Genomic DNA, 55,029 nt, shown 5'->3' with positions numbered 1-55,029 from the left:
CGTCATCGGCGCGCTGGTCTTCCGGCTGGTGTTCATCTTCGTCGGCGCCGAGCTGCTGGAGACGTTCTTCTGGACCGCCTACCTGTTCGGCGCGTTCCTCATCTACACCGGCTACAAGATGGCCTTCCGGCACAACCAGCAGCCCCCGCCCGACCGTAACCCGGTGGTCCGCCTGATGCGCCGCGTGGTGCCGACCGACCCCCGCTACCACGGCGCCCGCTTCTTCGCCCGCATCGACGGCAGGTGGGTGGCCACGCTGCTGTTCGTGGTGCTGATCGCGGTGGAGGCGACCGACCTAATCTTCGCCATCGACTCGGTCGCCGCGATCCTGGCGATCACGACCAGCACCTTCATCGTCTGGACCGCCAACGCGTTTGCGATCCTCGGGCTGCGCAGCCTGTACTTCTGCCTGGCCGGGCTGCTGCGCCGGTTCGTGCACCTGCACTACGGCCTGGCGCTGCTGCTGGCCTTCGCCGGCGTCAAGCTGATCGCCTCGGAGACCCCGATCGGGAAGCTGCCCATCCCCATCACGCTCGGTGTGATCGCCGTCACCATTGGCGTCTCCATCGGCTGGAGCCTGCTGGCCACCCGCGCCACCGCCGCAACCGGCAGTGGCGGAAACGGCAGCGGCGGCACCGCCGCCACACATCCGCCTGCGACCTCCGGCACGAACGGGCGGCAAGCCGGTGCGGGCAACGCAGCAGCCGCCGACCGCAGCACCGTCGTCAACGACCCGTCGTGAACCTCCGCCCACGCAACGCCCCCGGGCGCGAGCGCCGCGGGGACAGGAAGGAACAACACCACCATGCGCAACCCACCCGCCACCGCCCAGCCCACTGCGGGCCCCGTGCCCCCGCCGGCGCGTACTGCCATCAGATCACCGACCGCCTGCCGGGCACCGGACCGGTGCTGGCCGTTCTCACCGGCGGCCCCGCCGACCTGGCCGTGGCCCGCACCGCCGCCACCTGGGCGGCCGGCACGGGCAGCCTGCTGATCGCCGTCACCGTGGTTACCAGTACCGGCTTCAGCATCAACCCGCTCCTGCACCAGGTACGGGCCCGCCGCCAGGATGCCGACAGCCTGGCCGTGATCGACCGACTCACTCCGATCCTGACCGCGTCCGGGGTGGCTTGGCTACGCACCATCGTGGCTGTGCCCACTCGTGCCGGCCCGACCCTCACGCTGGCCCCGGCCCTGCCGCTCGCCACGATCCGGCGCCTGGTCGACCGCTACGCCGGCCTGCAACAGGTCCGCGAGTATCCCGCGATCTCCCTGCTGCTGAGCACCACCCCGGTCGCCGAGCTCACCGGCGCCGACGCGCTCGGGCTGGACGCGCTGACCGCCGAAGCGGTGGAGCGGCTGCGCGGCGAACTGCAGTCCGCCGCGGCCGCCCCGGCGATCGGCCGCCTGCACACCCTGCTCGGCCAAGCCCGGCACGGCCCCAGTCGCCATGGGCTGGCCGTGTATGCCAGCGCCGGCAGCCAGGCGCCGATCCGGCTGCCGATCGGTGTACGCGACCGCGCCGTCGGCGACCCGACATTTGCCACCCGTGACCTGATCCGCGCGCCGCACCGCACCCCACGCCACCTAGTGCTGGCCCTTAACCCCGGGCAGCCCGGCTGCTGGAGACGCTGCCGACACCCTACTGCCCGCCGCCACCTCGGCCTTCCCGATGTCAGCGGGCCGCACCCCCACACGCGGCCGCGGCCGCGCCGACCGGCCCAGCCGGGAGTCTTCCGCCGGCGACTTTTCCGTCAGGTCGACGCCGCCCTCGGCGCCGACCTGCGCCTGCACCCCGCTCCGCTGGTGCTCGTCGGCGACGAGCGCACCACCGCAGCATTCAAACGGCTGTCGGCCAACTGTCAGCGGCTGGCCGGCATCGTCACCGGCAACCTGGCCGCCCCCGGCCGGCCGAGCTGACCGCCCACATCCGCACGGTGCTCGATGCCTACCTGCACCGCCGCCAAGACGAAGCGCTTGCCCTGTTCCAGCAGCGCACCGCGGCCGGCCGCGTCGCGTCCGGAATGCCGGCCGCCAGTGGGCCGCTCGCAACAGGAGGCCCGAGATGCTCGCCGTCGACGACTCGCTCTATTACCCCGCCCGGCTGTCCGACGACGGCGACACCCTCACCCCGGCCGCCGACATCGACCACCGCGACGTCATCGACGACGCCATGGACGAGCTCATCGAACTCGTCTGGCCGGGGGCGGCTGGATCGCCTTCACCACCCCGCAAGCCCTGGCCGGCCATCAAGGCGTCGCCCTGGTCACCCGCCGCTGAGCACGCCGGTCGTGCATATCATGTCTTCTGTTTCGCGATATGACAGTCGTGCTTCTAGCCTGGAAGACATGCCGGACTGGACGTTTCTGACCAACCACGCCCACGTTCTGCTGTGCATCGCACGCGACCCCGGGGTGCGCATCCGCGACGTGGCCACCCGGGTCGGCATCACCGAACGGGCCGCGCAACGCATCCTGGCCGACCTGGTCGCCGCCGGATACCTGACCGCTATCCGCGAGGGGCGGCGCAACCGCTACCAGCTCAACCCGTCCCTGCCGCTACGCCATCCGCTGGAACGCGATCACCAGATCGGGGAGATCCTCGCGGTCTTCCACGCCACCGAAGCGCCCACGCCCAAGGCCAGGCCCGAAACGCTGACCGCACCGACGGCGGATGCACACCAGTGATCCGTCCACTGCGGCATATCTGGGGTGCCGGTAAGAAACGAGCTCACGCAGGGCACCGCCCGTCAAGCTCGCCGTGGGAGGGGAGACTGAGGTGCTCGGTCCGGCTGCGCCCAGGCCAGATCTAGGGTGCGGACGTGGTCGAGCGCAGCCCGGTCAACGAAGTCCTGGCCGTCGTTTGCATCGATGGACGGGCTGGAGAGGGTGAGGTCGGTCTGTGGGGAAATGGCCACCGCCCCCATGGAGGGATCGCCTGCCTGCTTGAGTACGAGCTCCGCCGACAGCAGCAATGTGCCCCCGGCGGACCCACCCGCCAGGCTGCACCCTGCTGTGCCTTGCAACGGACCCCGCCTGTGAACCCGCCACGTCTTGGGCGAACGGGCTTAGCGTACGTTCTCGTTCCATCCGGATTTCCGGCCTCGACGCTACTGCCTTGATCGCCTCGTGCTCCGACTCGTGGTTCTCCCGGCCCTCGCCCAGCAGCCGCAACGCGCGCTGCCGAAACTCCGGCGGGAACTGACCTGGCATGGCTCCATCCTCCAATAGAAGTTGGAACTGAATCCAGGACGGTTCACATGCACCGCCACGTGAGGTCGTACGCGGACACAGGGGTGCGGCGAGTGAGCACGCGGCGTCGGCGGCGGTCAGCCGCGCCGGTGCCGCGGCAGCAGCAAGCTGACCACCGCGATGGCCAGGCCGAGCCCGGCCGCCATGAGGAAGACCAGGCCATATCCGGCGGCGAGGGCTGCGGCCGGGGAGCCCGCGCCGGGCTCCGACGCAGCTCTGGCGCCGGCAGCCGTCGCGAGCACCGCCAGGCCGATCGACCCGCCCGCCTGGCTGGCGGTTTGGGCCAGGCCGCCGATGATCCCCGCATCGCCCTCGGGAGCGTCAGCGGTCGCCACGGCCATGAGAGTGGGGAAGGTCAGCCCGATGCCGACCGCGATGAGCAGCGTAGGCCCGAGCACGCTGGTGCCATAGCCGCTGCCGGCATGAGCCAGGGAGAGCCAGCCGAATCCGGCCAGGAAACCAGCGCTGCCGGACAGCAACAGAGGCCGCACGCCGGTGCGTGGCAGCAGGACGGCGGCCCACCGCGCGATCACCATGAACATCACCGCCGCGGGTGTCTGCCCGAGCCCGGCTTGAAGCGCGCTGTAGCCGAGGACGTTCTGCAGGTAGAGCGACGTGAAGTACCACATCGCGATGGTGACTCCGCCGAACAGCAGCAGCATGCCGTTACCGACCGCCACCCCCCGGATCTTGAACAGCCGCAGCGGCACTATCGGCTGGGTGGCGAGGCGCGCCTCCACCGCGGTGAAGACGACGAGCAGGAGCAGGCCCGCCACAACCGGCCCGATGACCAGCCCGGACGACCAGCCGTGATCGGCGCTCTGCATGACCCCGTAGATCAGCGCGGCCAGCCCCGCCGTCCCGGTGACCGCGCCCGTGAAGTCGAGCGACTCTCGCCGGCTGCTTCGCGTACCGGCCAGCGACATTATCGCCGCGACGATCAGCATCGCGCCGATGGGCACGTTGATGAGGAAGACCCACCGCCACGACAGGCCGGTGGTGATGGCGCCGCCCGCGATCGCGCCGGCCAGCCCGCCCACACCGCCTGCGGCGGACCATGCGCCGAATGCCTTGGCACGTGTGTTCGGCTCGGTGAAGCTGGTGTTGATCACGGCCAGCGTCGCCGGGGCCATCATGGCGGCTCCGACGCCCTGCGCGAGGCGGGCCGCCACCAGGACCTCCGGAGCAGTTGCCAGGCCGCCGACCAGGCTCGAGGCGGAGAACAACAACAGCCCCGCGGCCAGCATCCGGCGCGGGCCGTACAGGTCGGCGGCGCGGCCACCCAGCAGCATCAAGCCGGCGAAGGTGAGCAGGTAGCCGTTCACCACCCAGGCCAGGCCAGTGGGTGTAAAGCCAAGGTCCTCGCGGACCGAGGGCAGGGCCACGTTCACGATGGACGAATCCAGGATCACCATGAACTGGCAGGCACACGCCAACGCCAGGACCAACCAGGAGGGCCCGGTGTGCGGCCTGGCCCGCTGCGTCTCGATGTTGGTTGTCATGACTTACTCCTGGCCAAACCGCCGCTCACGCGGTCCGGGAGGCCGTAGCGGCCAGGGCTTCGCGGGCGTTTCCCTTGCCCGCGGCGGCATCAGTGACGCGCCCGCTTCCCAGCAGCCGGATGGTGATCCGGGCCAACCGCTGCCCCTGGTATCTGGCCGCTTCCAGCACCGCGGCGTCCGGGCCGTCTCCAGTTGGGCCGGTCACATGCGAGGTGCCATAGGGGTTGCCGCCGGCGGCGTACACGGCCGGATCGGTGAATCCGGGCGGGACGATCAGCGCCCCCCAGTGGTAGAAGACGTTGCCCAGCGACAAGATTGTGGCCTCGCTGCCGCCGTGCCGGTTGAATGCCGAGGTGAAGGCCGTGACCGGCTTGTCGGCCAATCCGCCTTCGTGCCACAACCCGCCGGCCTGGTCGATGAACTGCTTGAGCTGCGCGGCAGGAGCGCCGAACCGCGTCGGTGTCCCGAATGCGAATGCATCGGCCCACGCCAGGTCATCGATCGAGGCCTCAGGGGTCGACCCGGCGGCGTCGGCGTGCTGCCGCCACATCGGGTTCTGGTCAATCGCGCTGTCGGGAGCCAGCTCGGCGACCCGCCGCAGCCGCACCTCGGCCCCGGCCGAGGCGGCGCCCTCGGCGACGGCCTGCGCGAGCGCGTGCACGCTGCCTGTCGCGCTGTAGTAGATGACGGCGACCTTCACGGTCATGCCCGGCTCCTCATTGTCGAGTAAGATTGGTTACGTGCATAATAGTTATGTGCATAACCAATGTGTCAAGGAGGAGCCCATGGACTTCGAGCACGCCGACGCCCTCAACCAGGCCATCCGCCTGTTGAGCCTGCGCCACCGAGCCAGGGCCGCATCGCTGCTGGCCCCGCTCGGCCTGCACACCGGTCAGGAGGCGCTCCTGCTCGAGCTCGACCGGACCGGCCCGATGATCCAGGCACAGCTCAGCGAGGCGCTCGGTTGCGAGCCGCCCAGCGTCACGCTCATGACCCGCAAGCTCGAAGCCGGCGGCCACATCCGCCGCACACCCGCCCCCTCTGACAAGCGCGCCAGCATCGTCGAACTCACCGACAGCGGCAAAGCTCTGGCCGACCAGGTCAAGCAGCTTTGGTGCGCTCTGGCGGAGGAGACCGTGGGCGGCCTGCCCGCCGAAACGGTGGCAGAACTCCCCGGCATCCTCAAAACCTTGACCGACAACGTGGACACCAGGCGCCCCACCACCCAGGCGGCGCTGGCACGGTCTAGCGCCGTGCGCTCACCCAGCAAGGCTTCCTAGATAACCGTTGTCATCTGGCAAGACGGCGATCACCGGTATAGCGCGACCTGGGCGGCCGTCGCCCGCAGGCAGGTTTCGTGTCCCGGCTATCTGGCAACTTCGCGGATGGTGGAGGCCGGCACGATGGATCCGGTCATCGCCAAGCAGTTCGGCCGCGCCCACCCGCTCGCCCGGCACCTCGACGACTTCCTCACCGACCTGGCCAACACCGGGAAGTCGGCGCACACCCGGCGGGCCTACCGCGGCGACCGGATCGCCTTCGCTGCCCACCACGGCGAGGACCTCGCCGAGCTGACCGCCGCGCCGGTCCGGGCGCTGCTGGCCGAGCTCGCCGAGCTGTCGCCGGCCAGCCGCAAGCGCAAGCGGGCCGCCGTCGCCTCCTTCACCAAGTGGGCCGTCCGCCACGACCTCCTGCAGGCCAACCCGATGGACCGGATCGACACCGTCAAGGTGCCCAAGAGCCTGCCCCGCCCGGCCGGCGCGGCCGACGTGACCAAGGTGCTCGCGGTGATCTGCTCACGGCGACCGCGCCAACAGACGCCGCTGGACCGGCTGCGGGATCGGGTGCTGTTCGAGACCGCCTACGTGTGCGGCGCCCGCGCCTCGGAGGTGTGCGGCCTGTACGTCGAAGACCTCGACCTGCGCCTGGACGACGAACACGTCCGCATCCACGGCAAGGGCGGCAGCATCCGAACCGTCCTTCTCGACGACCGAGGCTACGTCACCCTGCTCAAGCTCTACCTCGCCCGCGCTGGCTACACCGCCGGGCCGCTGTGCCGCGCCTCCACCAACGGCCGCGGCGGGCCGCAGTCCTACGACGCCGCCCACCCCCGCTGGCGGACCTACTGTACGCAGGCCAGGATCGAGATCGACATCCACCAACTGTGCCACACCCACGCCACCGAACTCATCAACGCCGGCGTCTCCATCGAGGCCGTGCGCCGCCACCTGGGCCACGCCTCCACCGAAACCACCCAGCTCTACGCGTTGCTGGACGACAAGGTCGCCGACGCCGAGATCAGACGGCATCCTGATCTCAAATCTTTACCGCCTCGGCGGTCCTGGATCGGTGACTTGCAAGATCAATGCCGTTTGGGGCTCATGACACGTTTCCTACTGGCATCCCTATCTGCATGGCGGCCCCCGCCCAGCCGCAGCCTCGCGGGACCAGGTGCCGCCCCACGAATCGCGGCCCCGTCCCTCTCCAGCCTGGTGACCGCCCCACCACCCTGACAGCACATAATGTGACGATGCAATCGCCGCACGTGTGACCGGGTATCGAGCGCTTCGTCGATCAATGCCCCGGTCCGGCGACACGGCCCTGTGACACAGAAGCTGCATTATCTGTCACACCGGCTCTCGCCGGGCAGTGTCCGCCCAGCTCGCCGTCCGCAGCCGAGCGCTTCCTGGAGTCGGTGCAGGCGGCCACCACCTGCGCCGGCTAGGGCCAGTCTCAAAGTGTTGATCAACCGCCTGACCGCCGTGGCTGGATCGGCCATCGCTGAACTCCATCAGCCCCGCAGCACGCAGTGCGTCCCGGATTCGCTCAGCATCGCGATCACGCTCGTTCCACAGCGGCCGCCGTCCTTGGCCGTAACCGAACCTCGGCTCGTCATCGCCCGTGATCTCACCGCAGACGTCGTGGTGCGACGTGGTGAGCTTGCGATGCAAGGGCAGCAGGACGAGGGTCTGCTCACCGACCCAGCGTTGTTCGCCCAGGCCGAAGCCGGTGTTCGGTGCCACGGCAGGCCATCAGCGGGCGGATCCGCATTCGCGGAATTGCCATGGACGTAGGCGCGGTCGAGGAGCACCGCTTCGGTACGCCGGCTTGCCGCGCGCCTTCGCGATGGCGCAGCTGGGTCACATCATTCCGGCGGGATCCGCGGTTTTGGCTGAGCGGCGGGGGTCACTGCGACCGGGCACCATGAACCGAGCAGCGCCGCCTGGGTGACCGGTCCCAGCAGAAGGCAGGCGGGCGACTCGTTTCCCCGGTTGCCGAGCACGAGAAGCGTCGAATCTCTGGCCGCCTCGATCAGCGCGCGCTCCGGACGCTCGGTCACGAACTCGGTCGTCACCGATACCTCCGGATACCTGCCGGCCCGCTGAAGTGCGACTTCGCGGAATCGGGCTTCCGCACCCCTGCGTAGAGCGTGTGAATCCACGAACGGAAGTGGCTCGTGCCAGGACGATGATCCGCAGTCTCCCCAGCAGCACATGGCCCTCAACGTGCCGCCGCGAAGCGCGGCCTCGTCCAGAGCGAAGTCAAAAGCCGCCAGACTGGCGGACGAACCGTCGAGGCCGACCAGGATACGGGCACCCTGGCTGCTCGGCGGTAGGAGGGGCGGCCGTACGACGACGACCGGCCTGCTGCTGTGCGCGGGCACCTGTACGGCGGCGGACCCCACCTGCAGGCCGTCGAATCCTCCTTGACCGCGAGACCCGAGCACCGTGAGCTCCGCTTCGCGTCCCGCCTCCACGAGCACCGCCGAGGGCGTGCCCCTGCCCAGCAACGGCTGGACATCCATCTCCGGAGCCAAGTCGCGGACCCGGCGGAGACCCTCTTCTACGACGCCGCGAGCGACCTGCTCCATCTGGGCGAGCACTTCCTGCACAGCGGGTTTGAGGGCGTAGGGCCAGTGCACGGCATGGCAGACGAGTACGGGGAGCTTCCGCAGTCGAGCCTCTTCGACTGCCCAGCGCAGCGCGTAGTGGCTCTCGGGCGACTCGTCGTAGCCGACCAGGATGGGCCGACCGGCATGTGCATCGCTCACTACTGCCTCCTGGAAAGAGGGATTCTCTGGCCTGCCGCATGAGCCGTTCCCCTGACCGACGAGATGAGGCCCTCGGGACATGAAAGTCTTGGCCTAAACCTGCTTGCCCTGAGCACGCCCGCTGACCATGAGGATGGCGGGCTGTCACGTCCCGGGCGGAGGTGACCGTCACTGGGGCAGGAGACGGTCTGCGGCGTTCTGGTCGCCGATGTTCGCGGCTCTCTGTCCAGGCAGATCGTCCAGGCCGGGGCCCGGCCCACTGCAGTGCCCAGGCAAGTGCCGTGGCGACCCTGCGCGAGCCGGCCTATGGCGCCACTCTCACATGATCTAGCAGCCGCTATCGGGATCGGCGCTGTGTGGAACATCCGGTTCATGGCGGGTGGGCATGTAGGCGACCAACTGGGCGAGGACCTGCACGCCACCCGCGCCAGCAGCCACTGGTTACTCAGCGGCTCATTCCGGCACACGGACTGCGCCAGTGAACGACAGGAGGCATGGGAGGCAGCCTGCGCTGAAAGGAGACTGCGAGGCGTGTCCACGGGCATGGCAGCACGAAGAAGACAGGAGCGAATGATGAGAGCCGACATTCACGACGTAGGGCGTGCCTGCGGCCGCGACTGCGTCCTGACGTACAGCGCGGCCTCCAGGCAGGAGCAGGCCACCAAAGTCTCGTTCGTGAGGCCCCGCGGATGGCTCAGCGGGGCAGCCTGTGACCGTCCGGGCATGTGGCTGCCCTCCCCGGTGTCACGAACGGCGGCCTGAGCGCTGTGGGCGCAGCGAGGCCGACAGCGATCATCGTCGGCGCGGGAATCGCCGGCCTGGCGTGCGCCCTGCGCTTGCACCAGGCCGGCGTGCACGTCCGGGTCCTGGAGTCCGCCGATGGGGTCGGAGGCCGCATGCGCACCGATCTGGTGGACGGCTATCGCCTGGATCGTGGATTCCAGGTCTTCAATACCGGATATCCCGAGGCCGGGCGTGTACTGGACATCAAGGCGCTCCGGCTCCGGTCATTCAGTTCCGGCATGCTCGTCTTCGGCGCTGGCGGTCTGCACCGGGTGATGCTCCCGTGGAAGCATCCCCGCCACGCGCTCAGCGGCCCTCTGTCCGGCGTCGGCTCACTGAAGGACTGGGCCGCACTGGGTGCGATGACGTTCCGCGACATGGCGGCACCTGCCGCCTTGCTGCGCGGCGGTCGTGAGCGGTCGACCCGGTCGGAGCTGCGACACCGGGGCATCTCCGAGGCGATGATCGATCAGCTGCTGAGGCCGTTCCTGTCGGGGGTCCTTCTGGAACGGAAGCTGGAGACCTCCAGCACGTTCTTCCACCTGGTATGGCGGTCCTTCGCACGCGGCACCATCGGGTTGCCCGCTCTGGGCATGGGCCAGATACCGATACAGCTCGCCACTCGCCTGCCGAGCGGCGCCCTGCACCTGGGGAGGCCGGTCGAAGCGATAACCGACGACGGCGTCCTCCTGCGGGACGGACATGAGATGGCGGCCGCTGCGGTGATCGTCGCCACGGATCCGCGCTCAGCCGCAGACCTGCTTCCCGAGGTGCGGGCTCCTGCGATGCGGTCGGTCACCACCTTCTATCACGCGGCACCTCGATCGCCCCTCGGCGAGGCCACCCAGATCATCGACGCCGAAGGCCACCTTGCTGACACGTTGGTGCTCACGGACGCCGCTCCTGAGTATGCCGCCGACGGCCGGGCGCTCATTTCCACCTCCGTCCTCGGCGTCGTCGGTGATGACCACGAACCGCAGCTCCGAGCCCGCCTGGAAGAGATTTACGGCGACACGCGAGGGTGGCGCCACCTGGCGACCTACGCGATCAGGGACGCTCTGCCCGCGATGCTGCCGCCTCTGTCACTGCGCCGCCCTGTACGGCTCGCGAGCGGTCGCTATGTCTGTGGCGATCATCGTGACACCAGTTCCATCCAGGGAGCGCTCGTCTCCGGCAGGCGCGCCGCCCAGGCGGCACTGACCGACCTATGCCCCTGAGAGAGGAAGTGAGCCACATGCTCGCGAGCCCTGCAATCCGTCGCTTCGCCGCACTACCGTTGTTCGTCGTCGCGGTCGCACTCGTGGCGACTGTCGGGTCGCTGGCTTCGGCGAACGCGAGCAGCGACTACCTCGCGCTGGCCAAGCCTGGGTGGGCGCCACCGGCGTGGCTGTTCGGCCCGGTCTGGACCCTGCTCTACGGCATGATCGCCGTCGCCGGCTGGATGGTGTGGAGGGTGCGCGGGTGGACGCCTGCGCTTGGCGTCTATGCCGTGCAGTTGGTGCTGAACGCCGCCTGGACGCCGTTGTTCTTCGCCGCTGGGCAATACGGGCTGGCTTTCGGCGGCATCGTGCTGTTGTGGCTCGCGATCATTGTGAACATCGTGGCGTTCTGGCGCCTGCGCCGTAGCGCGGCCCTCCTGCTGATGCCGTACCTGCTGTGGGTGAGCTTCGCGGCCGCGCTCAATGCGGCCATCTGGCAGCTCAACTGATCCGGCCTGCCACCGAGCTGCAGGCCGGGCCTGCCGGTCACCCCTTCGATGCTTTGCAACACGTCTCGGGCGCCGGAGGGCGCGATGGAGGTGACCACGCCCTCCGGCACGAGCCGTTGCGCTACTCGGGCATCAGGACTTCGTCGATGATGTGAACGGTGGCGTTGCTCGTCGGCACGTCGCCACAGACCACCTTCGCGTCGTTGACTGTGATGTCCTCACCCGAGCCCTTCACAGTCAGCGCACCGCCGGACATCGTGGTGAGTGTGCCGTCCGCCAGGTCCGCGGCGGCCTTCTTGCCCTCGACCACGTGGTAGGTCAGGACGTTGGTGAGCTGCTCCTTGTCGGCCAGGAGTTGGTCCAGCGTCTCTTTCGGAACTGCCTCGAACGCCTCGTTGGTGGGCGCGAACACGGTGATGTCCTCGGCGGAGTTCAGCTTCTCCACCAGGCCGGCCCGCTTGACCGCGTCCGCAAGGGTGGAAAGCTCGGGCACCTGGGTGGCGGCGGTGGCCACCGGCTGGTCGGCGATGCCGGCGAGGCTGCCTTCGATGGCGGCGCACGCTGGGCCGAACGGACTGCCTTCTGGGGCAGGTGACGGCGTGGGAGAGGCGGCGGATGCGCCATTGGCGCCGGCCATGGTGGCGGTCAGCGTCAAGGCCGCCGCGATCAGCAGGTGTTTCACGATGGTCCCTTCTGCAGTTCCTCGGAGTCACCGGCGGAGAATTCGCTCGGCGTGAAGTGGTCCGGTTCCGGACCGTGCGTCTCTCGTCTTCAGTCTCAAGCGAGCATCGACACGTAGGAGTCACATACGGCCCAAAATGGGATAAATGGCGCGAACGGCATATTTGTGATGGCGAGTCCGATGAGGCGCTGCTCGCGGTGTCCCCGGCGCGCCACCTGTGCGTGGCCTGATCTGCGGTCGACCGGCGACTCGTGCCTTTCATGGCCTTGCCGCGATCGGTTGGTGCCTCGTTCCTGGATCGCCGCAGCCGGTTTGCCACCGGGGCCGGCGGAGGCGCCGCCCGTGACAGCACGCACCAGGAGCAGGACCAGCATCCATGCGGCCGGACGGTCTCCACCCAGCGGGCGATCATTCACCCGCACAGGTTCCTCGGCCACCTCCACCGGTAGGCGATCTCGCCCTTTCACGGCCTGATCTTCGGCCGGATGCCGGTCAACGTGGCCGCCGCGGGCCGGCGCCGGGAGCGATCCTTGTCCTGATGCTCGCACCGTCATGGTGATCACTTGGCGCGCGGCCGGGCACGGGGATCCATGTGCGCGGCCGCTCCGGAGGACACGGTCTGGAACAGACACCAGGACACGGTGTGCGACAGACATCACATGAACGGGTGACGCGTGCCGCGCTGAGGCCGGCACGCGCGCTGGGCGTGGTGTTCCTGCTGGCGATGGCGGGCGTGCAGGTGGCCTCGGGGCTGGATGCCAGGCCCGAGCGGTTCACCGGGCCGATCGTGGGGCTGCTGGCCGCGTGTGCCGTGGCCTTCGCCGCGGAAGCGTGGGGGGCGCGCAGGGCGGCCGCCGCGTTCGGCGCGGCGGCGCTGACCGGATACGCGGCCGAGGTGGTCGGGCTGCAGACAGGGTTCCCGTTCGGCGCGTACAGCTACAGCGCCGTGCTGTGGCCGCAGGTGGGCGGTGTTCCCGTGGCGGTGGCGCTGGCCTGGGGCGGCATGGGGCTGGCGGCGTACGCGGTGGCGGGCGCCGTCGCGCCGGGCGGCGGGTGGGCGCGGGTGTGCGCCGGCGCGGGCGCGCTGACGGCGTGGGACCTGTTCCTCGATCCGCAGATGGTCCGGCTGGGGCTGTGGACGTGGGCGCAGGACGGCTTCTACCGAGGTGTCCCACTGAGCAACTTCGCGGGCTGGCTGCTGGTGTCGGCGCTGGTCATGCTGGTTGTCGGGCGCGTGTGCGGCGGCAGCACACACCGACGCGGGCTTCTCGTGCTGTACACGGTCATGGCCGTCATGGAGACGGTCGCGTTCGCGGCGGTGTTCGAGCCGCCCGACCTGCTGGTGGCGGTGGCCGGGGGGCTCACGATGGGCGCGTTCGCCGCGCCGGCCTGGAGGCGGTCATGGCGGAGGTGACGGTCATCGGCGGCGGCGTGGGCGGCATGGCGTGCGCGCTGCTGCTCGCCCGGCAGGGGCACGAGGTCCGGCTGTACGAGCAGCTGCCGCGCCTGGGCGGCAAGCTGGCCGAGCATCGCCGGGACGGGTTCGCCTTCTCCCTCGGGCCCTCGCTCCTGACCATGCCGGAGCTGTTCCGTGAGCTGGGGGTGGAGCGCGAGCTGGTCGAACCGGAGCCGCTGTGCCGCTACCGCTTCGCCGACGGGACGGTGCTGGACGCCCGCCGGGATCCTGACCGGATGGCGGCCGAGGTGGAGCGGCTGGCCCCGGGGGAGGGGCAGCCCTGGCGCGCCTTCCACGCCTGGGCCCGGCGGTGCCTGGACGCGGCGCACCGGACCGTGTTCGCCGGGCCGCTCATCCGGCGGCCAGAGGCGGCCCGGCTCTCGGACCTGCTCGCGGTCAGCCCCGCGCGCACGCTGCACGGGCTGGCCCGGCGCTACTTCCGCGACCCCCGGCTGCGGCAGTACGTCGGCCGTTACGCCACCTACGCCGGGTCGAGCCCGTACCGCGCGCCCGCCGCGCTGGGGTGCGTCCCGGCGCTGGAGCATGGGCAGGGGGTCTGGTACGCGCCCGGCGGCCTGGCCCGGCTCGCCGACGACCTGGCGCTGTTGCTGAAGGCCGCAGGGGTGCAGGTCTTCCTGGCCGAGCCGGTCGCCGCCGTCGAGGCGAACGGGTCGCGCGTCACGGGGGTGCGGCTGGCGAGCGGCGGGCGTGTCCGGGCCGACGTCGTGGTGGCCAACACCGACGCCGCCGCGCTGTACGGCAGCCTGCTGCCGGACCGCCGACGGCTGCGCAGGATCGCGCGGCTCGGGCCCTCGTCGTCGGCGCTACTCATCCTGGCCGGGGTCGAGGGGCGCACCCCGGGGCTGCCGCATCACTCGGTGCTGTTCTCGGCCGACTACGAACGCGAGTTCGCCGACATCTTCGACCGCGGGAGCCCGCCCCGCGATCCGACCGTCTACCTCGGATGCTCGGCCGTGGACGACGCCTCCCAGGCCCCGGAAGGGGCGGAGAACTGGACGATGCTCGTCAACGTGCCCGCCCGTGATCCAGGCCGGTGGCCCATCGGGGCGCCGGCGTACCGCGATCTGGTGCTGGAGCGACTGGCGGAGCGGGGCCACGACCTGGCGGGCCGGTTGCGGTTCGCCGACGTGTTCACCCCGGCCGACCTGCGGGACCGCTATGGCGCCTGGGGCGGCGCCATCTACGGCAGCGCCTGCCGGGGCAGGCTCGCGCCGTTCCTGCGTCCCGGCAACCGGGGCCCGCGCCGCGGCCTGTACCTGGTCGGCGGCTCCGCGCATCCCGGCGGTGGCCTGCCGATGGTCACCCTGGGCGCGCGCATCGTGGCCGGGCTGGTGGCACGGGATTTTCCCACCTTGGGCCCGGCCGGCGGGGCGGGATGAGGCCGCTCACCGCCGCGCAACTGGTCGCGGCCGCCGTCGTGGCCGGCAGGCTGGCGCGAGGCCGGCGCCGGCAGCCGCCGCTCCGGCCGTCGCCGCCCGGCCAGGATGGCGCCGGTGTGACCGTGTCCGTGGTGATCCCCGCCCGCGACGAGGCCGCCAGGATCGGCCCGTGCCTGCGCGCGGTCCTCGCGGCTCCGGCCGTCAGCGAGGTGATCGTCGTCGACGACGGGTCCCGCGACGGCACCGCCGAAGTGGCGGCCGAGCTGGGGGCCGAGGTGGTCACCGCCGGGCCCTTGCCCCCCGGCTGGGTGGGCAAGCAGTGGGCGCTGCGCCAGGGGGTGGCGGCGGCGGCCGGCGAGGTCGTGGTCACGCTGGACGCCGACGCCCGTCCCGACCCGGGTCTGTTCGGCGCGCTGGCGGGGGCCCTGGATCGGTACGACCTGGTGAGCGCGGCGCCCCGGTTCACCTGCGACGGCGTGCTGGAAGAGGCGCTGCACGCCGCCATGCTCACGACGCTGGTCTACCGGTTCGGGCCCGTCGGCCCGGCGAGCCCGCCGCCGCCGCACCGGGTGGTCGCCAACGGCCAGTGCATGGCCTTCCGGAGGGACCGGATGACCGAAGCGGATGGGTTCGCACTGGTCCGGGACCGGATGACGGACGACGTGGCGCTGGCCCGGCGCCTGGCGGCACAGGGCTGGACGGTGGGCTTTCTGGACGCCTGCGCCCTGCTGGAGGTCGACATGTACGACTCGGCAGGCGAGCTGTGGCGGGAATGGGGCCGCTCGCTGCCGCTGCGTGACGTGACCCCGCCCGGATGGCAGGCGGCCGACCTGGCCGTCGTCTGGCTGACCGGGGCCCTGCCGGTGCTCCGCCTGGCCGCCGGCCGGCCCACCGGAGTGGACGTGGCCCTGCTCGTGATGCGGCTGCTGGTGACGGGCGCGCTGCGCCGCAGCTATCGAGAGCCTGGCGTCGGCCTGCTGCTGTCGCCGCTGCTCGACCCTGCGTGCGCGTTCCGGCTGACCGAGGCCACACTGCGGCCCGTACGGACCTGGCGTGGCCGGACCTATCCGAGGGCGGGAGGCCGCGCTTGGGACGTCAGCGACGGCGCGCGGCGAGAGCTGCCTGACCGAAGCGTAGCCCGATGAGGCACATCAGCGCCCCCGTGGCCGCCACCACCTCCGCGGGCGCGAACAGCAACTGCAGCAGTGGCACGCCGAACACCGCCAGGCGCGTCCCCGCCGCGAACGAACGCAGCGCCAGGGCGGTGGCCGCCAGCACGGCCACCGCCAGCAGGAACGCCGGTGGACAGATGATCGCGATGCCGCCCGCGAAGGTCAGGACCGAGCGGCCGCCCCGGAAACCGGCGAAGACCGGCCACGCGTGCCCCACCATGGCCGCCGCCACGGCGAGGTACACCGGCGCCACGCTCGGTCCTGCTACGGTGCCCAGCGCGGTGGTGTGCGCGCCGCTCACCAGCAGCCCCGCCAGGGCGGCCAGCGTGCCCTTCAGCATGTCGCCGGCGAACACCGGTACGGCCGCGCGCCCGCCCAGGTGCTCCTTGACGTTCCAGTACCCGGGGTTGCGGTCGCCGACGTCGCGCGGATCGACACCATGCAGCCGTGCCACCAGGACCGCGACCGGCACCGAGCCGAGCAGGTAACCGATGATGACCGCCACCAGGACTTCAACCATCGCCTCGTTCCACCTCGTCCGGTACAACAGCGCCCGCGCGATGCGGCACATGGCCTTCGACCGGCCGCTGCTGCGGAGCGCCGGCGGGCTGCTGTTCTGGCGGCTGCTGGGCACCGGCCGGGGCCGGGCCATGTCGCTCGGCGCCGACCTGCGCCGGTGGGCGCTGTTCGCGTTCTGGCGCGCCGAGAGCGATCTGGAGGCATTCCTGCGCGCCTCGCCGGTCGCCGCCCGCTGGCGGACGGAGGCGGCCGAGAGCTGGCACGTGCGGCTGATCCCGGTGAGCTGGCACGGCTCCTGGTCGGGACGTGACCCCCTCGCCGGGCCGATCGCCCGGCACGACGGAGAGGGGTCGGTCGCGGTGCTCACCAGGGCGTCCATCCGGCCACGCCGCCTGGTCGCCTTCTACCGGTCGGTGCCGCCGGTCGACGAACTTCTCCGGCGGCAGGACGGCTGCCTGGCCTCGGTCGGCCTGGGCGAGTGGCCGCTCGCCCGGCAGGCGACGTTTTCGCTGTGGCGCGATCGCGAGGCGGTGCGCGCCTTCGCCTACCGCGGCGAGGCGCACCGGCGGGTCATCGAGCGCGTACGGGCGCACGACTGGTACGCCGAGGAGCTGTTCGCCCGATTCGTCCCGTACCGCAGCGAGGGCGCCTGGGACGGTGTCGACCCGCTGCGCTGAGACGGTCACGGCACCGGCTCCGTCGCCACGGCCTCGAGTCCTGCCACCGGGTTCTGTCCCGACAGCGCGTACGCCACCGCGCAGGCGCGGGCGATCGTCGCCGCCCGGGAGGAACCGTGCGCGACGACGACCGTGCTGAGCAGGCCGAGGAGGGCGGCGCCGCCGTGGGTTTCCGGGGAGTAGCGGCGTGCCACCTCGGTCAGCCGGTCCGCGGAGGCGATACCGGCCTCGGCGACCATGGTCAGCGTCGTGCGGACACAGCCCTCGATGTTCTTCAGCATGACGTTGCCGGTGAAGCCGTCCGTGACGATCACGTCCACCGTCCCTGCCAGCACGTCATGGCCCTCGATGTTGCCGTGGAAGCGCAGCGGCGACCCGGCGAGCAGTTCCTCGGCCCGGCGGGTCAGCCGGTTGCCCTTGCCCGGCTCGGAGCCGATCGACAACAAGCCCACCACCGGGTCGGCACGGCCGAGGACGGTCCGTGCGTAAGCCGTCCCCAGCAGGGCGAACTGGGCGACCATGGCCGGACTCGGATCTGCGGTCGCGCCCGCGTCCACCAGCACGCTCGCACCGCCCCGCAGCGACGGCAGAGCCACGGCCAGAGCGGGCCGCAGCACGCCGCCTGACCGGCCGATGCCGCGCACCGCGCAGGAGACCACCGCGCCGGTGGACCCGGCCGACACGAACGCGCCTCCCGCCCCGCTGCTCACCAGCCGGCAGCCGACAGCGAGGCTGGAGGTTGCCAGGGCCGCGGCGCCGGGGCCGCGCTCGGCCATCGGTACGGTGTCCTCGGCGTGCACCGTCGCGACCTCGCCGATGGCGTCGTGCCCGCGCAGTTCGCCGGTCAGCCGTGGTTCGTCGCCGACCAGGATGACCGGCACGTGGTGCGTCCGCTGCGCCAGCACCGCGCCGGCGACCGTTTCGGCCGGCCCGTGGTCGCTGCCCATGGCGTCCAGGACCACGGGCAGCCCGGCGGTCACGGGAGCTCCATGCGGACACGGCGCTCGGCCCTGCCCGCCTCGGCGGAGGCCAGCAGATGCCGGGCGAACACGGCCGCCCTGCGCCGGCGCGGAACCCGTACCCGATTGGCCAGGACCTCGAAGCCGCGGCGCTCGATCTCGTCGAGGATGCCGCCGTACAGCTCGAAGGCGGCGCGCACGCACGGCCGCGACGAGGTGACGAGCAGATCGATGCCGAGGACGGCGGCACGGTAGTGGTCACGCGCGCGCCCGGACTCGAAGGCCAGCAGGTCCCGCAGAGCGGTCCCGGTACGGCGGGCGCCCAGGTCCTCCACCCGCACCCCGAACTTGTCCAGGTCCTCCGTCGGCAGGTAGACGCGGCCCCGGGCGAAGTCTTCTCCGACGTCCCGCAGGAAGTTGGTGAGCTGGAAGGCCAGCCCGAGCTGGCGCGCCGGCTCGCGGGCCGCCTCCTCATGGCCGGGCGCCGGCTCCAGCACCGGCAGCATCATCGTGCCGATGGCGGCGGCCGAACCGGCCATGTAGCCGAGCAGGTCGTCGTAGGTCGCGTACCGGGTCACCGACAGGTCGGCGCGCATCGACGTCAGGAAGGCGCCGATGTCGTCATGGCCGATGCCGAAGGAGTGCACGGTGTGCAGGAACGCGGGCAGCACCGGGTCGTCCGGTCTGGCCCCCACCAGCCCGCCCTCGACGCGGGCTGCCAGGGCGTCCAGCGCGCGGGCTCGATCGTCGGTCATCGTGAAGGAGTCGACGATCTCGTCGGCGTAGCGGGCGAAGCCGTACAGAGCGTGTACGTGCCGCCGTTTCCACTGCGGCAGCAGCCGCGTGGCCAGATAGTAGGAGCGGCCGTAGCGGGCATGGAGCCGCCGGCAGCGTTCGTAGCTGGCGGTGAGCGTCAACGGGCCCCCTCGAGGATGCGCTGGGCGGCGAGCCGGCCGGAGATCAGCACGGGAGGAACTCCGACTCCGGGTGCGGTGTACATGCCGGCGAAGTGCAGCCCCGGTACCCGCCGGGCGACGGCGGAGGGGCGTAGCCACGCCGTCTGTGTGAGGCGGTGGTCGAGCGCGAACGGGGTGCCCGCGCTGTGCCCGCGTGCCGCCCAGGCGGGCGGATCGAGTACCAGCCGGGGTGCGCCTGTGAGGTCGCCGTAACCGAGGTCGGCCAGGCGTCCGAGCAGCCGAGCCTCCATCCGGGGGCGTAGCTGGTCCCAGTCGGCGTGTCGCAGGTTGGGCGCCGGTTCGAGGACGCTGAGCGTGGCGTGCCCGGACGGCGCGGCCTCGCCGTCCGGCTCGGGGCTGGTGACCAGCAGGCTCGGGTCCGGTTGTGGACGGCCCGCTTCCAGCGCCGTGAACGTCTCCCGCCAGGCCCGCCCGAAATGCAGCGTGTGGTGCGCTTGATCGGCCAGGGGGCGATCAAGGCCGACGTGCATCACCAGACAGGAGGGGGAGTGGCGGGGGCGGCGCAGCCGCCAGTCGTCCGCCAGGTCCGGCAGCAGCCGGCGGGCCGCCAGCCGGTCGCACGCCACGACCACGTGCCTGGCCTGCAGCCGTTCGCCGTCCTCCAGCAGGACGCCGGTGACGCCGTCCCCGTCGGTCTCCACCTTTGTCGCTCGCACGCCATAGCGGATGCGTACGCCGAGCTTCTCCAGCAGCGCCGCCATGGCCACCGGAATGGCGTTCATGCCGCCGTGCTCGGGGAAGTACACGCCGCCGACGGTGTCCATGTGCGCGATGACGGCGTAGATGCCCAGCGCCCGCTGCGGAGACAGCCCCACGTACAGGGCTTGGAAGGTGTGCGCCTTGATCAGCCGCGGGTCCGTCAAGTGACGGGCGGCCAGGCGGTCCAGCCGCCGGAAACCGCCCAGCGCGGCCAGCCGCAGCAGCGCCGCAGGCCGGACCAGAGCGCGCAACCTGGTCATGTCCGCGTCGATGAACGCCGGCCACTCCACCCGGAACATCTCGTCGAGCAGCCGCCGGTACCGCTCGTAGCGCGCCGCCTCCGCAGGCCCGCACACCTCGCGTACCTGATCGGTCATCGCCTCGCGCTCCGGCCGCATGTCCAGGCGCGACCCGTCGTCGAAGACCATCCGGTACGACGGGTCCAACCGGCGCAACGGCAGCCAGCTCCGCAGTTCCTGACCGGCCGCGCCGAACACCTCGGCCAGCAGGCCGGGCATGGTCAGCACGGATGGACCGGCGTCGAAGCGATACGCGCCGAGGCGCACGGTGCCGCAGCAGCCACCGGGCACGTCGAACGCCTCCACCACGCTGACCGGCCGGCCGGCCGCGGCCAGGTGGACGGCCGCCGACAGCCCTCCCAGGCCCGCCCCGACGACCACCACCGGGCTCATCAGACATCCCCGGCGGTGCGCAGCGCGGCCAGTTGCGTCAACACCTGTCTGGCTTCCGGCGGGATATCAGGCGGTGTATCCAGCGCGGTGAACGCCTCCTCGACCACGGCGATGATTCGCTCCGCCGCCCTGCCAGCGACCCGCGGCCGGGAGAGGATCTCACGCGCGGGCCCCACGCGCCGCCCGACGTCCAGCAGCGCCGTGCCGGCCCGGCTCCAGGAGGGCAGCGTCGACACCGGCTCGCCGAACCCGCAGGCATCCCGTCGTCGGCCGGGCCTCCGATGCAGACTGGCCGCTTGTCGGTCAACCAGCTCGCGCGCCTGGACGATGTGCGAGGTCATCGTGTCCATGCACGCATCTCCTTCTGTCGCCATAGCAAGTCTTCGCAGGAGGAGCGGACCCGGCTGCACACGATCCGAAACGCATCCTCACGGTAACCATCGGACGCCGGATCCCAAACGGGACACGCCCGCGCATTCGTCCGACGAATCCTGTAACCGCGAAAGAGAGCCCGGACACGTCGAACGGCAGCGGGGACACCATGCGCGAGCACGCATCGGTCAGGGAGAGAACTCGGGCTACGCCATCGGAGCCGGCTCCAGCGTGCTTTGGCGTGGCGTTGACCTGTTCTCATGTGATTTGCCTTTTCAGGTACCCCTGGGGGTATGCTCCAAGCATGGAGCTGAACGAGAGCATGGTGGGCGACGCGCTGACCCGACTGAAGCGGGCACATGGCCAGCTGGCCGGAGTGATCACGATGATCGAGGCTGGCGAAGACTGCACGAAGGTGCTCACTCAACTCGCCGCCGTCTCGAAAGCGCTGGACCGGGCCGGCTTCAAGATCGTCGCGACGGGATTGCGGCACTGCCAGGATGCGCAGGGCCGCGGCGATCGGCCGCCCATGAGCGTGGCGGAGCTGGAGAAGCTCTTCCTGGCGCTCGCCTGATACTGGCGGTCACGGGGCCTCCGTGGCCGCATCTTTCTGCCTTCCGCATACCCCTGGGGGTATTGAGAGGAGTGAAGGGATGATGGACGTCATCTCGTTCCGTACGCCCGGCCTTGGCGACCAGACCTACCTGTTGACGCACGAGGGCAAGGGAGTCCTCGTCGACCCCCAGCGCGACATCGACCGCTTCCTGCGCGTTGCCGCCGAACGCGACGTCGAGCTGCGGCTCGTGCTGGAGACCCACCTCCACAACGACTACGTCTCCGGCGGCGAGCAGGCTGCGCTGCGCACGGGCGCCGAACTCGTGCTGCCCGCCGCCGCCGCACCCGCCTACCGGCACACGCCCGCCTTCCATCTGGAAGACATCGACGGCGGCGACGGCTTGACTCTCCGCCCCGTCCATACGCCTGGCCACACCCCCGAGCACACCAGCTATCTGGTGTTCGTCGACGGCGAACCGGCGGCGCTCTTCTCCGGAGGCAGCCTGCTCGTCGCCTCGGCCGGGCGGCCTGACCTGCTCGGTCCTGAACGGGCCCGCTCCCTGGCCCGTCTGCAGTACGGCTCCCTGCACCGCCTGGCCTCGCTGCCGCCCGGCATCGGCCTGTATCCGACCCACGGCGAGGGCTCGTTCTGCACCGCGACCGGCGCAGGCAAGCTGACCTCCTCCATCGCGGCCGAACGCGACGGCAATCCGATGCTGGCCATCGACGACCCGGAGGAGTTCGCCGACGCGCTGCTCGCGGCTCCCATGCCCGTGCCCACCTTCTACCAGCACATGGGTCCGGCCAACACGCTCGGCGTGCCCCCCATGCCCCCGGTTCGCGTCCCCGTCCTGGACACCGTTCCCCAGGACACCCAGGTCGTCGACATCCGCCCTCGGCAGGCACAGGCCACTGGCATGCTCCCCGGGTCGATCGGCATCGAACTGGACGTCGACTTCGGCAGCTGGGCCGGCTGGCTGCTGCCCTACGCCGAGCCGATCACCCTGGTCGCCGAGGCCGACCAGGACGTCACGGAGGCCGTCACCCAGCTCGCCCAGATCGGGATCGACACCGTGCGCGGCGTCGTCCGTGACCTTGGCGGAGCCGCCACACAGGCCGACGAACTGGCCGAACTCGACGTCTTCGTCGAGCGACTCGCACAACCCGATGCCCAGTTCCTGGACGTCCGGATGCACAGCGAGCGGGAGCGGATCCGGCTGCCGGGCGCGGTCGAGCGGTTCCTGCCCGACCTGATCAAGCAGGGCATCCCCGCCGAACTCGACCCGGAGAGGCCCGTGCTCGTCGCCTGCGCCTCCGGCCGCCGCGCGAACATAGCCGCCGGCCTCCTGGCCCGAGAGGGCTACCGGCCGCTCGTGCTCACCGGCGCTGGCGTCCCCGACGTCGTGGCAGCGCTCCACCGGCGTCAGGCCGCCTGACTTCCATTCAGCACACATCGCCCTGTCAGGAGAACATTCGTGTCCCACATCGATGCGGTTTCCGCCCGTTCGCTGATCGCGACCGACCCCGACGTTCTTGTCGTGGATGTCCGCACCCCCGCAGAGTTCGAGTCCGCCCACATCGACGGCGCCATCAACCTGCCTCTCGACCAGGTCGACGCCCACCTGCGGCGCATCGTGACCGATGCCGGAGGTCGCATGCTGCTCATCTGCCAGTCCGGTGGTCGCGCCGAGCGTGCCAGGACGGCACTCAGCGAGGCGGGGATGCCCGACGTCTCGGTCCTGGACGGCGGCATGAACGCCTGGATCGCCTCCGGCGCGCCGGCGATCCGCGGACGGCCACGCTGGCCGCTGGAGCGGCAGGTCCGGCTCGTTGCCGGCGGCATCGTGCTCGGCTCGGTCATGGCGAGCCTCTGGGTACCGGCCGCCGTGCTCGTCGCCGCGTTCATCGGCGCGGGCCTGACATTTGCGGCTGTCACCGATACCTGCGCCATGGGCATGCTCCTGGCCATGCTGCCATACAACCGCGCCGGCGGTGTGGATGCCGAGATCTCCATCGCCCGCCTACGTCGGCGTCCCGCGCACGATGCCAAATGACTTTTTGTGACTCAGCCATACCCCCGGGGGTAATTATGATCACCTTGGCCCTTGCCGCTGCCGTCGTGGTCGGCATGACGCTCGGCCTGTTCGGCGGCGGAGGGTCCATCCTCACCGTCCCCGTGCTGGTCTATCTCGCCGGTGTACCGGCCAAGCAGGCCATCGCCATGTCGCTGTTCGTCGTGGCCGTCACCAGCGCGGTCAGCGCCATCGGCCACGCCAGAGCCGGACGGATCCGTTGGCGCACCGGGTTGATCTTCGGTACTGCCGGGATGGCGGGCGCTTACGGAGGCGGGCTGATCGGACCACACCTGCCCGAAGCGCTGCTGATGGGGGGCTTCGCCGTCATGATGCTCGCCACCGCAGCCGCCATGATCCGCGACCGCCCCACCCGCCGGGCCGCATCCGCCTCAAGGGAACTGCCCATCCTGCACGTGGTCGCCGAAGGCGTCGCGGTGGGTCTGGTGACCGGGGTCGTCGGCGCCGGAGGCGGCTTCCTGGTGGTCCCAGCGTTGGTTCTCCTCGGCGGCCTGCCCATGGGTGTGGCGGTGGGCACCTCGCTGGTCGTCATCGCGATGAAGTCCCTGGCGGGCCTGGCCGGATACCTGCACAGCGTCCCTGTCGACTGGTCCCTTGCGCTCCCGGTTGCCGTGGCGGCCGTGGCCGGCGGGCTTGTCGGCGGCTCCTTGGCCGGCCGCCTCAACGCGGACCGGCTGCGCAGAGCGTTCGGCTGGTTCGTCCTGACGATGGGTACCTTCGTCCTGGTTCAGCAGGCGCCGCCGGCGCTGCTGCACAGTGGCTGGACCGTCTTGACGGCCGCCGGCGCGGTGGCGGCCGCCGCCCTCGGGCTCGCGCTGCGGCGCCGACGCCAGTCGACTTAGCCGCGATCCTCGCGCTGACCGTCGCTTGCGTGCGCAGTCTGCCTGCACCAGCGCGGCCCAGTACGCCTGCCGAGTCGGCTTGAGCCGGACCGGCCAGCGCCCCCGGACCAGCCTCAGGTGCTGCGTCTCCGGTAGCGGTCGCGCGCCGGATCCCGATACTCCCGGTGCCAGACACCCTGCGGATCGACGCACGCCTCGACCATCTGAAACGCAGCTCTGCGGCCGCCATGGCGGTAGATTCGCTCTACTTCCCGAATCACCACGATCGGCTCGGGACCGGCGCGTCGGCGACCTTGGTGATGTCATGTTGCGTGACGATGGCGAGCTGATCGGCAAGGTTGGTCAGCGCCCGTGAGGCCGCGAGTTCGTCGCCGATCTCCGGCACTGACGGGTCGGCCGGGTTACGGCGGGCGTGACCCGTGCCGGTCATTCGTTCCTGGCCGTCCTGAGTGCTCAATACCGCCCGGGCGTGAGTGTCGTCGCCGTCCTCGGCCAGGTAAATCTGTACCGTCCACTGTTTGGCTTCCATAATCTTGTTCCTCCATCGTGAGGGCCATCCCCTCCGTCGCACCGTCCCGGGCCCGGCAGACGCCAGGGCTGGACGTCCTCACGTAGCCCTGCCCCGAAGTGCTCACCTGTATGAGACCGACCGGCCCTAGACAGGTCCTTGTCCTGCCAGAGCGTGATGGAGGTGCGCTTGACGACGGTGCGGGATGCATCCCGCGGACGTGAACGTCGTTGCGCCATGATCAAAGTTGGAGTGTCCGCGCGAGCGTCGCTACTCCTCCGATCCGATGCTTTCCGGCAGCGAGAGGGCGGCTGATCACGTCGCGCGCTCGCCGGCCACCGATCGATCCTGGCGAGCCTCGTACCCTCCGGGGTCACAGTTCGCACCCCGGCCGCACCGTGACCTGTGCTCGGCGATGTCGGATTCTGTCCACCGGGATTCGGCCGCCCTGGCGGTGACGTGGCGGCTCGGTCCGGGCACCCGGCTCATTTCAGCGGGTCATGGCCCCAGTTCATCAGCGAATAGCGCCATCTGGACTCTCGGACGTCGCCGGAAGGCCGTTGCGCCAGGTGCCGGTGTATGTAGCCGATCACCTTGCGCATGTGAGCGTAGTCCTGGGCGGTGAGGGACGCCTTCTTCGCGTGGAGCAGGTCGACGATCTTGCGGCCCGATTCGTGGCCGGTGGATTCGCCGCCGTCGTCCTTCTGCCCGACCGCTTTGGACTCATCCGTGGTGAGCCAGTGCTCCAGTTCCTTGGCGGTCATGTTCACCGCCTGGCCGAACTCCGCCGCGATCGCCCGCTCCTCCTCGGTCATCGCTAGCCTTCGTCCTTTCGCAGGGCTGACGGCTTGTGAACGGCTTTCTTGCCGCTTTTCTCGCTGCGCACCACGTGCTGGGGTTCGTCGGGAGTGGCGGCCACGGTGCGGCCGGCTTCCTTCCGCCTACTGGTGATCTTCTTCTCGACTTTGCCATGGACGGTGGATCCATGGCTTCGCCAGGTGACCTCGTCGCCAACCGACAGGTCTTCCTTCCGCTTCTTCGTCATGCGCTGCGACTACCCGAACCTGCGCTCGCACGCCTCAGAGTAGTCATCGACACGCCCATCCTCGGGTCAAGGCGCGGCCGTATCGCTTCTGGGTCATGATCGCTCCGCCGCGCGTCGATGTCACGCGGCCGCCCGATATCGGGTCACCAGTCGGTCAGAGCATCGGGGGGGGGTAGCCGTCCGGTGGTGCGGTCAGACGCAAGGGCTGATGGATGTGGGCGGCGGACACGTCGGCGAGCCCCGGGGACGTAGCATCGTACGTAGTCGCCCGCCGGGTCGCATCGCTGGGCTTGGCGCAGCGGATTGAGCCGCGGTTGGGTCGGGTGTCGCCGGTGCCGGCGATCCATTGCCAGTTGCCCGAGTTGTTGGCCACGTCTCCGTCGGGCAGGTGGTCGAAGAGTGTCGGGCACCGGCGTGCCAGGCGATGCCGAGAAGCTTGACCAGGTAGGAGGCCACGATGAGTTGGGCCCGGTTGTGCATCCGGCCTTCGGCGAGGAGCGGGCGCATGCCGGCGTTCCATGATGGGCAGCCCGGTCATGTCTTTGCGCCAGGACTGCAGCGCGTCCTCGTCGTGCTGCGGGGGCGGTAGTCGTCCCCGGTTGATGCGAGGGAAGGCGTACGTGACCTGGTGGTAGAAGTGGCGCCAGCACGACTGGCGGACGGACGCCTCGCTGCCGGCGGCCAGGTGGGCCAGTCTCAGCGGTGACAGGCAGCCGAACCTCAGGTAGGGGCTCAGCCGTGAGGTATGGTCACCGACCAGACCGTCGTGGGCGTCGGCGTAGCCCAGCGGAGCGCGGCGCATCCACTGATGGACGCGGTGGCGGGCGGTGGCGCCACGGACGCCGGGCGGACGGGGCGGGCACTGGCCGGGGTGGAGGTCGCGTACTACCTGCGGCGGGAGACCTACATCCATGAACGGAGAAGAGGCAGGCGGCGGCACAGGGGATTCGCTGTCCAGACGGTGGGGGCGCACGGGCAGCCGGGTGCCGTGCGCCCCGCGCCGCCGGCGCTACTTCTTCGGTCGAGCGATGAACGAGGTGAAGATCACCGTGACAGCGAAGACCACGGAGATGATGACGATCGCCAGGGGCCAGTCCATGGTGGTCTCCCTTCAGGCGGAACCTGACACTCTCAGTCCATGCCGTCGATGCGCTCGCCGCCAGGGGCGAAAGTCCCTGCGCTAGGCCCTGCGGGGTGGAAGGTGATAATGGACCCGCCGACACGGGTCTTTGTTCTCTGGGCCCGCGGCCGCGTGGGGTGTGGTCTGGAGGCGTGGGACTAGGACTCCACGGAAGGAGGCCGCAATGAACGTGGTCGAGCGGCGGGACATCAGGTTCCCGTTCCCGGAACTGCTGGAGTGGATGGAGAGCCCGATGTTCGGGTTTCGCCCCTTCGGGCAGATCGTCCGGGTTGAGGACTACGTCGCCGATGGCCGGTACGTGCTGCGCGCTGAGCTGCCCGGGATCGACCCCGACAAGGACGTCGAGGTCATGGTGGACGGCGGCACGCTTCACATCCGGGCGGAGAAGACGCGGAAGGCCGCCGAGCCGCATCGCTCCGAGTTCGCCTACGGGTCGCTCTCCCGGACGGTGACACTGCCCGCCACAGCAAGGACCGACGACGTCAAGGCCGTCTACACAGGCGGCGTCCTGGAGGTCAGTGTCGGGTTGGCCGAGGAGGAGTCAGCGGGCCGGCGGATCACCGTCGAGCACTGACGCCTCACCGGGCGCGGGCGGAGCTACCGTCCGCGCCTGCTGCCTGGGCGAAGACGGACCGGACGCGCGCATCGCCGCCGGCATCGTACGGCATCCGGCGACTGAGCACCCGGGGCCGCACAAGTGGGATGGCGGTCGATCGAGCTGACCCTTCGGGATGTCGCCTTGTCGGCCACCGCACCGAAGAAATGGGGGTTGATCGTGAAGGAAGCCTGCGGAGTGCTGCCGACCCGGTGTGCCCGTGTGACGAGCCGAACGGCTGGCGGCAGGGTTTCGGGAGCCGGCACTGGTCGGCAGACGTGACGAGACCGAGCGATAACCATGGCAGGCGGGGGAGGGCCGAAGGTCCATCCCATGAAGGACCGTGGCCTCTGAACGGCGGGCCCTGGGTTCCGGACGATGGAGGCATGAGAATCGGGATCAATGGATTCGGCAGGATCGGCAGGGCCGTTCTGCGCAGCGCGCTCCGAACACGCCTCGAGGTCGTCGCCGTCAACGACATCACCGATGCGGCCGCTCTGGCCCACCTGCTCAAGCATGACTCCACGTACGGGCCGCTCGGCCTGCCTGTCAGCGCCGCCCCCGGCAGGCTGGAGGTCGACGGCCGCGAGATCGTCGTGAGCGGCTGCTCCGACCCGGAGCAGATCGACTGGCGTGCTCACGATGTCGAGCTGGTCATCGACGCCACCGGCCGCTTCCGCACCCGGGACGCTCTGGCGAGCCACCTGAAGGCCGGTGCCCGCAAGGTGCTGCTGTCGGCCCCCGGCAAGGGACTGGACGTCACCATCGTGCCGGGCGTCAACGATGCCGCCTACGACCCCGCCCGGCACGAGATCGTCTCGCTGGCCTCCTGCACCACCAACTGCGTGGCGCCGATGGTCAAGGTGCTGCACGAGAACTTCGGCCTCGTACGCGGCTTCATGACCACCATCCATGCCTACACCGGCGACCAGATGCTGCTGGACGCCCCGCACAAGGACCCGCGCCGGGCCCGCTCGGCCGCTGTCAACATCGTGCCCACCACCACCGGCGCCGCCCGCATGGTCGGCCAGGTGCTGCCGGAGCTGAACGGCCGCCTCGACGGCATCGCCATCCGCGTGCCGGTCGAGGATGGCTCGATCACCGACCTGTCCGCGCAGCTCAGCCGCCCGGTCACCGCCCAGGAGATCAACGACGCCTTCGCCGCGGCCGCTCGGGACGAGCTGCACGGGATCCTCCGCTACAGCACCGATCCGCTCGTCTCCCGCGACATCGTCGGCGACACCGCCTCCTGTGTCTTCGACTCCCCGCTCACCCAGGCGAGCGGCGACCTGGTCAAAGTCTTCGGCTGGTACGACAACGAATGGGGCTACGCCAACCGGCTGGTCGAGATGGCCCAGCGGATGGCGTGATCACCATGCCCGCGACCACTCTGCCGGCGATCAGCCTCCGCTTCGACGGAAAGTGCCTGCAGCGCACGCGCCGCCTGCTCCTGCGGGCGGCGCGGGAGCGCGGGCTCGAAGGGGTACGGCTGGACGACTTCCTGCTGGCGGCCGACGAGTGCGTGACCAACGCCGTGGCCCACGGGCGGCGGACGAGGTCTGCTCCGCCTGTGGTGTGCGGACGGCGCCCTGCTCTGCGAAGTAACCGACCACGGGCCCGGACTCCCCGCACGGTGCCTGCCTGACGGACCCCCTTCACCGGCGGTCCCGCCCGGCGAGCGGGGGATCTGGTCGGCGCGTCCCTGGCGGGCGAGATTGTCTTTACTACCGGCGTCGACCCGACCAGCGGGGCCGCTTCCTGCCCGAGCACACCGCCGCGGTCAGCCTGCTGGACCGGCTCCTGCACCACAGCATCGTCGTGGTCACCGAGGGCGAATCCTTCCGGATTCAACAGGTACGAACCAGGACACCAGCACGGCTGATCAAGAGGTAGTCAACTGCCAAGAGGTGGAGACTTCTACGTGGCCGCCAGTGGCACACGAACTTGGCCGTTGACAAGTGGGAGGGGCCGCATACCCAGGCGACCTGCCAGTAGGAGCAGAACCCGAACCGGCTTGATGTCACACCTGTTGACGCGGTGCAGGACGAAGGTCGGAGATGGCCTCCGTCGTGATCGCTGGCGGAAGTCACTGGCCAGCCGATATCTCAACAGGGAGGCGCTTGATGGCCCTAGGAGCTGTTTCTTAGATCTGCTGACCCTTCGTGGCTGGGGCGTCACGATAGGCATATGGGTCGTGGTGACTTAACGAACGCGGAGTGGGAACGGCTCGAACCGCTGCTTCCCGAGGGCGGCGGGCGGGGCGGGCGGTGGAATGACCACCGAAGGACGATCAACGGCGTGCTGTATCGGGCCCGCACCGGCCTGCCCTGGCGTGACCTGCCCGAACGATTCGGCTCCTGGATCACGGTCTACAAGCGGCACCGCCGCTGGTCGGCTGATGGCACCTGGCAGATGCTGCTGGCCGCGATCCAGGCCGAGCAAGACGCCGAGGGGCGGGTGGGCTGGGACATCTCCGTGGACTCCACCACGGTGCGGGCCCACCAGCACGCCGCCGGCGCGCCCCGCACACCGCCCCCGCCCGTGCGGGGACGGCAAAAGGGGGACACCGCCGGGACAAACCGGGGCGATCCGGTGCTGGCGACACTGGCCGCCCGGCTGGCGGAGGTGGTCAGACTGGGGAGTGCTTAGGCCGCTCCCGTGGCGGGTTCACCACCAAGATCCATCTATCGGCGGATGGCCGCTGCCGGGCGCTGTCGCTGGTCCTGACATCGGGCCAGTACGGCGACAGCCCGCAGTTCCGGCGAGTGCTGGCCACCATCCGCATACCCCGGCTGGGGCCGGGACGCCCACGCACCCGGCCTGACAGCCTGGCCGCGGACAAGGCCTACTCTTCCCGCGCCAACCGCTCTTACCTGCGTCGCCGCAAGATCCGGCACACCATCCCCGAGCCACGCGATCAACGTGCCCATCGCAGCCGACGAGGCTCAGCCGGAGGACGGCCCACCGGTTTCGACGCCGAACGCTACAAAGCGCGCAACGTCGTCGAACGGGCGATCAACCGGCTGAAGAACTTCCGGGCCGTGGCCACCCGCTATGACAAACGCGCCTACATCTTCCTCGGCACTGTCACCCTGGCCGCCCTGGTCATCTGGCTCCGAACCTGATCGAAGAAACAGCTCCTAGCGGCCCGGCGCCGAGGTCCTGGCAGTGGCGACCTCGCCGGAGGCGGCAGGGCGGAGGACCGCTAACGCCTGCGGCAAGGCCCCGAAGGCCGGGCCCCTCCGTCCGATCCACTCGGAAGGCGGCGTTGGGAAGAGTGAGCCGTGCCCGGTCAGCGGTGGTGACGCAGCCCAAAACATTATCGACAGTAGCTGAGCAACTCCCTTGGTGATCAAATGAGGATGAACGCCTTCCACCAGCCGGCCCGTATGGCCTCCGAGGATGACATACCGCTCAAGAAGTCCAACCAGAGCGGCACAAGGGGTCGATCCCTGGCAGACGCCGACGCGAGCACAAGAAGGTCGCGGCAGTGACGGCGGCCCCGCTCACGGCCCCCGGCGGGCACTGTCACACCAGGGATCAACGGTGGGGTGCGGCGGAGCTCGAAAGGCCGTTGCCCTCATCGAGGCGGTCCGGAACGTCGACGGTGTGGTGGACGTCGCGAGCGGGTGCTATTTCCGTTGTTCGGCGCGCAACCGGGCGGCCAGGGCCGCGGCCTGAGTGCGGCGTTGCATGTCAAGCTTGGACAGCAGGTTGGAGACGTAGTTCTTGACCGTCTTCTCGGCCAGGAACATGCGCTCGCCGATCTGCCGGTTCGTCAGGCCCTCGCCGATCAGGTCCAGAATCTGGCGCTCCTGATCCGTCAGCGCCGCGAGCGGGTCCTTCCTGGCGGCCTGATCGCGCAGCCGCTGCAGCATGGCGGCGGTGGTCTGCGGATCCAGCAGCGACTGCCCGGAGGCGACCGTGCGCACCGCGCCCACCAGGTCGGAGCCGTGGATCTGCTTGAGCACGTAGCCGGCGGCTCCCGCCATGACCGCCTCAAACAGCGCGTCGTCGTCGGCGAACGACGTCAGCATCAGGCATGCCAGCCCCGGCACCCGGGAGCGCACCTCGCGGCACACGTCCACGCCGTTGCCGTCCGGCAGGCGTACGTCCAGCACTGCAACGTCAGGCTTGAGCGCCGGGATGCGGGCGATCGCGGACTCGGCAGTGCCGGCCTCGCCGATCACCTCGATGTCGCTCTCGGAGTTCAGCAAGGCCGCGACCCCTCTGCGGACCACTTCGTGGTCGTCGAGGAGGAAGACACGAATCATGTTCGTGACGCTACCGAACAAGCGGCATAGCCGGAAGGACGCCGGAGAGCCAAGGTCTCGTGAAGGAGCGGAATGCCTCCGACCGACAACGCCTTCCGAGAGAGTCTGAAAGAACCGGACGAGGGGAGGCACCGATGAAGAGCACCATCTTGGCGTCGTGGGGAACACGGCAAACGCCGTCGGCGGTGCTGACGGAGCTGTCCTCGCAAGCGGGCGGATCACCCACGCGTCGCTGGCGGGACACCCAGTGGGCGTGCTGGCCAGGGTCGGGGCATCGGCCGACCTGGTGGTCGGGGGCTCGCGCGGGCTGGGCGGTTTCGCTTCCGCGGTCCTGGGCTCGATCAGCCACGGTGTGCTTCACCACGTAACCTGCCCGGTCGCGGTGGTACGGTCACGGAGAGAGGAAGCCTGTCCACTGCCGGGGCCGGTGACGGGACCATCACCACCGTCGACAGGCCTGCCATGGGCACCGCAACGCCCGCCGCCCGCTGTCCGGTCGACTACGTCTGATCATCGCCCGAATCGCTCTGAGCTGGATGTTCTTGTAGGCGTTCCCGGACAAGACATTCGGGGGCCACGCCGACTGAGCGGGCTTGGGCCTCGGATGGCAGTCCGGCGTCCGGGTTCCTGAAGGGGGCCGGGGAGAACGTGCTGGGCGCTGCTCGGCCCGGTCAGCCGGGGCGTCCTGCATTACGCGCACTGCAGCATGGCCGTAATGCGGACGCTTCCCCATCCCTGTGGGGAACTGCGGTTCACGCCGCCGGGGCGGCGTATGAGGGTTCGCGCGCCGGGACGGCGGCCAGGCGGATACCGGTCAGCACGAGCGCGATCCCGCCTGTCAGCAGAATCACTGTGGCGATCGTCAGCATCCAGGTCAGCCGGCCAAGCCGAGGCAGGGTGGCGGCCAAGGTGAGGTCAGTCGTCACACCGGGTGTGCCGTCGGCGTTCATGATGACTGCGGCCCACTCGCCCGGCCGGATGTCCCACGTCAGGCTGCCCGAGCCGGTGGCCACCCAGAAGGGCTCGGCACCAGGAGGCGATCCCGGAGCCGAGCCGGGGTGCCGGTCGTAGCCGGTGTCGCCGGCTGGGAAGGCCAGGTGGGTGATGCGCTCGTGGGCGACGCCGTCCAGGTAGGCGGTGACGTGGTCCTGACGGGCGATGCCGATGAACAGCGGAGCGCCAGGCGTCTCGATGCGGACGCGCCCGATGCTCTCGCGCAGGAACCGTACGCCTTGACCCGCGACGGTGACCTGCTCGGTGGTGAGGGCGTAGGTGGACGTGGACACGCGCCCGGTGGTGACGCTGACGAACCCTTCGCTGTCGCGTGCCTGGCCGAGCACCGCTGTACCTGTGGCGGTGGCTGCGGTCGCGATCCCGGCGAAGGCGAGCAGCGCACCCAGGGTGATGGCCACGACGGAGCCGACGGTGTGCCGGACCGGGGAACGGGCGGGTTCGCGCATCCGCGGCAGTTCGTGGCCGCCCTGCTCCAGCCGGAACGGCGGGTAGGCGTCCGTCATGAGAGCCGCGTACGCGGCCACCCTGAGCGACCACCGGTTCAGGCCGACCACCAGGTCGTACACGCCCTGCGGGTAGCGGCCGGTGAACAGCAGGAACAGTGCCGAGATGAGGACCAGCAGCCCGATCAGGCCACCCCAGTCGAGCGTGTAGAGCATGCCGCCGCTGCCGTCGGGCAGATCGCTCCGCCAGGAGATGACGCTGCCGCTGGTGAACAGGCCCACGACGAGGTAGTGCGGGATGGCCAGCAGCCACCATTTGATCAGCGCCAGGCCGCGCGAGAGCCGTTCGGGGTAGTCGATCTCCAGCGTGGCCGGATAGTCCCGGGCCGGGCCGAGTGTGAAGGGCGGGTAGCGGTCGGTGCCCAGGGCGCCGTAGGTGTAGTACGCCACCCGCCAGGTCCAGCGCAGCACGCCGACGTTGAAGTCGAACAGCGTACGCGGATACCGGCCGGTGAACAGGATCGCGAAGAACGCGACGACGGTGAGGGCCACGAAGGCCGTCCACAGCAGGCTCAGCACGACGTAGTGCGGGATCGCCAGGAACCATTTGACGATCCAGAGGCCCCGGTTGAGGGGCTCCTCCAGCCGGGCCTCGACTCGTACGGGATAGGTGTTCATGCTTCCAGCGCACCACCCGCGATGAGGGCCGCCTGCGGGCGAAGGTCCCTACTTCACGCGCCGTTGTACCCGACTCAAGCGCCGGTCCACTCATGATGGCTACGTGCGCCGCCTGTCGACATCGTCCTGCTTCCAGGTCAGCTCGTCGAGGACGTCGACCACTCCGTTGACGCCGCCGGTCATGCGGACGGCGAAGGCGGCCTCGGTACGGCGCTCCATCCAGCCGGAGAGCGTCACGACTCCACGGCACACGCGGACCCGGACCGCGTCGGTATCGGCCCACAGCCTGCGGCCGAGGACGTCGTCGCGTACGTCGGCGGCGATCTCCTCGTCCGGGCGCAGGAACAGCTTCACCAGGTCCCGGCGGCTGACCACGCCCACCAGCCTGCCGTTGTAGTCGACGACGGCGAGCCGCCCGACGTCGTGGGCCTCCATGAGGCGGGCGGCCTTGACCGCGGTGGCCTCGGCGAAGACGGTGACGGCGGGGCTGGTCATCAGTTCGGCGGCGGTGGCACCCGCTGCCTTCCTCCGGGCCTTCGGGTGGCGTAGTCGGGCGCGCAGCGGCGACCGGTAGCCCTCCCGGTGGTACTGCTCGCGAAACTCCTCCTTGTGGAGCAGGTCGGTCTCCGACACCATGCCGATCACATGGCGGTCGTCGTCCAGCACCGGCACGGCACCGATGCCGCCGGAGACGAGCGCTGCGGCGACGTCTTTGAACGGGGTGGTGGCGGCGACGGTGACGACCTCGGTCGTCATCACGTCGGCGACGGTCATACGCATGGCGCTCAACCCTTCTCAGGCAGGTGGTCGGCTAGCTCCATCGCACCTCGCGCCATGAACCCGTTCACAGAGGCGAAGGTCCCCCGCGCCGCTGTCGTTGGTCCGCCGATCAGAGCCGGACTGCCAGGCGGTGAACGCCGAAAGTTCCTGCCAGAGGCCCGTTGCGGGGCAGCGCTGGTCGTGAGGCCACCGCCGTGCGGCGTCGGTGCCGGATCGTGCGCGGCCTGATGGGAGGAACCAGTAAGAATGAGATCGTGCTCGCCTATGGCGGGTCGGATTTCTCCATGCAGGCGCTGGACGAGGCCGAGCGCAGGAAGGTGCCGCTGATCGTCACCCACGCCTGGCAGTGGCCCTACGGTCAGGCGGCAGACGTGGCCGCGTCCCACCTGCGCAAGGCCATCCCGTTCGGATACCTCTGTTCTGGAATTCGCGATCGGCGAGGCCGCCCTGTGCCGGCTTCCCGTCGCAGACCTCGGCGACTGCGTGAACCGTTATCCGCATGTATGAAGTCAGCCGGTCAGCAATGACGAAGTCGCGGCGCTCCTGGTCGTGGGTCGCAAGCGCGCCATCCGTGCTGGCTTGGCCGGCTCTCTCCTTCAACACGCTCCCTGCCCGGTCGCGCTGGTGGGTGAATACTGAGCCCGAAAGTCCCTGTGAGGCGGCGCCCCCACGCGCCCACAGCGCGGGCATGACCACTGAGTCCTGCCTCAGGCAAGGGCTCGCCACGGCAGAGGCGGCGGCCAGGCCGGCCCAGAATGGCCCGAACAGCCTGCCGCCCATCCGCCGCAAGCCCGCGGTCGTGCTGCTGCTGCGCCAGATGGCACACTTCTTCGCCCTGCTGCTGTGGGGCACGTCCGCGCGAGCTGATCGCTGCCAAGGTGGTCGTGCGCCGCGACGGCAGGCGCGTTCTCATCGACGCCGCCGACCTGGTGATGGTGACGCGGTCGTCCTGGAGGCGGGGGACCGGATCTCGGCGGACCTGGAACTGGCGCACGTTCACGCGCTGGGGCTCAACGAGTCGAGGCTGACCAGGGAGAGCCGCCTGCTGCGCCCGGCGGCGGGGGAGCGGGCCTTCTCAGGCATGTTCGTAGTCGAAGGACAGGCGGAAGCCGTCGTGGCGGCCACCGGTCGCCGGGATCGCGCTGGCCGTGGGCGCCGCGTTCTTCGAACTGGTCCAACTGCTGGGTACGGAGCCAGGACACAGCCCGATACCGTGCACGCCGATACCCAAGGCCAGTTGCTGTTTGGAGCCGCGCGTGCTGTTCCCGGCTGCTCCGGCGTGAGGTAGCCCGGCCGGACAGGTTCCGCACCGCAGGCAGGCCCGGACTGCGCTCCGGGTGCAGGCCTGCGCCGCCGCCAGCGCCTGCTCATTACGGCCCAGACCATTGCAGGACCGCGGCCGCCCACTGCGCGGCGCGATCCCCATCTGCGCGTCATCGACCACGCACAGCAGCGGACGCCGCTCGGAGGCGTCCGACAACAGGCTCAGCACCGCCAGCCTCACCAGAAACCGTTGACCGTGTCGGAGCTGTTCCGGCTCTGCCGCGATCTGGTCGACATCCACAACGTCCGCGCCAGGTGCCATGCCCGCAGCGTCATGCTGCGCGTCCTCGCGCATGTTCCTTCCGGCGCCGCCTAAGCGGTGATGGCTTCGGCCGTCCTCGCCGAGTCGATCCTGGTGGCCGGCCTGACGATCGCCGACTTCGCTGACGCCGCGGTCGCCGACATCGACGCCTACCAGGACGCTGGCCGGGTCGTCCTGGTCGGGCACTCGATGGCCGGCCTCATGATCCCGCGGTGGCGGCCTGGTGGCCGGAATGGGTGGCCCACCTGGTATTCGTGTCCTGCTTCGTCCCCTGGGACGGCGGCGTCATCGCCGGCCTTGACCAGGGCGATGAGCTGCGGGCGCAGGTAGGCAGGGTGGGTGTGCATGGTGGTGGTCAGTCGTTCCAGTAGCGCTGTTCACGCCACGGGTCGCCGTAGTTGTGATAGCCGGCCCGCTCCCAGAAGCCGGGCTGGTCGTGTTCCAGCAGCCGGATGCCCTGCACCCATTTGGCGGACTTCCAGAAGTACAGGTGCGGGACCAGCAGCCGGGCCGGGCCGCCGTGCTCGGCCGGCAGTGGCGCGCCGTCGAAGGTGTGGGCGATCCATGCCTGCCCGCCGCGCAGGTCGGCCAGCGGCAGGTTGGTGGTGTAGCCGCCGTGGCAGTAGCCCTGCGCGAACTGAGCGTTGGTCTCCACCTCGGCCAGCAGTATGTCCAGGGACACGCCCTGCCAGTCGGTGTCGAACTTCGACCAGCCGGTGACGCAGTGGATGTCGGTGTGCGGGCTGTCTTGTGGCAGGTCCCGCAGCTCGGTCCAGGTCCAGGTGTGTTCGGTGCCGGTCTCGGTGAGCAGGGTGAAGTTCCAGTCGGCGGTGCTGACGTGTGGGGTGGGCCCGGCGGTCAGCACGGGAAAGCCGGTGGTCAGGGTCTGGCCGGGCGGCAGCCGATTGCTTGTCTGGCCACGTCCGGTGAAGCCCCGGGAGATGACGGCCATGCTCACACTCCTCCTGCCGGGCGGGTGTCGAGCCTGGTCAGGCCGGGCATGGCGCCGATGATTCCGCCGGGTGCCTCGATCATGGTCATCAGCAGGTTGCCGCAGGTGCGGCAGTGCAGCGCGGTCCCGGCGGCCGGGCCGTAGAGGAGTGCCTCGGCCAGCGGCGCGTGCTGGTCGCAGGCTGCGCACAGGCCGTGGGCGGCGGTCATGTCCCTGCCGAAGAAGGCGGCCAGCGTTCCGGCCGCGGCGTTGCCGTCGATGGGTGGCATGAAGATCCTCTCGTGATGGGCGGTGTTGGTCAGCCGTAGCGTTCGGTGCGGATGTCGGCGGGCGTGTAGCCGAGATCGGTCAGGAGACCGGCGGCGTGCTCGACGAAGGTGGTGGGCCCGCAGACGTAGGCCAGCGGCGCCTGTTCGGGCGGCCAGGCCTGCCCGGCCAGGGCCGTGTGGTCGAGCCGGGCGGGCGGGCGTGGCCAGCCGGGTGGTGTGGTGCGGGTGTAGAGCAGGCTCACCCGGTCGGCTTGGCCCGCCAGTTCCCGGCGGTAGATGACCTGCTCCGGTGAGCGGACCGAGTACAGCAGCCGCATCGGCGTGTCGTCGCCCAGCCGGGCGCGGTGGCGCAGCATCGCGCGCAGCGGGACGACGCCCGAGCCGCCGGCCAGCAGCAGCACCGGCCGCCGGCGCGGGCCGGGCTTCCAGACGAAGTAGCCGCCGATCGGGCCGCGCAGCTCCACCTGGTCGCCCGTCTGGATCACGTCCACCAGATAGGGGGAGACCTCGCCGCCCTCGGCCCTGACCACGGTCAGCGCCGGATCCTCGCCGGGCGCGCCGGCCAGGGAGTAGGCGCGGGTGGCCTGGTAGCCGTTCTCGGCGGTGAGCCGCACGTCCACGTGCTGCCCGGCCTGGTGGCCCGGCCAGCCGGGCACCTGAAGCTGCAGCGTGCGCGTGCGCGCGTTCTCCGCGTCGGTGCCGGTGATGGTGGCCGCCTGCCAGTTCACCCGGGGTTGCGGTGGTGTAGCCGTCATGGGTCTTTTCCGATGGTGTGTTGATCGTGTTGCTCTTCCGGGGCCGGGCCGGTGCGGCCCTTCCCCGGAAGATCCCGCCTCCCGACAGTGTTGGTACGCAGGCACGTCGGTACGCAGGCACCGATCGGGACCCGAGCGCCGCAGCGCGGCAGCGGCAGGTCAGCCGACCGGGCACCCCTTGGACCGCGCGCTGCGCCGGGCGGCGAGTGCCGTCAGCTGCGCAGGAAGTCCAGCAGGTCGGCGTTGAACTTCTCCTTGTCGCCGGGGACGAGCGCGATGCCGTGTGAGCCGCCCTGGTACACCTTGTAGGTGGAGTTCTGAATGATCTTGGCGGATTTGTCGCCGGAGGCCGCGATCGGCACGACCTGATCGTCGTCGCCGTGCACGATCAGGGTGGGGATGTCGAACTTTCTCAGATCCTCGGTGAAGTCGGTGGCGGAGAAGGCATCCACGCAGGCCACTCCGGCCTGGATGTTCTCGGCCATGGCCATCAGCCAGAAGGCGTCCTTGTTGCCCTGGGTCACCTTGTTGCCCGGGCGGTTGGCGCCGAAGAAGCCGTCGGCGCTGTCGTGCCAGAACTGCGACCGCTCGGTGAGGATCCCCTTCTTGATCTTGTCGAACACCTCCTGCGGGGTGCCCTCGGGGTTATCGGCGGTCTTGAGCATCAGTGGCGGCACCGCCGACAGCAGCACGGCCTTGCTGATGCGGGAGGTGCCGTGCCGGCCGATGTAGCGGGCCAGCTCCCCGCCACCCATCGAGTGCGCCACCAGCGTGACGTCGCGAAGATCCAGAGCGGTGAGCAGGTCGTTGAGGTCGTCGGCGAAGGTGTCGAAGTCATAGCCGTCGTAGGGCTGGCTGGAGCGGCCGTGACCGCGCCTGTCGTGCGCGATCGCCTTGAACCCGTTGTCGACGACCGCCTTCATCTGGTCGTGCCAGGCATCGGCGTTCAGCGGCCAGCCATGGATGAACACGACCGGCGGGCCGCTGCCCCAGTCGTAGAAGAAGATCTGCTCATCGTCGCGGGTGGTGATGTACGGCATGGTGAACCCTCCACAGGGGTCGATCGTCATGTCGGTGGACGCCGCGGGCGCGCGGCTCGGGCCCCTGACCGCGGCCCCTGCCGAGGGCCGGACGGCGCATCAGGAGATCGGGGCGCATCACCCCAGGGCATGCAATACCGCACTCCACGGTCGTTTTAAGGTCAAGGCGGGGTGCGAAGGCTTTTGCCCGCCTGCTTGTCCGATCGGCCCGGTCGGCCTTGGCCGGGCCTGGATGCGGACTCCATGGCCCTGGACAGGCGGCGATGCCGTCTTCGCCGAGAAGATCTCGACCCGGGTCAAGGTGCGCCCGCAGTTCGAGGCGGCGCTCACGCTGGCCCGGCAGATCAAGGCGCACGCCCCACACTGCCGGGTCATCCTCACCGTCTATGAGATGAAACGGCTGGGCCGCGACGCCGCCGAGCCCCTGGCCAGCATCTACCGGGCCCTCGCACGAGGAGACCCAGGCCTACCCCGAAGCCGTCCAGGCGGCGCACGCCGACTTCGCTCTCCTGCGAGACGGAGACATCCCCCGGCCCCGCCCGGCCCGCATCCGACGCCCGGGCCAGGCGCTGACAGCGGAGGAGGCCGAACTGCAGCACCGCCTGCAGAGTCATCCTCACCCGAACGCGGAACTCCGATAGCGCAGCAGAAGACGCCGGGTCAGGAGGATTAGCTTTTTCCGGCGGCCCGTTTCTCGCGTATTCCGGCCGCCCCCCACAGCGGATGGCCGCCCGCAACGCCCTGGTACGTCACCTGAAAGCGGTGGAGACGCTCGGGTCAGCCACGTTCATCTGCACGGACAAGACCGGCACGCTGACCCGCAACGAGATGACGGTGGCTGACCTCTGGTCACCCACCTGCTCACCTGTCGGCGTGCTGCGCTCGGCGGTGCTGAGTTCGACCGGACGGATGAGCGGTGGCAAGCCGGTGGGCGACCCATGGAGGTCGCCCTGCACGTCGAGGCGCTGCGCCTGGCCGCCGACGTCGACGATGAGGTCTCGGCGCGCTTCCCCTTCCATCCGGCACGCCGGCGCCCCCGTCGTGGCCGGCGACCGGCGGCATCTGAAGGGGGCGCCGGACGCGGTGCCGCCTCTCTGCCGGGCCGTGCCAGGCGTGGACGAGGCGATCGGGGCCCGCGGCGAAGACGAAGACCGGCCGGTCGTCGTCCGGCGGGTCGTGCCGGGCTGCCGCCCGGCCGGTCCCGCGCAGCCGGTACCTGCCGGAGGCCCTCCTCGTCGCCCGGCCCGTGGGCAGGTCCGCGGCTGGCTCCAGGGCGGTGAAGCGGATCACGCCGTCGCGGACGCATGGTCCCACCACGTCGTACCCACGCTCGCGTAGTGCGGTGATCAGCGGGTCCAGCGCGTCCAGGACGGCGGTGCCGGTCCGGGTGTCCGTGACGGTCCTGTGCATGCCTGCCTCCTACGGCCTTGCCTCCATCCCATCGCCGGCTCAGGTCACCCGGCAGGGACGGAAGTCCCGGGCGGGACGGCGTTGGTCAGCGCATCCGGCGCAGCAACGCCGATGGCGGCGGCGTCGCGGGCGCGACCCTGATGCGCGCGTCCACCGTGGTGGCGCCGTCCGGTGTGACGATGACGGGGTTGAGGTCCAGCTCGGCCACCTGAGGCAGGTCTGCGAGCAGTCGGCCGATCCGCGTGACCTGGTCCGCCAGGGCTTCGACGTCCGTGGCGGGCGAGCCGCGATAGCCACGCAGCAGGGGAGCGCAGCGCAGTTCGCTGATCATGTCGGGTGCGTCGGTGACGGGTGGCACCCGGAAGGCGCGGTCGGCCAGCAGGTCGGCCATCACCCCGCCCATGCCGACCATGACCAGTGGGCCGAACGCGGGATAGTTGACGCCGCCGAGGATGATCTCGACTCCGGTAGGCAGCATGCGCTGGACGATGGCGCCGGTCATCGCCTCACCGATGCGCGCCGACATCTCGCGGTAGGCGTGCTTCACCTCGTGCGCGGTGCGCAGATCCAGCCGGACACCGCCCACGTCGCTCTTGTGCACCGGGCCCACGGCCTTGAGCACGACAGGCAGCCCGACGCGTGCGGCGGCTTCGGCCGCGGCCTCGGGTCCGGCCACGTCCACGGACTCGGCCAGGCTGACGCCGTAGGCGACCAGCAGTCCGGCCGTGGCGGACGGCGACAGCCAGCCGCCGTCCGGGCGCGCCGCCAGCTCCGCCTCGATGATCTCGTGCGCCCTCATCTTGTCCACCTGGGGCTCGGGGGCGGGAGCTTCCATGGGACGCCGGCGCCACTCGGCGTACTCCACCGCCCGGGACAGCGCCTGAACGGCCTGCTCGGGAAAGGCGTACCCGGGGATGCGACCGTCGATGAGGTCGTCGTGGCCGACGAGGCAGGCCAGCACGGTCTTGTCCGTCGTCGAGGCCGCCCGCGCTATCGCCTGACGGGTAGCCTCCAGCCCGTCGCCGAACGGCGGGGTATAGACCACCAGGATCGAGTCCACCTCGGATGACGCGGCCAGCGCCGCGATGGCCGCGCCGATCTCGGCCGCGGGCGCGTCGGCCGTCAGGTCGACCGGATTGCCCAGCGCGGCCGCGGCGTGCGCCTTCAGCAGCCCTGGCGACAGCTCGGGGACGGTGAGCCCGTGCCGCTCGCAGGCGTCGGCAGCCATGGCCTCGGGCCCACCGGAGTTGCCGACGATCGCGACTCGCCGCCCTGCCGGCAGCGGCTGGGCGGCCAGCAGTTTGGTGACGTCGATGAGCTCGTGGACGCTGTCGAGCCGGATGACGCCGGCGGCGCGGGTGAGCGCGTCCACCGCCACGTCGGGCGTGGCCGCCGCGGCGGTGTGCGAGCGTACGGCCCGGTCCCCGGCGCCGCTGCGGCCGCTCTTGACCAGCAGGATCGGCTTGCGCGCGCCGACCCGGCGCGCGATGCGGGCGAACTTGCGCGGGTTGCCGAACGACTCCAGATACAGCGCGATCACATCGGTGCCGTCGTCGTCCTCCCAGTATTCGAGCAGGTCGTTGCCGCTGACGTCAGCCTTGTTGCCGACCGACACGAACGACGAGACCGCCAGCCGATCGAGCAGGGCGGCGCCGACGGCGCCGGATTGCGACATCAACGCCACTCGGCCGGGGACGGGATGATGAGGTAGGAAGCTGGCATTCAGCCGGGTGTGGGTGTTGATCACGCCCAGGCAGTTCGGCCCGATCAGGCGCATCCCCGCCGTGCGGCAGATCCGCAGCAGCTCCGCTTCCGCCCCGGGTTGTCCGGCTTCGGCGAACCCGGAGGTCACCACGACCAGTCCGGCCGTACCGGCCGCCGCGCAGTCGCGCGCCACCTGCAGCACGTGCCTGGCCGGAACCGCCACCACCGCCAGGTCCACGCCTTGGGGCACCTTGGCATGGCAGGTCAGCCCGGCGATCTGGGTGGCGTGCGGGTTGACGGGGTGGATCGCGCCGGGGAATCCGCCGTCGAGCAGGTTGCGCAGAACCTTGTGCCCGACCTTCTGCTCATCACGGCCGGCGCCGACGACCGCGACGGAACGCGGCTCCAGAACCCGGGCCAGCGACGCCCTCCCGGCCTCGTGGTCGCGGGCCGCGATGGCCTCTTTCAGCCGGGGGGTGAGCTCGGCGGCGATGTCGAGGTGCAGGGTGCCGCCTTCGGACCGCTGCGACAGTTCCAGGCCGAGGTCCTTCAGCACCCGCAGCATGGGCCGGTTCTCAGCGAGCACGTCGGCCACCAGCTCACGGACGCCGTTCGCGGCCGCGTCCAGCGCGATGTGCTCCAGAAGCAGCGTCCCCAGGCCGTGGCCGTGCACGGTGTCGTCCAGGAGGATGGCCAGGTCGGCGGTGCCGTCGCCGGAGGGGATGTATTCGGCGACCGCCACCAGCCGGTCGCGCAGGTCGGCGACCAGGGCGTGCCCGCGATAGGCGTCGCCGGTGATGCGGTCCATGTAAGAGTGCGCGGTATTCCGGCCGCCGGTGAAGAAGCGCAGGTATGCCGAGCGTTCCGACGAGCGGTCCACCAGTTCGTGCAGGGCCTGCCGGTCGGCAGGGCGCAGCGGGCGGACGTGGGCGATGCCGCCGTCGCGGAGCAGGACATCGTAACCCTCGATCATGTTCGTCACACCTTCAGGCTGTCCGGCGAGCAGTCCGGTGAGCAGTGCCGGACGGCCCTGTGCCCGGTGGCCGAAAGTCCCGCCTACCCCGTCATGGCCGGATCGCACAGCGTCTCACGGGTGCCAGGGCGTACGGCTCGGCCGGGCATGCCTTTCGCCTCTGCCCCGCTCGCCGAGCGCGGCGCAGGATTCGATCGGAAGGAGGACGAAATGGTTGATCAAGCACGCCGGCCTTCGGCGGTCCGAGTACCGCGGCCGCTCCAGGGGTTCCTCACGCCCGTCGACTACAGCGACCGCCGCCGGTACCGGCGGCAGCCGCACGCGTACACGCGGCTGCAATGATCGGGCTGGATGCCCACCAGGCTCGGGGCCAGCCCTCGGTACGTGACCCTGCTGAAGGTCCCGGGCCACCGCAGCGGCGCCGTCCAGCGCGTCAACCTCGTGGTCACCTCATACGATGGCGCGCGCTACTTGGTTGCACTCGCGGGAGAGGCCGAATGGGGGGTCAGCCCACATAAGGGCCTCGCTGTAGTCCCGGGGAAATATCCAACGGATTTGCCTGAACTGCACTGACGCGGGCCTGTTCCGTTTGTTGATCACTTCCGCTACGGTTCGTACGGTCCTGACCGGTGGACGGTGTGGGGGTGGTCGATGTCGACCCGGATGTTCTCCGAAGACCAGTTGGAGCGGTTGCGTTCCTACCCTGACATCGGCCGACGTCGCCTTCATCGACCCAGGCCGCGGGCGGGGCCCGGCTGACCGATTGCCGTCCAGCTCGCCACGTTGCCCTGGTTGGGGTTCGTGCCGGATGAGGTGAGCGCGGCGCCGCAGGTGGCGGTGGCCCGGCTGGCTGAGCGGCTGAGAATCGATCCGAACGTTCTGGCAGAGTACGGTCAACGGGAGCAGACCCGCAGCGATCATCTGCGGCTGGTGGCCAGTTATCTGGGCTGGAAGAGCGCCCCGGCCGGGAGTACGGCGATGAAGGGGCTGGAACAGTTCCTGCTGGACCGGGCCATGGAACACGACTCGCCGACGCTGCTGTTCAACCTGGCCACCGAGTACCCGATGGCGGCCAAGACGATCCGGCCGGGCGTGACGACGCTGGCCAAGATGGTGGCCAGCGCCCGAACCGGAGCCACCGCGCTGACCTGGGAGAAGGTCGCGCACCTGTTGACCGATCAGTTACGCGCGGATCTGGACCGGCTGCTGATGTATGACGCCGGGCTGAAGATGACCCGGCTGGCCTGGCTGATCAAAGCGGCCACCGATGCCAGCGCGACCTCGGTCAAGACCGCCATCGACAAGCTCATCTACCTGCGCAACATGGACGCCCACACCCTGGACATGTCAGTCCTGGCCGCCGAGCGGCGCCGCTTCCTGGCCTCGGTGGGCCGCTGCTCGACCAACCAGGCGCTGGAACGCCGCGAGGAGCAGCGCCGCTATCCGATCTTGCTGGCCGTGGTCACCCAATCCGCGATCGACCAGGTCGACGAGGTGGTGATGCTGTTCGACCAGGTCGTGTCCGCCCGGGAATCGCGGGCCAAATCCAAGACGGATGAGGCGTTGATCGAGCGGGCCAAGGCCGGTGAGGCCCGCCAGCTGCTCCTGGACGTGATCTTGCCGGTGCTCGCCGACCCGGCCATCCCGGACGAGCAGATCGGCGGGCTGCTGCGCAACACGATCGGGATGAGTAAGCTGCGTGAGGTCGTCACCGAAGGCTGGAAGAAGCTGCCCCGCGATCACGGTCGGCTCTCGGCGTTGCACGCCTCTTACACCTACCTGCGCCAGTTCACCCCTCAGGTGCTGGTGGCGATCGACTTCAAAGGCGGCACCGGCACCGCGGAGTTGATGGAGGTGGTGGCCCTCTTGAAGCGGGTGAACCAGAGCGGCGGCCGTAAGGTGCCCGAGGGCGCACCCACCGCTTTCGTGCCGGCCCGCTATGCCGAGTACCTGGCCAAGGCGCGAAAAGACGGTGATGAGACCGCCTACCGCCACTATTGGGAGCTGTGCGTGGTGCTCGCGCTGCGCGAGGGGCTGCGCTCGGGGGATGTGTTTGTGCCGGCTCGCGCCGCTACGCTGATCCGGCCGCCTACCTGTACACGCCGGAGCAGTGGGCGCCGCGGCGTGCCGATTTCTGCAGGTTGGTCGGCAAGCCCGGCGATGCCGCCGAGGCGATCGAACAGGGTGAGGAGGAACTGCACGCCGCACTGACGCAGCTCGACCAGACGCTCGCCCAGGCGTTGCCTGACGACACCGGCATGGTCCGGCTCGATGACGACGACAAGCTCGTCATCCCGCTGCTGTCGGCCGAGGACGTGCCGGGCGAGGCCAAGGAGCTGAGGGCGGAGCTGGCCGGGATGCTGCCGTTCGCGCCGATCGCCTCGCTGCTGATCGAGTTGAACCTGTGCGCGCATTTTGTGGACTGCTTCACCCATGCCGGCGGCCGTAAGCAGGCCCGCCCGGCCGATCTCAAGCGCAACATCCTCAGCGTGCTCATCGCCAACGCCACGAATCTGGGGTTGTCCAGGATGGCGGAGGCCTGCGGCATCCCGTATGACGTGCTGCGCTGGACGCAGGAGTGGTACGTGCGGGCCGAGACGCTGCGCGAGGCCAACACCTGCCTCGTCAACCACCATCACGGGCTGGCCCTGGCCAAGGTGTTCGGCGGCGGCACCATGTCGAGCTCGGACGGGCAGCGTTTCCCGGTGCGGAGCAAGAGCACGACCGCCCGGGACATGACCATCCACGGCGGCCAGGTGCTGTCGTCTTACACGCACGTGTCTGACCAGCACTCCACGTTCGGCACAAAGATCATCGTGCCGAACGCGCGCGAGGGCCACCGCCTCGCTGGTGGTGGGTAAGTGGTCGGCCGCCTCCCGGCAGAACACCCTAGCCGCGGCGCTGAAGGAGTGGGGCATGCTACGCCGCACCCTGCACGCGGCGAAGTATCTGTCCGACCCGGCCTGCCGCAGGAAGGTCGCCCGTCAGCTGAACAAGGGCGAGAGCCTGCACGCGCTGCGCCGCGACCTGCACTACGCCCAGCAGGGCGCCGTCACCGAGCCTGCCTTGGCCGATCAGACCGATCAGGCGTGGTGCCTGAACGTTTTGACCAACTCTGTCATCATCTGGACGACCGAGTACTACTCGCTCGCCGTGCGGCAACTACGGGCAGCCGGCCGGGACGTTCCCGACGAGTTGCTGGCCCACATCTCCCCGGCGCACAGCGAGAACATCAACTTCTTCGGCGTGATCAATGTCGACGTGGAGGCGGAACTGGCCAAGCTGGATAGCGGCGGCTGGCGGCCACTGCGTCCGGTGGCTGCGGAGATGGCTCTGATGTCATCGCCGCTCCCGGCACCGGGTCAAGGATCGCGACCTGCGTCCATTCAAGATATAAGCAGGCGGAGGCCTAGATCTGCAGCGTCGAGGTCTGCGAGGTCGCTGTTGCGCTCGGCCCACCGGCCGGAGTCGAGGTCGTCGCTGAGGCTTCGCACCGCCCGCCGCTCGGCCTCCGGCCCGACCCTCGTCCACACCGACATCGCACGGCGCACGTGATTCTCCAGATAGGCCCCCGGTCGGCGCCAGTACGCCTCGAACAGGCCGTCCGCGCAGTCCCACGGGATGGGTACCGGCTCAGCTCGAGCGCCGATCGCGTCGGCCATCCCGGCAAGCGAGGGAAATTCTGCGAGGACGTCGGCGAACTCGGGCAGGTAGTCGCGGGTAAGCCAGAACCGGTCCTGCCATCCGGGCTCGTCGGTGTCGAACGTGAGCACCACCACGCGGCGGGCCACGCGCCGCATCTCGCGCAGCCCCGCTATCGGATTCCCCCAGTGGTGAACGGTGGAGACGGCCATCGCGACGTCGAAGGAGTGGTCCTCGAACGGCAGGCTCTCCGCGGCGGCGGCCACGCACGGCGCCGAGCCGGCAGGCCGCTGCCCCCGCATGACCGCCGATGGCTCCACCGCGGTCACGTCGCGATCAGCAGGCTCGTAGGAGCCGGTGCCGGCTCCCACGTTCAGCACCGTCTGCGCGTCCCCGAGCGCGTCCAAGATCTGGGCGGCGATCCGAGGCTCGGTACGCCGTGTCGCGGTGTAGTCGCCGCCGATCGCCTCGTACAGCCGTGCACCGAGCATCTCCAATTGCTCCTCCGGTGTCACCTTCAGTCCCTTCGCTCGTGCCTGAAGTTCCCTGTCGATGGCCGCCAACATGGCGTCAGTGCGATCACGCCGCTCCAGTACCAGGCCGCGCAGTCGGCGCAGGTGCGCGACCGCGTCGGTGGACGAGTCGCCAACCAGTTCTGCAACCTCCCGCAGCCCGAAGCCCAGTCGCCGGTAGGCCAGCACCTCCCTAAGCCGCTCCACGTCGCCCGCCGAGTAGGCCCGGTACCCGGCCGCGGTCCGCGCCGACGGACGCACGAGCCCGATCTCGTCATAGTGATGCAGCGTGCGGACGCTCACGCCGGCCAATCCGGCCACGCGTCCCACGGTCCAGTGATCCTCCACGGCACCGACTATGCCGCCTGACGTCACGTGAGGGTCAAGAGCCGCACCGGCTCGCCTCCTCGTCCAGGCCGTCAGATCCGGCCGCATCCAGCACGCACCACAGGCTCGTGGCAAAGGCTCTTACCCGCCGGAGTGCAGAATCCCATGGGGCCCTCGCCCTGATGTGTCAGGGTGTCCTGACCTCCAGGTCCCCGGAATCGCTGGACAGCGCGATCGTGCGCTGGGCCGAGGGGACGCTCGAGGGCTTGATGTTCTTGTGGCCGGAGTCCGTCTTGGCCACGATGTTGTACGACCCCTGAGGCACCTGGATCACGGTCTTGCCCGGGTCCGTGGTGGTGGTGACTTGGTCGGGCGGCCCGGCGAAGGCCAGGTTCACATCGCCCGAGCCGGTCTCCGTGGCGATCTTCTGGCCTGTCAGCTCGGTGGCCTCGATTGTCCCGGAGTCGGTGGTGGCTTCCAACTCGCCCGACAGATTCTTCAGTGTCAGGTTCCCCGAGTCGGAGCTCACCTTGACGCGGAGTCCCGTGGGCACCTCGACCTGGTAGTGCACGTCGCAGGACGCACCCAAGGCGCCCCACCCCCAGGTGGTGGGACAGGTGAACGTCAGTTCCAGTGTGTCGCCTAGTGCTGTGACCGGAAACGATCACCGGGTTGGCGCCTGAGGCGGTCCTGCCACTTGGATGGTGCTGATCACCATCGATCAACATGCAGGGGGCCAGGTGACGCAACCGGTCAAGGTCCGCAGGCTCACGGACCAAGAAGGACAGAAACTGCAGCGGATCGTGCGGCGCGGCACGACCAACACGGTCCGCTACCGGCGAGCGATGATCCTGCTGGCCTCGGCCGGCGGCAACACCGTGCCGGTCATCGCCCACCTGGTGCAGGCCGATGAGGACACCGTGCGCGATGTGATCCACCGCTTCAACGAGATAGGGCTGGCCTGCCTGGACCCTCAGTGGGCGGGAGGCCGTCCCCGCCTACTGAGCCCTGACGACGAAGCGTTCGTCGCGGCGACGGCCACCACCCGCCCGAGCAAGCTCGGCCAGCCGTTCACCTGCTGGTCCATCCGCAAACTCCTGCACTACCTGCACCGACTTCGCGGCCGCAGCCTCACCCTCGGCCGGGAGGCGTTACGCACCCTGCTGGTCCGCCACGGCATCACCTTCCAGCGCACCAAGAACTGGAAAGACTCGCCCGACCCGGACTTCGACGCCAAGCTGGACGAGATCGAATACGCACTGACGCACCGGCCGGAGCGGACCTTCGCCTTCGATGAGTTCGGGCCGCTCGGCATCCGTCCCACCGCCGGCTCGGGCTGGGCACCTTCTGGTGAGCCGGACCGGCTGCCGGCCACCTACCGCCGCACCCAGGGCGTGACCTACTTCCACGGCTGCTACTCCGTCGGCGACGACCTGCTGTGGGGCGTCAACCGAGCCCGCAAGGGCATTGACCACACCTGGGCCGCCCTGAAGTCGATCCGCGCCGCCCGTCCGGACGGCGCGCCCATCTACGTGATCCTGGACAACCTGTCGGCGCACAAGAACTGGCGCATCCGCACCTGGGCGAACAAGCACAAGGTCAGGCTGTTGTTCACGCCGACGTATGCGTCCTGGGCCAACCCGATCGAGGCGCACTTCGGGCCGTTGCGCCAGTTCACCCTGGCCAACTCCGACCACCCGAACCACGTCGTCCAAACCCGGGCCCTGCACGCCTACCTGCGCTGGCGCAACGCTCACGCCCGTCACCCCGACGTGCTGGCCGCCCAACGTCGCGAGCGGGCCCGCATCCGCAGCGAGAAAGGCATCCGCTGGGGCGGCCGACCTCTCGCATGCGCGGCTTGAAACGCCCACCCAACCCGGCGATCGTTTCCGGTCACAGCACTAAACGGGGTGTCGGCCGACTCGGCGCGGTCGCTGTGGGAGCTGGCCACCGGCGAGGACGGGTTCCTGCAGGGTTCGACAACGGCCCGGGACATGACCCGAAGCACCACGCCCCGGGCCTGGCACCAGCTGCGGACGGCGTGGATGTCGACCAGATCGCGGCAGAGCCGGAACAGCTCCGACACCGCCAGGGTGTCACCGGGGTGGGCGGCGGCGACTCTGGCGAACGCAGGCCGCTCCAGCGCGGAAATATTGGAGGTGGTCGCCAGGTCTTCAAACAGCAGCACGCCCTCGGCCAGGTGAAACCCCTCGGCGACGCCCCCGCTGCGGATCAGGAGGCAGCGCTACATCCTCGGTGAGGATGTAGCGCTGCCGCAGCAGAGACTGGGGCGCGGTGGACACGCGGGAGTAGACGATCCGCACCGGTACTCCTCGGGGAAGGGGCGGGGCCCCTTCTATCTGTCGGGAAACCTTCTAATTCTGCCACCTTCGCGAGTACACCAGCTCGAGGTGGGGTGCGGTAAGCCCAGGACCCACAACCGCGATCTTGGTTGAGTGAGTCGAGGACCGGGCATGCGGCCGCGTCGGCTGGCTCCGAAATTTCTCCAGTATCTAGAAAGTTCCATGCGGTGTATATTTGTGCGCATGGAGGAATCGCGCCGCGACCGCAAGAAGCGGCTGACCAGGCAGCGGATCATCGCCACCGCGATGAGGCTGTTCGCCGAGCAGGGGTATGAGCAGACCACGGTGGCGCAGATCGCCGTGGCGGCGGACGTCGACCCCAAGACGTTCTTCAACTATTTCCGCGCCAAGGACGAGGTCGTGTTCGCCGACGCCGAGCACATTTTCGGCCTGCTGCTCGGCACGCTGGCGGCGCGGCGGCCGCAGGAGGGCCCGGGCGAGCTGCTGGCCAGGGCGGTGCGGGAGTACGCCGGCCGGCGCCGCCCCGAGGTGCTCCGCAAGGAGCCCGAGGAGCTGTCGGCGGGGGTCCGCCTGATGATGAGGACGCCGGCGCTTCAGGCCAAGGGCCTGTACCTGATGCTGGACCTGCAACGGAGGATGGCAGGCGAACTGCTGAAGGCGTTCCCTGACCGGCTGGATCCGATCACCGCGGCCGCGATGACCGGATCCCTCATCGGCGCCGTCCAGCAGGCGAGCCTGGCGAGCGTCGAGCTCGGCCGGTCGCAGGACGAGCTGTGGCGGGCCGCACGGCACGGTCTCGACGTCGCCGCGCGCGGCCTGCTTTCGGTCCGCGCGGACGCTGCGGAAGAAGACGAACCGGCGCACGCCGCAGAAGGGAGCGACCCGTCATGACGGAGAACGAGCGGAGCCTGGCCCGCGACGCGCGGCGGGCGCTGCGCGAGGGCTCCGAGGGGATCTCGCGGCGGCAGCGGGCCCGCCTGGCCGAGGCCGTGGCCTACGCCCGCGCCCACTCACCCTACTACCGCGATCTGTACCGGGCGCTGCCCCACGGCATCGACGACCCGGCGCGGCTCCCGGTCACCGGCAAGCAGGCGCTCATGGCGCGCTTCGACGACTGGGTCACCGACCCGGACGTGACGCTGGCCAAGGCCCGGCAGTTCGTCGCCGATCCCGCCCTCGTGGGCGAGCGCTTCCAGGGGCGATACCTCGTGGCCACTACGTCCGGCACCAGCGGGCTGCGCGGCATCTTCCTGCAGGACGAACGGAGCCTGGCCGTGGGCAACGCGGTCGGCCAGCGCGCGCGAGCCGGGCTGGGGGTCTGCGACCTTGTGCGCCTCATGCGCGGCGCCGGCCGCACCGCCATCGTCTCCGCGCCGCCCGGCCACTTCTCCACCGTCGCCGGGGCCGCGCGGTTCAGACGCGACCACCCGCGACTCGGCTGGATGCTGCGGGAGTTCTCCATCCACAAGCCGCTGCCGGAACTGGCCGCCGAGCTGAACCGGTACAAGCCCAGCTCGCTCGCCGGCTTCTCCAGCATGCTCGGGCTGCTGGCCAGCGAGCAGGAAGCCGGCCGCCTGCACATCCATCCGGGGATGGTCATCGCCGGCGGCGAGGCGCTGACCGCAGAAAACCGCGCCCGGATCGCCTCCGCGTTCCACGCCCAGGTCCGCTCCGCCTACGCCGCCACCGAGTGCGGATTCCTCGCCTACGGCTGCGCGCACAACTGGCTGCACATCAACGCCGACTGGGTGGTGCTGGAGCCGGTCGACGCCGACCACCGGCCCGTCCCGCCGGGGCGGCCCTCGCACACCGTCCTGTTGAGCAATCTCGCCAACCGGGTCCAGCCGCTCCTCCGCTACGACCTGGGCGACAACGTCCTGGTGCGGCCCGACGCCTGCCCATGCGGCAGCGCGCTGCCCGCCGTCCAGGTGCAGGGCCGCGCGGCGGAGATGCTCGAGTTCCCCGCCGAAGGCGGGCACGTCGGCATCTCCCCCATGGCGTTCGGCACGCTGCTGGACCGCGTCCCCGGCATCGCGCAGTTCCAGGTCGTGCAGAGTGCGCCGGCCACGCTGCGGGTGCGGCTGAGGCAGGCGGACGGCGCCGACCCCGATCACGTGTGGCGCACCGTGCGCGAGGAGATGTCGCGCCTGCTGGCCGGGCACAGGGCCGAGCACGTCGTGCTGGAACGTGCCGAGGAACCGCCTGAGCAGTCGGTCGGCGGCAAGTTCCGCAGGATCATCCCCCTGACCCGCTGACCGCGCGGGCCTCAGCCCCGAACCACGCTTACCGTGGCGGCGACCCGACGTACCCGCCCGTAAATCACCAAACCGCAACCCATGCCCCTTCGAGATCACGATTGTGGGTTTGTGCTTACCTTTGCTGCACCCAAGATCGATTCCTGCTTTAGGGGCCCCCGCTCGGGTCCGTGCCACCAGCCGCAAAGTAGCTCTGAGTAACAATCGCTACTCTGTGTCGTTGCGATGTTGGTCATCTCAGCGTCGAGTAACGGTCGTCTGTCGACACCCGCCGAGTCGATCACTGAACCGCAGGTGAGTGCTGTCGATAACTCGTGTCCAAAATCAATGTCGGTGAACGGTGCATGAAGTAGATTTCGACAGTGCTCTTCGGCTACGCGCGGATCAGTACCGCCGACCAGAACCCCGACCACCAGATCGACGCGCTGCTGCGCGCAGGCGTCGACCGCAACAACATCCATCTGGACAAGGCCAGTGGCGCCAAGGCCTCCCGGCCCAGCCTCGACCTGGTCCTCAAGCTGCTGCGCGAGGGCGACACGCTGAAGGTCACCCGGCTGGACCGCTGCCCGCGCCCGCGGCCGGGTCGGCGGACGCCGGCCGAAGCTCACCGCTGACCAGGCCGCCCTTGCGCAGGAGCTGTACGACACGCGGGACAAGACCGTCCAGCAGATCGCGGACTTGTTCGGGGTGCCGCGCTCGACCGTGTACGGGCATCTGAAGGGCGACACTGTGCTCCGCCAGCCAAGAAGACCCTGGATAGGGCGTAGTCGGGACGGGGTCGGAGTTTTGTTTGTCGTGGTCGGCCTACCGGCCCCCGGAGCTAGGGTGGCCGGGGTGATCTGGTCGGCGTAGGGCCCGGTATGGGTGTCGGCCAGGTTGTCCGACCCGGCCCGCAGGAGGCCGGCCAGGTGGTTAGTCACCAGCATTGCGGGCTGGAGGATGACGTCCGTCCGCTTAGCCGGGGTTGGCGCAGAGTTGGGCGGTCAAGGTGGTGCGGGCCCACTCTTCCCACGTGTCCGGTGACCAGTCGCGGTCGCGGACGAAGATTAGGTAGAGCTGCGGGCTGAGCAGGCCGAATAGCAGGTCCGCCGCCATCTCGACGGAGAGGCCGGGACGGGTGTCGGGCTTGCCGGCCAGAGCTTTTGCCGCTGCGTACTGCACGGTGTAACGCGGGTCGGGGCCGTCCGGCCACTGCGCGGCGATCTCAGGGTCGGTGGCCGCGGCAGCCGCGATCAGCGGCATGATCGGGGCGACCCGGCCCAGGATCTCGCGGGTGCCGTGGACGTGCGCGCGCAATTGCCCGACTGCGGTGGGCTCGGCGCACGCGGCGCGAAACCACTCACGATCCATGGTGGCGACCGGCTCGACGTCCCCGGCGATGGACGCGTCGACGACGTCCTTGAACAACGTGCGCTTGTTGCGGAAAACGAAGTACACCGTCTGGACAGCCACGCCCGCCCGGTCCGCGACTTCCTGCAGGCTCGTCGCCCCGTAACCCTGCGCGACGAACAGCTCGCGAGCCGCCTCGACGACCTTCTCACGGGTACGGCGTGAGCGCTCGGCTCTCTTGTCCGGCCGCTTGACTGTGTCCATATTGGGAGTATATCTCTAGAGCACATCACTAGAGTTCAACTCTTAATTCTTGGAGGAGACGATGGACCAGCCCAACGCCACCCAGCAGCCGGAACTGGACCCGGCCTCAACGCAGCGAGACCCGGAGGAGGAGTCCGTCCACCGCGCGCTGGAGCGCTACTACCGCACCGGCAAGCCACCGTGGGACACCGGCGTCACGCCGTCCGAGCTGGTCGCCCTGGTAGAGGGGCACGGCGCGCTGCCGCCCGGCCGCGCCCTCGAACTCGGCTGCGGCACGGGGACCAACGCCATCTATCTCGCACGGCACGGCTGGGAGGTGGCTGCCGTCGACCTGATCGACCGCGCCGTTGACCAGGCCAGAAAGAAGGCTGCGGAGGCGGGAGTGGCGGTACGGCTGCTGCACGGAGACGCCACCCGCCTCGACGAACGGGACGTGCCGGGCCCCTTCGACCTGTTCTTCGACCTGAGCTGCTACTGCGGGATCCCACTGCACCGCCGCGACGCCTACGCCGCCGGGCTCACCCACCGCGCCGCTCCCGGAGCACGGTTGCTGATGTTCGGGTACGGCCCCGAGCCGTCCGGCAATCCGGCCCCCGAGGTCGCCTCGTGGGCGGCGGGCGTCACAGCCGACGAGCTCCGCGCCAGGTTCCCCGGCTGGGAACTACTCGACGTCACACCGGGCACCAACTCGGTGCCGACCTTCTGGTTCACGCTGCGCCGCGACGCCTAGTGCTGTGACCGGAAACGATCACCGGGTTGGCGTGTAGGACGGTCCTGCCGATTGGATGAGCTGATCACGCTCGTTCCAGCAGCTGGGAGG

The 55,029-nt window shown here is 70.0% G+C and carries 55 protein-coding genes and 5 pseudogenes (1 of these 60 only partly in view); 33 read left to right on the top strand and 27 right to left on the bottom strand.

The window, feature by feature from the left end; genetic code table 11:
• From ACWDXC_RS44040 to ACWDXC_RS44025, 4 genes are all read left to right on the top strand, one after another.
• Window positions 1–742, top strand: partial view of a TerC family protein gene (locus ACWDXC_RS44040; protein ID WP_375075177.1) — the 3' portion only. The gene continues 317 nt to the left of window position 1, outside the view; the window shows 742 of its 1,059 coding nt (coding positions 318–1,059); the start codon falls outside the window, past its left edge; the stop codon is at window positions 740–742.
• 164 nt (window positions 743–906) lie between these two features.
• The gene (locus ACWDXC_RS44035) at window positions 907–1,920 is read left to right on the top strand and encodes a hypothetical protein (RefSeq protein ID WP_449992915.1); all 1,014 of its coding nucleotides are present in this window, start codon (window positions 907–909) and stop codon (window positions 1,918–1,920) included.
• Window positions 1,921–2,065: 145 nt separating this feature from the next.
• Window positions 2,066–2,323 (top strand): hypothetical protein, encoded by a 258-nt coding sequence (locus ACWDXC_RS44030; protein ID WP_449992913.1) that lies wholly within the window; start codon window positions 2,066–2,068, stop codon window positions 2,321–2,323.
• A gap of 25 nt (window positions 2,324–2,348) precedes the next feature.
• A complete protein-coding gene (locus ACWDXC_RS44025; RefSeq protein WP_219508869.1) occupies window positions 2,349–2,687 on the top strand; it encodes a helix-turn-helix transcriptional regulator in 339 nt (112 codons plus the stop codon).
• 62 nt (window positions 2,688–2,749) lie between these two features.
• Here the strand turns inward: ACWDXC_RS44025 and ACWDXC_RS44020 are convergent, their stop codons facing one another.
• The 3 genes from ACWDXC_RS44020 to wrbA all read right to left on the bottom strand — a co-directional run bounded on the left by ACWDXC_RS44020 (window position 2,750) and on the right by wrbA (window position 5,459).
• Complete coding sequence (locus tag ACWDXC_RS44020; protein WP_449992911.1) at window positions 2,750–3,025, bottom strand: alpha/beta hydrolase fold domain-containing protein; 276 nt, start codon at window positions 3,023–3,025, stop codon at window positions 2,750–2,752.
• Between the two features lie 303 nt (window positions 3,026–3,328).
• Window positions 3,329–4,753 carry an MFS transporter gene (locus tag ACWDXC_RS44015; protein WP_449992909.1) on the bottom strand — a complete coding sequence of 475 codons (1,425 nt, stop codon included), beginning with the start codon at window positions 4,751–4,753 and terminating at the stop codon, window positions 3,329–3,331.
• A gap of 25 nt (window positions 4,754–4,778) precedes the next feature.
• Window positions 4,779–5,459, bottom strand: a complete 681-nt coding sequence (wrbA, locus tag ACWDXC_RS44010) for an NAD(P)H:quinone oxidoreductase (RefSeq protein ID WP_449992907.1) — start codon at window positions 5,457–5,459, stop codon at window positions 4,779–4,781.
• Between the two features lie 79 nt (window positions 5,460–5,538).
• On the opposite strand from wrbA, the gene ACWDXC_RS44005 reads away from it, so the two are divergent.
• From ACWDXC_RS44005 to ACWDXC_RS43995, 3 genes are all read left to right on the top strand, one after another.
• Window positions 5,539–6,033, top strand: coding sequence for a MarR family winged helix-turn-helix transcriptional regulator (locus ACWDXC_RS44005; RefSeq protein ID WP_449992905.1), 495 nt, complete (start codon window positions 5,539–5,541; stop codon window positions 6,031–6,033).
• Between the two features lie 123 nt (window positions 6,034–6,156).
• The gene (locus tag ACWDXC_RS44000; RefSeq protein ID WP_449992903.1) at window positions 6,157–7,266 is read left to right on the top strand and encodes a tyrosine-type recombinase/integrase; all 1,110 of its coding nucleotides are present in this window, start codon (window positions 6,157–6,159) and stop codon (window positions 7,264–7,266) included.
• A 228-nt stretch (window positions 7,267–7,494) separates the two neighbouring features.
• A complete protein-coding gene (locus ACWDXC_RS43995; protein WP_449992901.1) occupies window positions 7,495–7,827 on the top strand; it encodes a hypothetical protein in 333 nt (110 codons plus the stop codon).
• A 71-nt stretch (window positions 7,828–7,898) separates the two neighbouring features.
• Here the strand turns inward: ACWDXC_RS43995 and ACWDXC_RS43990 are convergent, their stop codons facing one another.
• On the bottom strand, window positions 7,899–8,804 hold the full coding sequence (locus ACWDXC_RS43990) for a universal stress protein (protein ID WP_219508880.1): 906 nt from the start codon (window positions 8,802–8,804) through the stop codon (window positions 7,899–7,901).
• A gap of 725 nt (window positions 8,805–9,529) precedes the next feature.
• Between ACWDXC_RS43990 and ACWDXC_RS43985 the strand changes: the two genes are divergently transcribed.
• Entirely contained in the window at window positions 9,530–10,804 is a 1,275-nt protein-coding gene (locus ACWDXC_RS43985; protein WP_449992898.1) for an NAD(P)/FAD-dependent oxidoreductase, read from the top strand.
• A 17-nt stretch (window positions 10,805–10,821) separates the two neighbouring features.
• Window positions 10,822–11,295 carry a TspO/MBR family protein gene (locus tag ACWDXC_RS43980; protein WP_449992896.1) on the top strand — a complete coding sequence of 158 codons (474 nt, stop codon included), beginning with the start codon at window positions 10,822–10,824 and terminating at the stop codon, window positions 11,293–11,295.
• Window positions 11,296–11,416: 121 nt separating this feature from the next.
• Here ACWDXC_RS43980 and ACWDXC_RS43975 read toward each other — a convergent pair whose 3' ends face one another.
• Entirely contained in the window at window positions 11,417–11,980 is a 564-nt protein-coding gene (locus ACWDXC_RS43975; protein ID WP_372455389.1) for a fasciclin domain-containing protein, read from the bottom strand.
• Between the two features lie 664 nt (window positions 11,981–12,644).
• On the opposite strand from ACWDXC_RS43975, the gene ACWDXC_RS43970 reads away from it, so the two are divergent.
• The 3 genes from ACWDXC_RS43970 to ACWDXC_RS43960 are packed head-to-tail and all read left to right on the top strand — an operon-like array spanning window position 12,645 to window position 15,978.
• Complete coding sequence (locus tag ACWDXC_RS43970; protein WP_308125939.1) at window positions 12,645–13,391, top strand: carotenoid biosynthesis protein; 747 nt, start codon at window positions 12,645–12,647, stop codon at window positions 13,389–13,391.
• On the top strand, window positions 13,379–14,833 hold the full coding sequence (locus tag ACWDXC_RS43965) for a phytoene desaturase family protein (protein ID WP_449992894.1): 1,455 nt from the start codon (window positions 13,379–13,381) through the stop codon (window positions 14,831–14,833). The genes ACWDXC_RS43970 and ACWDXC_RS43965 overlap by 13 nt, the downstream gene beginning before the upstream one ends.
• Window positions 14,830–15,978 (top strand): glycosyltransferase, encoded by a 1,149-nt coding sequence (locus ACWDXC_RS43960; protein ID WP_449992892.1) that lies wholly within the window; start codon window positions 14,830–14,832, stop codon window positions 15,976–15,978. The genes ACWDXC_RS43965 and ACWDXC_RS43960 overlap by 4 nt, the downstream gene beginning before the upstream one ends.
• On the opposite strand, the gene ACWDXC_RS43955 is transcribed toward ACWDXC_RS43960, so the two are convergent.
• Window positions 15,929–16,525, bottom strand: coding sequence for a glycerol-3-phosphate acyltransferase (locus tag ACWDXC_RS43955; RefSeq protein WP_449992890.1), 597 nt, complete (start codon window positions 16,523–16,525; stop codon window positions 15,929–15,931). The two genes, ACWDXC_RS43960 and ACWDXC_RS43955, sit on opposite strands and share 50 nt — an antisense overlap.
• Here ACWDXC_RS43955 and ACWDXC_RS43950 point away from each other — a divergent pair.
• Window positions 16,497–17,201 (top strand): spheroidene monooxygenase, encoded by a 705-nt coding sequence (locus ACWDXC_RS43950; protein WP_449992888.1) that lies wholly within the window; start codon window positions 16,497–16,499, stop codon window positions 17,199–17,201. The genes ACWDXC_RS43955 and ACWDXC_RS43950 overlap by 29 nt on opposite strands.
• Window positions 17,202–17,206: 5 nt before the next feature.
• On the opposite strand, the gene ACWDXC_RS43945 is transcribed toward ACWDXC_RS43950, so the two are convergent.
• From ACWDXC_RS43945 to ACWDXC_RS43930, 4 genes are read right to left on the bottom strand one after another with little or no spacing between them, the layout of a single operon-like run.
• On the bottom strand, window positions 17,207–18,181 hold the full coding sequence (locus tag ACWDXC_RS43945; protein WP_449992886.1) for a phosphate acyltransferase: 975 nt from the start codon (window positions 18,179–18,181) through the stop codon (window positions 17,207–17,209).
• A complete protein-coding gene (locus ACWDXC_RS43940) occupies window positions 18,178–19,077 on the bottom strand; it encodes a phytoene/squalene synthase family protein (protein WP_449992884.1) in 900 nt (299 codons plus the stop codon). The genes ACWDXC_RS43945 and ACWDXC_RS43940 overlap by 4 nt, the downstream gene beginning before the upstream one ends.
• Window positions 19,074–20,528 (bottom strand): phytoene desaturase family protein, encoded by a 1,455-nt coding sequence (locus tag ACWDXC_RS43935; protein ID WP_449992882.1) that lies wholly within the window; start codon window positions 20,526–20,528, stop codon window positions 19,074–19,076. The genes ACWDXC_RS43940 and ACWDXC_RS43935 overlap by 4 nt, the downstream gene beginning before the upstream one ends.
• Window positions 20,528–20,878, bottom strand: a complete 351-nt coding sequence (locus tag ACWDXC_RS43930; RefSeq protein WP_449992880.1) for a hypothetical protein — start codon at window positions 20,876–20,878, stop codon at window positions 20,528–20,530. The genes ACWDXC_RS43935 and ACWDXC_RS43930 overlap by 1 nt, the downstream gene beginning before the upstream one ends.
• Before the next feature lie 326 nt (window positions 20,879–21,204).
• On the opposite strand from ACWDXC_RS43930, the gene ACWDXC_RS43925 reads away from it, so the two are divergent.
• From ACWDXC_RS43925 to ACWDXC_RS43910, 4 genes are all read left to right on the top strand, one after another.
• Window positions 21,205–21,474 carry a metal-sensitive transcriptional regulator gene (locus ACWDXC_RS43925; RefSeq protein WP_449992878.1) on the top strand — a complete coding sequence of 90 codons (270 nt, stop codon included), beginning with the start codon at window positions 21,205–21,207 and terminating at the stop codon, window positions 21,472–21,474.
• Window positions 21,475–21,553: 79 nt separating this feature from the next.
• Window positions 21,554–22,891, top strand: coding sequence for a rhodanese-like domain-containing protein (locus tag ACWDXC_RS43920; protein ID WP_449992876.1), 1,338 nt, complete (start codon window positions 21,554–21,556; stop codon window positions 22,889–22,891).
• A gap of 39 nt (window positions 22,892–22,930) precedes the next feature.
• A complete protein-coding gene (locus ACWDXC_RS43915; protein ID WP_449992875.1) occupies window positions 22,931–23,509 on the top strand; it encodes a rhodanese-like domain-containing protein in 579 nt (192 codons plus the stop codon).
• 35 nt (window positions 23,510–23,544) lie between these two features.
• Window positions 23,545–24,390 (top strand): sulfite exporter TauE/SafE family protein, encoded by an 846-nt coding sequence (locus tag ACWDXC_RS43910; RefSeq protein WP_449992873.1) that lies wholly within the window; start codon window positions 23,545–23,547, stop codon window positions 24,388–24,390.
• Between the two features lie 256 nt (window positions 24,391–24,646).
• Here the strand turns inward: ACWDXC_RS43910 and ACWDXC_RS43905 are convergent, their stop codons facing one another.
• The 4 genes and pseudogenes from ACWDXC_RS43905 to ACWDXC_RS43890 all read right to left on the bottom strand — a co-directional run.
• Window positions 24,647–24,919 carry a DUF1876 domain-containing protein gene (locus ACWDXC_RS43905; protein WP_449992871.1) on the bottom strand — a complete coding sequence of 91 codons (273 nt, stop codon included), beginning with the start codon at window positions 24,917–24,919 and terminating at the stop codon, window positions 24,647–24,649.
• Between the two features lie 464 nt (window positions 24,920–25,383).
• Window positions 25,384–25,713 (bottom strand): DUF3140 domain-containing protein, encoded by a 330-nt coding sequence (locus ACWDXC_RS43900; RefSeq protein ID WP_219508896.1) that lies wholly within the window; start codon window positions 25,711–25,713, stop codon window positions 25,384–25,386.
• Between the two features lie 2 nt (window positions 25,714–25,715).
• A complete protein-coding gene (locus ACWDXC_RS43895; RefSeq protein ID WP_219508898.1) occupies window positions 25,716–25,943 on the bottom strand; it encodes a hypervirulence associated TUDOR domain-containing protein in 228 nt (75 codons plus the stop codon).
• A gap of 192 nt (window positions 25,944–26,135) precedes the next feature.
• A pseudogene (locus ACWDXC_RS43890) lies at window positions 26,136–26,462 on the bottom strand (FAD-binding domain-containing protein); the annotation flags it as partial.
• A 785-nt stretch (window positions 26,463–27,247) separates the two neighbouring features.
• Here ACWDXC_RS43890 and ACWDXC_RS43885 point away from each other — a divergent pair.
• The 4 genes and pseudogenes from ACWDXC_RS43885 to ACWDXC_RS43870 all read left to right on the top strand — a co-directional run bounded on the left by ACWDXC_RS43885 (window position 27,248) and on the right by ACWDXC_RS43870 (window position 30,804).
• Complete coding sequence (locus ACWDXC_RS43885) at window positions 27,248–27,658, top strand: Hsp20/alpha crystallin family protein (protein WP_219508899.1); 411 nt, start codon at window positions 27,248–27,250, stop codon at window positions 27,656–27,658.
• 407 nt (window positions 27,659–28,065) lie between these two features.
• Window positions 28,066–29,049, top strand: coding sequence for a type I glyceraldehyde-3-phosphate dehydrogenase (gene gap, locus ACWDXC_RS43880; protein ID WP_449992867.1), 984 nt, complete (start codon window positions 28,066–28,068; stop codon window positions 29,047–29,049).
• 271 nt (window positions 29,050–29,320) lie between these two features.
• Window positions 29,321–29,572, top strand: a complete 252-nt coding sequence (locus tag ACWDXC_RS43875) for an ATP-binding protein (protein WP_449992927.1) — start codon at window positions 29,321–29,323, stop codon at window positions 29,570–29,572.
• A gap of 294 nt (window positions 29,573–29,866) precedes the next feature.
• Window positions 29,867–30,804: pseudogene (locus ACWDXC_RS43870) on the top strand (IS5 family transposase).
• 507 nt (window positions 30,805–31,311) lie between these two features.
• Here the strand turns inward: ACWDXC_RS43870 and ACWDXC_RS43865 are convergent.
• Entirely contained in the window at window positions 31,312–31,953 is a 642-nt protein-coding gene (locus ACWDXC_RS43865) for a response regulator transcription factor (protein ID WP_219508905.1), read from the bottom strand.
• A gap of 232 nt (window positions 31,954–32,185) precedes the next feature.
• Here ACWDXC_RS43865 and ACWDXC_RS43860 point away from each other — a divergent pair.
• Window positions 32,186–32,350: pseudogene (locus tag ACWDXC_RS43860) on the top strand (universal stress protein); the annotation flags it as partial.
• 1,078 nt (window positions 32,351–33,428) lie between these two features.
• On the opposite strand, the pseudogene ACWDXC_RS43855 reads toward ACWDXC_RS43860, so the two are convergent.
• Window positions 33,429–34,088: pseudogene (locus tag ACWDXC_RS43855) on the bottom strand (DUF4389 domain-containing protein); the annotation flags it as partial.
• A 99-nt stretch (window positions 34,089–34,187) separates the two neighbouring features.
• Window positions 34,188–34,868, bottom strand: a complete 681-nt coding sequence (locus ACWDXC_RS43850; protein ID WP_375075372.1) for a CBS domain-containing protein — start codon at window positions 34,866–34,868, stop codon at window positions 34,188–34,190.
• A 215-nt stretch (window positions 34,869–35,083) separates the two neighbouring features.
• On the opposite strand from ACWDXC_RS43850, the gene ACWDXC_RS43845 reads away from it, so the two are divergent.
• Both ACWDXC_RS43845 and ACWDXC_RS43840 read left to right on the top strand, forming a co-directional pair.
• Window positions 35,084–35,395, top strand: a complete 312-nt coding sequence (locus tag ACWDXC_RS43845; RefSeq protein WP_449992865.1) for a hypothetical protein — start codon at window positions 35,084–35,086, stop codon at window positions 35,393–35,395.
• Window positions 35,368–36,156 carry a P-type ATPase gene (locus ACWDXC_RS43840; RefSeq protein WP_449992863.1) on the top strand — a complete coding sequence of 263 codons (789 nt, stop codon included), beginning with the start codon at window positions 35,368–35,370 and terminating at the stop codon, window positions 36,154–36,156. The genes ACWDXC_RS43845 and ACWDXC_RS43840 overlap by 28 nt, the downstream gene beginning before the upstream one ends.
• A gap of 652 nt (window positions 36,157–36,808) precedes the next feature.
• On the opposite strand, the gene ACWDXC_RS43835 is transcribed toward ACWDXC_RS43840, so the two are convergent.
• The 6 genes from ACWDXC_RS43835 to ACWDXC_RS43810 form a co-directional block, all read right to left on the bottom strand.
• Window positions 36,809–37,405 (bottom strand): sulfite oxidase-like oxidoreductase, encoded by a 597-nt coding sequence (locus ACWDXC_RS43835; protein WP_449992861.1) that lies wholly within the window; start codon window positions 37,403–37,405, stop codon window positions 36,809–36,811.
• Window positions 37,406–37,407: 2 nt separating this feature from the next.
• Window positions 37,408–37,674, bottom strand: coding sequence for a DUF6510 family protein (locus tag ACWDXC_RS43830; RefSeq protein WP_219508911.1), 267 nt, complete (start codon window positions 37,672–37,674; stop codon window positions 37,408–37,410).
• A gap of 29 nt (window positions 37,675–37,703) precedes the next feature.
• Complete coding sequence (locus tag ACWDXC_RS43825; RefSeq protein ID WP_449992859.1) at window positions 37,704–38,429, bottom strand: ferredoxin reductase; 726 nt, start codon at window positions 38,427–38,429, stop codon at window positions 37,704–37,706.
• Window positions 38,430–38,641: 212 nt separating this feature from the next.
• Complete coding sequence (locus ACWDXC_RS43820) at window positions 38,642–39,499, bottom strand: alpha/beta fold hydrolase (protein ID WP_449992857.1); 858 nt, start codon at window positions 39,497–39,499, stop codon at window positions 38,642–38,644.
• A 719-nt stretch (window positions 39,500–40,218) separates the two neighbouring features.
• A complete protein-coding gene (locus ACWDXC_RS43815) occupies window positions 40,219–40,488 on the bottom strand; it encodes a hypothetical protein (RefSeq protein ID WP_449992855.1) in 270 nt (89 codons plus the stop codon).
• Window positions 40,489–40,964: 476 nt separating this feature from the next.
• Window positions 40,965–43,556, bottom strand: a complete 2,592-nt coding sequence (locus tag ACWDXC_RS43810; protein ID WP_449992854.1) for a bifunctional acetate--CoA ligase family protein/GNAT family N-acetyltransferase — start codon at window positions 43,554–43,556, stop codon at window positions 40,965–40,967.
• Window positions 43,557–44,318: 762 nt separating this feature from the next.
• On the opposite strand from ACWDXC_RS43810, the gene ACWDXC_RS43805 reads away from it, so the two are divergent.
• The 3 genes and pseudogenes from ACWDXC_RS43805 to ACWDXC_RS43795 form a co-directional block, all read left to right on the top strand.
• Window positions 44,319–45,767 carry a DUF4158 domain-containing protein gene (locus ACWDXC_RS43805; protein WP_449992925.1) on the top strand — a complete coding sequence of 483 codons (1,449 nt, stop codon included), beginning with the start codon at window positions 44,319–44,321 and terminating at the stop codon, window positions 45,765–45,767.
• Window positions 45,698–46,417, top strand: coding sequence for a Tn3 family transposase (locus ACWDXC_RS43800; protein WP_449992852.1), 720 nt, complete (start codon window positions 45,698–45,700; stop codon window positions 46,415–46,417). Before ACWDXC_RS43805 ends, ACWDXC_RS43800 begins: the two co-directional genes overlap by 70 nt.
• Window positions 46,407–46,742 (top strand): annotated as a pseudogene (locus tag ACWDXC_RS43795) (Tn3 family transposase); the annotation flags it as partial. The gene ACWDXC_RS43800 and the pseudogene ACWDXC_RS43795, both read left to right, overlap by 11 nt.
• Before the next feature lie 200 nt (window positions 46,743–46,942).
• Here ACWDXC_RS43795 and ACWDXC_RS43790 read toward each other — a convergent pair.
• Window positions 46,943–48,058, bottom strand: coding sequence for a MerR family transcriptional regulator (locus tag ACWDXC_RS43790; RefSeq protein ID WP_449992850.1), 1,116 nt, complete (start codon window positions 48,056–48,058; stop codon window positions 46,943–46,945).
• A 166-nt stretch (window positions 48,059–48,224) separates the two neighbouring features.
• A complete protein-coding gene (locus ACWDXC_RS43785; protein ID WP_449992848.1) occupies window positions 48,225–48,626 on the bottom strand; it encodes a DUF4097 family beta strand repeat-containing protein in 402 nt (133 codons plus the stop codon).
• 112 nt (window positions 48,627–48,738) lie between these two features.
• Between ACWDXC_RS43785 and ACWDXC_RS43780 the strand changes: the two genes are divergently transcribed.
• The gene (locus ACWDXC_RS43780; RefSeq protein ID WP_449992846.1) at window positions 48,739–49,899 is read left to right on the top strand and encodes an IS630 family transposase; all 1,161 of its coding nucleotides are present in this window, start codon (window positions 48,739–48,741) and stop codon (window positions 49,897–49,899) included.
• On the opposite strand, the gene ACWDXC_RS43775 is transcribed toward ACWDXC_RS43780, so the two are convergent.
• Window positions 49,800–50,225 (bottom strand): recombinase family protein, encoded by a 426-nt coding sequence (locus tag ACWDXC_RS43775; protein ID WP_449992844.1) that lies wholly within the window; start codon window positions 50,223–50,225, stop codon window positions 49,800–49,802. The two genes, ACWDXC_RS43780 and ACWDXC_RS43775, sit on opposite strands and share 100 nt — an antisense overlap.
• A 358-nt stretch (window positions 50,226–50,583) precedes the next feature.
• Between ACWDXC_RS43775 and ACWDXC_RS43770 the strand changes: the two genes are divergently transcribed.
• From ACWDXC_RS43770 to ACWDXC_RS43755, 4 genes are all read left to right on the top strand, one after another.
• Window positions 50,584–51,252, top strand: a complete 669-nt coding sequence (locus tag ACWDXC_RS43770) for a TetR/AcrR family transcriptional regulator (RefSeq protein WP_449992842.1) — start codon at window positions 50,584–50,586, stop codon at window positions 51,250–51,252.
• Window positions 51,249–52,616, top strand: coding sequence for a phenylacetate--CoA ligase family protein (locus ACWDXC_RS43765; RefSeq protein ID WP_449992840.1), 1,368 nt, complete (start codon window positions 51,249–51,251; stop codon window positions 52,614–52,616). The genes ACWDXC_RS43770 and ACWDXC_RS43765 overlap by 4 nt, the downstream gene beginning before the upstream one ends.
• Window positions 52,617–52,978: 362 nt before the next feature.
• Window positions 52,979–53,230 (top strand): recombinase family protein, encoded by a 252-nt coding sequence (locus ACWDXC_RS43760; protein WP_449992838.1) that lies wholly within the window; start codon window positions 52,979–52,981, stop codon window positions 53,228–53,230.
• A 22-nt stretch (window positions 53,231–53,252) separates the two neighbouring features.
• Window positions 53,253–53,468 carry a hypothetical protein gene (locus ACWDXC_RS43755; protein WP_449992923.1) on the top strand — a complete coding sequence of 72 codons (216 nt, stop codon included), beginning with the start codon at window positions 53,253–53,255 and terminating at the stop codon, window positions 53,466–53,468.
• Window positions 53,469–53,570: 102 nt separating this feature from the next.
• On the opposite strand, the gene ACWDXC_RS43750 is transcribed toward ACWDXC_RS43755, so the two are convergent.
• Window positions 53,571–54,209 carry a TetR/AcrR family transcriptional regulator gene (locus tag ACWDXC_RS43750; protein WP_449992836.1) on the bottom strand — a complete coding sequence of 213 codons (639 nt, stop codon included), beginning with the start codon at window positions 54,207–54,209 and terminating at the stop codon, window positions 53,571–53,573.
• A gap of 61 nt (window positions 54,210–54,270) precedes the next feature.
• Between ACWDXC_RS43750 and ACWDXC_RS43745 the strand changes: the two genes are divergently transcribed.
• The gene (locus ACWDXC_RS43745; protein WP_449992834.1) at window positions 54,271–54,939 is read left to right on the top strand and encodes a class I SAM-dependent methyltransferase; all 669 of its coding nucleotides are present in this window, start codon (window positions 54,271–54,273) and stop codon (window positions 54,937–54,939) included.
• The last annotated feature ends 90 nt before the right edge of the window (window positions 54,940–55,029 follow it).

It is taken from the genome of Nonomuraea sp. NPDC003214 (assembly GCF_053590035.1).
The sequence above is the reverse complement of the archived record's forward strand: the minus strand, read 5'-3'. Positions and strand labels throughout refer to the sequence as shown.

Excerpts from the sequence above, each read along its gene's own strand:
- ACWDXC_RS43930 (WP_449992880.1), bottom strand. The coding sequence starts at position 20,878 with ATGGACACGATGACCTCGCACATCGTCCAGGCGCGCGAGCTGGTTGAC.
- ACWDXC_RS43910 (WP_449992873.1), top strand. The coding sequence starts at position 23,545 with ATGATCACCTTGGCCCTTGCCGCTGCCGTCGTGGTCGGCATGACGCTC.
- wrbA (WP_449992907.1), bottom strand. The coding sequence starts at position 5,459 with ATGACCGTGAAGGTCGCCGTCATCTACTACAGCGCGACAGGCAGCGTG.
- ACWDXC_RS43815 (WP_449992855.1), bottom strand. The coding sequence starts at position 40,488 with ATGGAAGGGGAAGCGCGCCGAGACCTCATCGTCGACGTCGGCGGCCAG.
- ACWDXC_RS43905 (WP_449992871.1), bottom strand. The coding sequence starts at position 24,919 with ATGGAAGCCAAACAGTGGACGGTACAGATTTACCTGGCCGAGGACGGC.
- ACWDXC_RS44025 (WP_219508869.1), top strand. The coding sequence starts at position 2,349 with ATGCCGGACTGGACGTTTCTGACCAACCACGCCCACGTTCTGCTGTGC.
- ACWDXC_RS43925 (WP_449992878.1), top strand. The coding sequence starts at position 21,205 with ATGGAGCTGAACGAGAGCATGGTGGGCGACGCGCTGACCCGACTGAAG.
- ACWDXC_RS43980 (WP_449992896.1), top strand. The coding sequence starts at position 10,822 with ATGCTCGCGAGCCCTGCAATCCGTCGCTTCGCCGCACTACCGTTGTTC.
- gap (WP_449992867.1), top strand. The coding sequence starts at position 28,066 with ATGAGAATCGGGATCAATGGATTCGGCAGGATCGGCAGGGCCGTTCTG.
- ACWDXC_RS44005 (WP_449992905.1), top strand. The coding sequence starts at position 5,539 with ATGGACTTCGAGCACGCCGACGCCCTCAACCAGGCCATCCGCCTGTTG.
- ACWDXC_RS43820 (WP_449992857.1), bottom strand. The coding sequence starts at position 39,499 with ATGACGATCGACCCCTGTGGAGGGTTCACCATGCCGTACATCACCACC.
- ACWDXC_RS44030 (WP_449992913.1), top strand. The coding sequence starts at position 2,066 with ATGCTCGCCGTCGACGACTCGCTCTATTACCCCGCCCGGCTGTCCGAC.
- ACWDXC_RS43750 (WP_449992836.1), bottom strand. The coding sequence starts at position 54,209 with ATGGACACAGTCAAGCGGCCGGACAAGAGAGCCGAGCGCTCACGCCGT.
- ACWDXC_RS43745 (WP_449992834.1), top strand. The coding sequence starts at position 54,271 with ATGGACCAGCCCAACGCCACCCAGCAGCCGGAACTGGACCCGGCCTCA.
- ACWDXC_RS43965 (WP_449992894.1), top strand. The coding sequence starts at position 13,379 with ATGGCGGAGGTGACGGTCATCGGCGGCGGCGTGGGCGGCATGGCGTGC.
- ACWDXC_RS43895 (WP_219508898.1), bottom strand. The coding sequence starts at position 25,943 with ATGACGAAGAAGCGGAAGGAAGACCTGTCGGTTGGCGACGAGGTCACC.
- ACWDXC_RS43765 (WP_449992840.1), top strand. The coding sequence starts at position 51,249 with ATGACGGAGAACGAGCGGAGCCTGGCCCGCGACGCGCGGCGGGCGCTG.
- ACWDXC_RS43920 (WP_449992876.1), top strand. The coding sequence starts at position 21,554 with ATGATGGACGTCATCTCGTTCCGTACGCCCGGCCTTGGCGACCAGACC.
- ACWDXC_RS43810 (WP_449992854.1), bottom strand. The coding sequence starts at position 43,556 with ATGATCGAGGGTTACGATGTCCTGCTCCGCGACGGCGGCATCGCCCAC.
- ACWDXC_RS43825 (WP_449992859.1), bottom strand. The coding sequence starts at position 38,429 with ATGACGGCTACACCACCGCAACCCCGGGTGAACTGGCAGGCGGCCACC.
- ACWDXC_RS43840 (WP_449992863.1), top strand. The coding sequence starts at position 35,368 with ATGTATGAAGTCAGCCGGTCAGCAATGACGAAGTCGCGGCGCTCCTGG.
- ACWDXC_RS44000 (WP_449992903.1), top strand. The coding sequence starts at position 6,157 with ATGGATCCGGTCATCGCCAAGCAGTTCGGCCGCGCCCACCCGCTCGCC.
- ACWDXC_RS43850 (WP_375075372.1), bottom strand. The coding sequence starts at position 34,868 with ATGCGTATGACCGTCGCCGACGTGATGACGACCGAGGTCGTCACCGTC.
- ACWDXC_RS43865 (WP_219508905.1), bottom strand. The coding sequence starts at position 31,953 with ATGATTCGTGTCTTCCTCCTCGACGACCACGAAGTGGTCCGCAGAGGG.
- ACWDXC_RS43780 (WP_449992846.1), top strand. The coding sequence starts at position 48,739 with ATGGTGCTGATCACCATCGATCAACATGCAGGGGGCCAGGTGACGCAA.
- ACWDXC_RS43960 (WP_449992892.1), top strand. The coding sequence starts at position 14,830 with ATGAGGCCGCTCACCGCCGCGCAACTGGTCGCGGCCGCCGTCGTGGCC.
- ACWDXC_RS44015 (WP_449992909.1), bottom strand. The coding sequence starts at position 4,753 with ATGACAACCAACATCGAGACGCAGCGGGCCAGGCCGCACACCGGGCCC.
- ACWDXC_RS43835 (WP_449992861.1), bottom strand. The coding sequence starts at position 37,405 with ATGGCCGTCATCTCCCGGGGCTTCACCGGACGTGGCCAGACAAGCAAT.
- ACWDXC_RS43955 (WP_449992890.1), bottom strand. The coding sequence starts at position 16,525 with ATGGTTGAAGTCCTGGTGGCGGTCATCATCGGTTACCTGCTCGGCTCG.
- ACWDXC_RS43900 (WP_219508896.1), bottom strand. The coding sequence starts at position 25,713 with ATGACCGAGGAGGAGCGGGCGATCGCGGCGGAGTTCGGCCAGGCGGTG.
- ACWDXC_RS43830 (WP_219508911.1), bottom strand. The coding sequence starts at position 37,674 with ATGCCACCCATCGACGGCAACGCCGCGGCCGGAACGCTGGCCGCCTTC.
- ACWDXC_RS43885 (WP_219508899.1), top strand. The coding sequence starts at position 27,248 with ATGAACGTGGTCGAGCGGCGGGACATCAGGTTCCCGTTCCCGGAACTG.
- ACWDXC_RS43770 (WP_449992842.1), top strand. The coding sequence starts at position 50,584 with ATGGAGGAATCGCGCCGCGACCGCAAGAAGCGGCTGACCAGGCAGCGG.
- ACWDXC_RS43950 (WP_449992888.1), top strand. The coding sequence starts at position 16,497 with ATGATGACCGCCACCAGGACTTCAACCATCGCCTCGTTCCACCTCGTC.
- ACWDXC_RS43935 (WP_449992882.1), bottom strand. The coding sequence starts at position 20,528 with ATGAGCCCGGTGGTGGTCGTCGGGGCGGGCCTGGGAGGGCTGTCGGCG.